47 protein-coding genes and 3 tRNA genes (1 of these 50 running past the window's edge) are annotated in these 57,671 nt (G+C 45.1%); 44 read left to right on the forward strand and 6 right to left on the reverse strand.

What is annotated here, in order from left to right; genetic code table 11:
* The first annotated feature begins 155 nt into the window (after window positions 1-155).
* The 11 genes from BLV86_RS07975 (at window position 156) to BLV86_RS08025 (ending at window position 9,549) form a co-directional block, all read left to right on the forward strand.
* Window positions 156-464, forward strand: coding sequence for a septum formation initiator family protein (locus BLV86_RS07975; protein WP_090816130.1), 309 nt, complete (start codon window positions 156-158; stop codon window positions 462-464).
* A gap of 124 nt (window positions 465-588) precedes the next feature.
* The gene (locus BLV86_RS07980; RefSeq protein WP_090816131.1) at window positions 589-903 is read left to right on the forward strand and encodes a hypothetical protein; all 315 of its coding nucleotides are present in this window, start codon (window positions 589-591) and stop codon (window positions 901-903) included.
* Window positions 904-1,096: 193 nt separating this feature from the next.
* Complete coding sequence (gene tilS, locus BLV86_RS07985) at window positions 1,097-2,281, forward strand: tRNA lysidine(34) synthetase TilS (RefSeq protein ID WP_175456474.1); 1,185 nt, start codon at window positions 1,097-1,099, stop codon at window positions 2,279-2,281.
* On the forward strand, window positions 2,274-2,801 hold the full coding sequence (gene hpt / locus BLV86_RS07990; protein ID WP_031547962.1) for a hypoxanthine phosphoribosyltransferase: 528 nt from the start codon (window positions 2,274-2,276) through the stop codon (window positions 2,799-2,801). The genes tilS and hpt overlap by 8 nt, the downstream gene beginning before the upstream one ends.
* Before the next feature lie 79 nt (window positions 2,802-2,880).
* A complete protein-coding gene (locus tag BLV86_RS07995; protein ID WP_090816135.1) occupies window positions 2,881-4,965 on the forward strand; it encodes a glycoside hydrolase family 13 protein in 2,085 nt (694 codons plus the stop codon).
* 120 nt (window positions 4,966-5,085) lie between these two features.
* Window positions 5,086-5,156: transfer RNA gene (locus BLV86_RS08000), tRNA-Gly, on the forward strand.
* Between the two features lie 5 nt (window positions 5,157-5,161).
* A tRNA-Phe gene (locus BLV86_RS08005) sits at window positions 5,162-5,234 on the forward strand.
* Window positions 5,235-5,250: 16 nt separating this feature from the next.
* Window positions 5,251-5,322 (forward strand) — tRNA-Gly (locus BLV86_RS08010).
* Window positions 5,323-5,456: 134 nt separating this feature from the next.
* Window positions 5,457-5,813, forward strand: a complete 357-nt coding sequence (locus tag BLV86_RS08015; protein WP_242840041.1) for a nucleotidyltransferase domain-containing protein — start codon at window positions 5,457-5,459, stop codon at window positions 5,811-5,813.
* Between the two features lie 230 nt (window positions 5,814-6,043).
* Window positions 6,044-8,761, forward strand: a complete 2,718-nt coding sequence (locus tag BLV86_RS08020; protein ID WP_090816136.1) for a clostripain-related cysteine peptidase — start codon at window positions 6,044-6,046, stop codon at window positions 8,759-8,761.
* Window positions 8,762-9,018: 257 nt separating this feature from the next.
* Window positions 9,019-9,549, forward strand: coding sequence for a hypothetical protein (locus BLV86_RS08025; protein WP_090816138.1), 531 nt, complete (start codon window positions 9,019-9,021; stop codon window positions 9,547-9,549).
* A 167-nt stretch (window positions 9,550-9,716) separates the two neighbouring features.
* On the opposite strand, the gene BLV86_RS08030 is transcribed toward BLV86_RS08025, so the two are convergent.
* Window positions 9,717-10,952 carry a 6-phosphofructokinase gene (locus tag BLV86_RS08030; protein WP_090816140.1) on the reverse strand — a complete coding sequence of 412 codons (1,236 nt, stop codon included), beginning with the start codon at window positions 10,950-10,952 and terminating at the stop codon, window positions 9,717-9,719.
* 243 nt (window positions 10,953-11,195) lie between these two features.
* On the opposite strand from BLV86_RS08030, the gene BLV86_RS08035 reads away from it, so the two are divergent.
* Both BLV86_RS08035 and BLV86_RS08040 read left to right on the forward strand, forming a co-directional pair.
* Window positions 11,196-12,647 carry an SH3 domain-containing protein gene (locus BLV86_RS08035; protein WP_175456475.1) on the forward strand — a complete coding sequence of 484 codons (1,452 nt, stop codon included), beginning with the start codon at window positions 11,196-11,198 and terminating at the stop codon, window positions 12,645-12,647.
* Between the two features lie 578 nt (window positions 12,648-13,225).
* A complete protein-coding gene (locus BLV86_RS08040) occupies window positions 13,226-13,816 on the forward strand; it encodes a hypothetical protein (RefSeq protein ID WP_031547976.1) in 591 nt (196 codons plus the stop codon).
* Between the two features lie 906 nt (window positions 13,817-14,722).
* Here BLV86_RS08040 and BLV86_RS08045 read toward each other — a convergent pair.
* Window positions 14,723-16,120, reverse strand: a complete 1,398-nt coding sequence (locus tag BLV86_RS08045) for an MATE family efflux transporter (protein ID WP_090816146.1) — start codon at window positions 16,118-16,120, stop codon at window positions 14,723-14,725.
* A gap of 283 nt (window positions 16,121-16,403) precedes the next feature.
* On the opposite strand from BLV86_RS08045, the gene BLV86_RS08050 reads away from it, so the two are divergent.
* The 21 genes from BLV86_RS08050 (at window position 16,404) to BLV86_RS08150 (ending at window position 41,242) form a co-directional block, all read left to right on the forward strand.
* Complete coding sequence (locus BLV86_RS08050; RefSeq protein ID WP_090816147.1) at window positions 16,404-17,279, forward strand: hypothetical protein; 876 nt, start codon at window positions 16,404-16,406, stop codon at window positions 17,277-17,279.
* A gap of 69 nt (window positions 17,280-17,348) precedes the next feature.
* Window positions 17,349-18,539, forward strand: coding sequence for an SPL family radical SAM protein (locus BLV86_RS08055; protein ID WP_242873265.1), 1,191 nt, complete (start codon window positions 17,349-17,351; stop codon window positions 18,537-18,539).
* A gap of 91 nt (window positions 18,540-18,630) precedes the next feature.
* Window positions 18,631-19,449, forward strand: coding sequence for an SDR family oxidoreductase (locus tag BLV86_RS08060; RefSeq protein WP_090816149.1), 819 nt, complete (start codon window positions 18,631-18,633; stop codon window positions 19,447-19,449).
* A 290-nt stretch (window positions 19,450-19,739) separates the two neighbouring features.
* Window positions 19,740-20,693 (forward strand): ketopantoate reductase family protein, encoded by a 954-nt coding sequence (locus tag BLV86_RS08065; protein WP_090816150.1) that lies wholly within the window; start codon window positions 19,740-19,742, stop codon window positions 20,691-20,693.
* 525 nt (window positions 20,694-21,218) lie between these two features.
* Entirely contained in the window at window positions 21,219-22,370 is a 1,152-nt protein-coding gene (locus BLV86_RS08070) for an NRAMP family divalent metal transporter (RefSeq protein WP_090816217.1), read from the forward strand.
* Between the two features lie 211 nt (window positions 22,371-22,581).
* The gene (gene pxpB, locus BLV86_RS08075) at window positions 22,582-23,310 is read left to right on the forward strand and encodes a 5-oxoprolinase subunit PxpB (protein WP_090816152.1); all 729 of its coding nucleotides are present in this window, start codon (window positions 22,582-22,584) and stop codon (window positions 23,308-23,310) included.
* Entirely contained in the window at window positions 23,311-24,321 is a 1,011-nt protein-coding gene (locus BLV86_RS08080) for a 5-oxoprolinase subunit C family protein (RefSeq protein ID WP_090816154.1), read from the forward strand.
* Between the two features lie 164 nt (window positions 24,322-24,485).
* Window positions 24,486-24,980 carry an acetyl-CoA carboxylase biotin carboxyl carrier protein gene (gene accB, locus BLV86_RS08085; protein ID WP_090816156.1) on the forward strand — a complete coding sequence of 165 codons (495 nt, stop codon included), beginning with the start codon at window positions 24,486-24,488 and terminating at the stop codon, window positions 24,978-24,980.
* A gap of 79 nt (window positions 24,981-25,059) precedes the next feature.
* On the forward strand, window positions 25,060-26,409 hold the full coding sequence (gene accC, locus BLV86_RS08090; RefSeq protein WP_090816158.1) for an acetyl-CoA carboxylase biotin carboxylase subunit: 1,350 nt from the start codon (window positions 25,060-25,062) through the stop codon (window positions 26,407-26,409).
* 206 nt (window positions 26,410-26,615) lie between these two features.
* Window positions 26,616-27,380 carry a LamB/YcsF family protein gene (locus BLV86_RS08095; protein WP_090816160.1) on the forward strand — a complete coding sequence of 255 codons (765 nt, stop codon included), beginning with the start codon at window positions 26,616-26,618 and terminating at the stop codon, window positions 27,378-27,380.
* 381 nt (window positions 27,381-27,761) lie between these two features.
* Complete coding sequence (locus BLV86_RS08100; RefSeq protein WP_090816162.1) at window positions 27,762-28,835, forward strand: hypothetical protein; 1,074 nt, start codon at window positions 27,762-27,764, stop codon at window positions 28,833-28,835.
* Window positions 28,836-28,982: 147 nt separating this feature from the next.
* Window positions 28,983-30,038 (forward strand): NAD(P)H-dependent flavin oxidoreductase, encoded by a 1,056-nt coding sequence (locus tag BLV86_RS08105; protein WP_090816164.1) that lies wholly within the window; start codon window positions 28,983-28,985, stop codon window positions 30,036-30,038.
* 167 nt (window positions 30,039-30,205) lie between these two features.
* Complete coding sequence (lon, locus tag BLV86_RS08110; RefSeq protein WP_090816166.1) at window positions 30,206-32,530, forward strand: endopeptidase La; 2,325 nt, start codon at window positions 30,206-30,208, stop codon at window positions 32,528-32,530.
* 235 nt (window positions 32,531-32,765) lie between these two features.
* Window positions 32,766-33,626, forward strand: coding sequence for a GDSL-type esterase/lipase family protein (locus BLV86_RS08115; RefSeq protein WP_090816168.1), 861 nt, complete (start codon window positions 32,766-32,768; stop codon window positions 33,624-33,626).
* A gap of 265 nt (window positions 33,627-33,891) precedes the next feature.
* A complete protein-coding gene (locus tag BLV86_RS08120; RefSeq protein WP_090816170.1) occupies window positions 33,892-34,707 on the forward strand; it encodes a hypothetical protein in 816 nt (271 codons plus the stop codon).
* Window positions 34,708-34,736: 29 nt separating this feature from the next.
* Window positions 34,737-35,309 carry a helix-turn-helix domain-containing protein gene (locus BLV86_RS08125; RefSeq protein WP_242873266.1) on the forward strand — a complete coding sequence of 191 codons (573 nt, stop codon included), beginning with the start codon at window positions 34,737-34,739 and terminating at the stop codon, window positions 35,307-35,309.
* Between the two features lie 41 nt (window positions 35,310-35,350).
* Window positions 35,351-36,433: a leucine-rich repeat protein gene (locus BLV86_RS08130; protein WP_090816171.1), complete on the forward strand. Its 1,083-nt coding sequence runs from the start codon at window positions 35,351-35,353 to the stop codon at window positions 36,431-36,433.
* 114 nt (window positions 36,434-36,547) lie between these two features.
* Window positions 36,548-38,185: a vWA domain-containing protein gene (locus BLV86_RS08135; protein WP_090816173.1), complete on the forward strand. Its 1,638-nt coding sequence runs from the start codon at window positions 36,548-36,550 to the stop codon at window positions 38,183-38,185.
* Between the two features lie 107 nt (window positions 38,186-38,292).
* Window positions 38,293-39,789: an ATP-binding protein gene (locus BLV86_RS08140; RefSeq protein ID WP_090816221.1), complete on the forward strand. Its 1,497-nt coding sequence runs from the start codon at window positions 38,293-38,295 to the stop codon at window positions 39,787-39,789.
* Window positions 39,790-39,892: 103 nt separating this feature from the next.
* Window positions 39,893-40,534, forward strand: a complete 642-nt coding sequence (locus tag BLV86_RS08145) for a trimeric intracellular cation channel family protein (protein ID WP_031548004.1) — start codon at window positions 39,893-39,895, stop codon at window positions 40,532-40,534.
* A 93-nt stretch (window positions 40,535-40,627) separates the two neighbouring features.
* Window positions 40,628-41,242, forward strand: a complete 615-nt coding sequence (locus BLV86_RS08150; protein ID WP_090816175.1) for a cytidylate kinase family protein — start codon at window positions 40,628-40,630, stop codon at window positions 41,240-41,242.
* Window positions 41,243-41,268: 26 nt separating this feature from the next.
* Here the strand turns inward: BLV86_RS08150 and BLV86_RS08155 are convergent, their stop codons facing one another.
* From BLV86_RS08155 to BLV86_RS08165, 3 genes are all read right to left on the reverse strand, one after another.
* Complete coding sequence (locus BLV86_RS08155; protein ID WP_090816176.1) at window positions 41,269-43,083, reverse strand: ABC transporter ATP-binding protein; 1,815 nt, start codon at window positions 43,081-43,083, stop codon at window positions 41,269-41,271.
* 141 nt (window positions 43,084-43,224) lie between these two features.
* Complete coding sequence (locus tag BLV86_RS08160; protein WP_090816178.1) at window positions 43,225-44,001, reverse strand: energy-coupling factor transporter transmembrane component T family protein; 777 nt, start codon at window positions 43,999-44,001, stop codon at window positions 43,225-43,227.
* A gap of 224 nt (window positions 44,002-44,225) precedes the next feature.
* Window positions 44,226-44,828 (reverse strand): ECF transporter S component, encoded by a 603-nt coding sequence (locus tag BLV86_RS08165; protein WP_090816180.1) that lies wholly within the window; start codon window positions 44,826-44,828, stop codon window positions 44,226-44,228.
* A 203-nt stretch (window positions 44,829-45,031) separates the two neighbouring features.
* On the opposite strand from BLV86_RS08165, the gene BLV86_RS08170 reads away from it, so the two are divergent.
* From BLV86_RS08170 to BLV86_RS08180, 3 genes are all read left to right on the forward strand, one after another.
* Window positions 45,032-45,703 carry a cysteine hydrolase family protein gene (locus BLV86_RS08170; RefSeq protein ID WP_090816182.1) on the forward strand — a complete coding sequence of 224 codons (672 nt, stop codon included), beginning with the start codon at window positions 45,032-45,034 and terminating at the stop codon, window positions 45,701-45,703.
* Window positions 45,704-45,864: 161 nt separating this feature from the next.
* A complete protein-coding gene (locus tag BLV86_RS08175) occupies window positions 45,865-46,905 on the forward strand; it encodes a L,D-transpeptidase (protein WP_175456476.1) in 1,041 nt (346 codons plus the stop codon).
* A 203-nt stretch (window positions 46,906-47,108) separates the two neighbouring features.
* On the forward strand, window positions 47,109-47,906 hold the full coding sequence (locus BLV86_RS08180) for a C40 family peptidase (protein ID WP_242873267.1): 798 nt from the start codon (window positions 47,109-47,111) through the stop codon (window positions 47,904-47,906).
* A gap of 37 nt (window positions 47,907-47,943) precedes the next feature.
* Here BLV86_RS08180 and BLV86_RS08185 read toward each other — a convergent pair whose 3' ends face one another.
* A complete protein-coding gene (locus tag BLV86_RS08185; RefSeq protein ID WP_175456477.1) occupies window positions 47,944-48,243 on the reverse strand; it encodes an ArsR/SmtB family transcription factor in 300 nt (99 codons plus the stop codon).
* Between the two features lie 485 nt (window positions 48,244-48,728).
* Here BLV86_RS08185 and BLV86_RS08190 point away from each other — a divergent pair, with 485 nt between their 5' ends.
* The 7 genes from BLV86_RS08190 to BLV86_RS08220 all read left to right on the forward strand — a co-directional run.
* Window positions 48,729-50,102: a sodium-dependent transporter gene (locus BLV86_RS08190; protein ID WP_031548022.1), complete on the forward strand. Its 1,374-nt coding sequence runs from the start codon at window positions 48,729-48,731 to the stop codon at window positions 50,100-50,102.
* Window positions 50,103-50,523: 421 nt separating this feature from the next.
* Window positions 50,524-51,792: a GH25 family lysozyme gene (locus tag BLV86_RS08195; RefSeq protein ID WP_242873268.1), complete on the forward strand. Its 1,269-nt coding sequence runs from the start codon at window positions 50,524-50,526 to the stop codon at window positions 51,790-51,792.
* A 144-nt stretch (window positions 51,793-51,936) separates the two neighbouring features.
* Complete coding sequence (locus tag BLV86_RS08200; protein WP_090816191.1) at window positions 51,937-53,091, forward strand: hypothetical protein; 1,155 nt, start codon at window positions 51,937-51,939, stop codon at window positions 53,089-53,091.
* Window positions 53,092-53,118: 27 nt separating this feature from the next.
* Entirely contained in the window at window positions 53,119-54,039 is a 921-nt protein-coding gene (locus tag BLV86_RS08205) for a nucleotidyltransferase family protein (protein WP_090816193.1), read from the forward strand.
* Between the two features lie 112 nt (window positions 54,040-54,151).
* Complete coding sequence (locus BLV86_RS08210) at window positions 54,152-55,429, forward strand: DUF5711 family protein (protein WP_090816194.1); 1,278 nt, start codon at window positions 54,152-54,154, stop codon at window positions 55,427-55,429.
* Between the two features lie 146 nt (window positions 55,430-55,575).
* Window positions 55,576-56,529 (forward strand): ROK family glucokinase, encoded by a 954-nt coding sequence (locus BLV86_RS08215; protein WP_090816196.1) that lies wholly within the window; start codon window positions 55,576-55,578, stop codon window positions 56,527-56,529.
* A gap of 176 nt (window positions 56,530-56,705) precedes the next feature.
* A protein-coding gene (locus tag BLV86_RS08220) for a HAMP domain-containing sensor histidine kinase (protein ID WP_090816198.1) crosses the window boundary here: on the forward strand, window positions 56,706-57,671 show its 5' portion. It continues 444 nt past the right edge of the window; only the first 966 of its 1,410 coding nucleotides appear in the window; it begins with the start codon at window positions 56,706-56,708; its stop codon lies beyond the right edge, outside the window.

Below are 57,671 nucleotides of genomic sequence, written 5' to 3' on the forward strand. Positions count from 1 at the left end.
TCTGATGTAAAGTTACTGTTCACAGGTGAACTTGTAGTAAAACAGCAGATCCGTTAAACTGAATCTGATGTAAATCTGCAGGTAGTTGCATCCGGGAGTCCCGGATTGATATTTCAAGGGTTTGTTATTATAATGTTGGCAGAGGGATATGCTATATGAAAAACAGACATAAGAGTAAGAATACAGTTTCAAATCGTCTGGCTATCGTTGGAATCACGATAGTTGTGCTGTTTATCGCGTTTGCCATGCATGTCAGGAGTGTCACCCTGAAGGAGCAGGACAGAGAGTATCAGCTTCAGGAGGAGAGCCTGCAGGCAGACATAGATGCCCAGAAACAGCTTTCAGAGGAGCTTGAGCAGAAAAAGATATACGTGAAGACAAAAGAGTTTACCATGGAGAAGGCCAGGGAGATTTTCGGGCTGAAAATGCCGGATGAGATAATCATCAAGCCGGACAGCAATTAAGATTAGTTATACGATTGTTTTTTGATAGGGGTCGGCCGATGCCGTCCCCTATTATTCTGCTCGAAAAATAGCCAATTAGACCTGCAACTATGTGAAGAATATCTAGGATTAATAAACAGCGATAATGGATGTTAAGAAATATCTGATTCTGAATGACTCATATTCTCGAAAACAAAAATATGAGTCAAAGAACGATGCTGTTGTAGGTGACTCATATTATCGAAAACAAAAATATGAGTCAAGGAACGATGCTGATGTAAATGACTCATATTCTCGAAAACGAAAATATGAGTCAAAGAACGCTGCTGATGTAAATGACTCATATTATCGAAAACAAAAATATGAGTCAAAGAACGATGCTGATGTAAATGACTCATATTCTCGAAAACGAAAATATGAGTCAAGGAAGAATACTATTCTAAATGACTCATATTTCTGAAAATGAATTATAGGTCAAGGAGAGTAATCCATCGGGGGCGTTTCTTGCCTGCAGGAACCGATACCTGGTGGTTTTTGTACGGATGCCCGACCGCTCCGGTCCTGGACTTATCTGCGGCTGATTTGTTGCAAAACTATGAAAAAATATTTAATTAAAAGGCGGTTTATTGTTATAATAAATGGTGTATGTGGCAATGAAAAATGATAAAATTACTTTGGAGATTAAGAATTATATTCTGATGAACCGGTTGATTGAAAAGGGCGACTGCGTTCTGGTGGGGCTTTCGGGGGGACCGGATTCGGTTTTCCTTCTGGAGGTTTTGAACGGGTTCCGTAAGTCTATGGATTTCAGACTCTTCGCTGTTCATGTGCATCATGGTATAAGGGGAGAGGAAGCCGACAGGGATGAGAGATTCTCACAGGAGCTTTGCAGGGAAAGAGATATCCCTTTCAAAGTGGTACATGTGGATGCACCAAAGTATGCAAAGGAAAAGGGACTGAGTCTTGAAGAGGCTGCCCGGATTCTAAGATATGAGGCTTTTGAAGCTGAGAGAAAAAACCTTGAAGATGGTTACGGATGTGAAGCCGGAAGCTGCAGGATCGCAGTGGCGCATCATATGGATGATCAGGCAGAAACGGTTCTTCACAATCTTGTCAGAGGTTCCGGTATAAAGGGACTTTCCGGTATGGAGGCAAAGAGAGGCGTTATCATTCGCCCGCTGCTTTCCGTAAAAAGGGAATATATACTGAGGAAGCTTCAGGATGAAGGAATTCCATATGTGATGGATTCCACGAATCTTGAAACGCAGTATACCAGAAACCGTATAAGGACTTCAGTTCTTCCGGAGCTGAAGGAAATAAATCCGGAAGCGGCTTCTCACATTGCAAAAACTGCCGATATACTGAGGGAAGCTGATGATTTCTTCAGGAAAATGGCTTCGGATTATGTTGACCGGTTTCGGGAAATCACATCAGATTCCGGCGATGTTGACCGGTTTCGGGAAATTACATCAGATTCCGGCGATGTTGACCAGGTTCAGGAAATCACATCAGATTCCGGAGATGTGGACAGGTTTCAGGATACCACATCCGATTTCGGCGATGGCATCCGGGAGATTTCCATTCCTGTGGAGGAGCTTAAAACCTATCCTGAGCTTGTGAGACAGTATGTCATGATGGAGCTTGTGAGACGCACAGGCACTCCGCTTAAGGATTGGAGTACAGTTCATTTCAGGGATATGGATAAACTGATCCACGGAAAGGGTGGGGCTCACCTGGATCTGCCATACAGGATGAGCGCAGATTATAGAAAAAAACATTTGATCCTAAGGATCAATCAGGAGATTTTGAGTATTAAAAGGAGAAAGAATAATGGCTGAACACGTAAGAGTTCTGATCCCGGAGGATGAGATCCAGAATAAGATCATTGAGGTAGCGGATAAGATCTCAGAGGCTTATAAGGGACAATCACTGCACCTTATCTGCATACTTAAGGGTGGCGCAATGTTTATGTGCGAGCTTGCAAAGAGGATTCATGATGTAAACATTTCCTTTGACTTTATGTCTGTATCAAGCTATGGATCCGGAACCACTACAAGCGGTATCGTAAAGATCGTTAAGGATCTGGATGAGCCTCTGGAGGGCAAGAATGTTCTTATTGTGGAGGACATTATCGATACAGGACATACACTTAATCATTTAAGCAAGCTCCTTATGAGCCGTGGGCCACAGTCCATTGAGATCTGCACACTGCTCAACAAGCCATCACGTCGTGAGAAGGAAGTTCCGGTTAAGTATTCCTGCTTTGAGATTCCGGATGAGTTTGTGGTAGGTTACGGACTTGATTATGATCAGAAATATCGTAATCTTCCATATATCGGTGTGGTAGAGTTCGATTGATAAGGTAGAACCGGCATGGTGGGCTGAAACATTAAAATCCACTAAGTTTTAGTATAAAGGGAAGAGTATAGAAAACTTCATGGCTATGAGTAAGATCAACTGGGATGCGCTCTATACGGCGGGATCTGAGGACTATCGATCTCCGGCAGAGCAGGGACCCGGTGATACCGTAAAAATACGGTTTAGAACTAAACATAGTGATGTGGATGCGGTATATATATATTTCCACGAGATTGATACCGAGTATAAGATGCATCTTATATTCAGTGACGAGTATTTCGATTATTATGAGTATCAGATCGTTGTTGGAAATATTACAATGAGCTACAGTTTCTTCATTCAGAAAGAAGAGGAAAAGCTGCACTACAATCGGATGGGAGTGTGTGAGGATATGAATCCTCAGATGGCTTTTCATCTTATGCCCGGATTTAAGGTTCCGGACTGGGTGAAGGGCGCCGTCATGTACCAGATATTTATCGACAGGTTCTATGACGGAGACAAATCCAACAATGTAGTCGATAATGAGTACCTCTATCTGGGAAGAGCCGTAAAAGGCATTAAGAACTGGGAAACTCCTGTGGAACCCTTTGATGTACACAGATTTTACGGAGGAGATATCCAGGGTGTACTGGAAAAGCTGGATTATATCCAGTATCTGGGAGTTCAGGTTATTTATTTTAATCCTTTGTTTGTATCACCGTCCAATCATAAATATGACATACAGGATTATGATCATATTGATCCGCATATCGGAAAGATAGTAAGAGACGGCGGATCGGTGATCGAGGACTGGGAGACTGATAATGCCCGTGCCACAAAGTATTCTGTACGTACTACCAACATTGAAAACCTGAGAGCCAGCGATGCGTTGTTCCTGAAATTTGTCAATGCATGTCATGAGAGGGGCATGCGCGTAATCATTGACGGAGTATTTAATCATTGCGGTTCCTATAACAAGTGGATGAATAAATCCAATTTCTACAATTACAAGGATAAGTCCAATGACTACCGGGCGGGTGCATATCAGCTGAAGGACAGTCCATTCCACAACTATTTTGCGTTTGATGATAACAGTGATGAGGCCTGGCCCAAGAACAATACTTATGAGAAGTGGTGGGGCAATGACACATTGCCGAAACTTAATTATGAGGGTTCCCGGGAGCTTGAAGAGAAGATACTTCAGGTTGGCAGAAAGTGGGTAAGCGCGCCTTATAAGGTGGATGGCTGGAGACTGGATGTTGCGGCCGACCTTGGACATACCGGTGATTACAACCATCTGTTCTGGAAGAAATTCAGAATGGTGGTTAAGGAGGCAAATCCTGATGCCGTTATCCTTGCGGAGCATTACGGAGATCCTTTCTGGTGGCTTCAGGGAGATGAATGGGACACCATCATGAATTATGATGCATTTATGGAGCCTATAACCTGGTTCCTCACCGGAATGGAGAAGCATTCAGACTCTAAGGAAGATCGGCTTAGAGGTGATGGAAAGCAGTTTTTTGCAGCCATGTCTTATCATATGTCGAGGATGCCGGAGTCTTCGATTCTTTGCTCCATGAATCAGCTTTCAAATCATGATCACAGCAGGTTCATGACCAGGACAAAAATGGAGGTGGGCCGTATAGGCACCAGGGGCTCCGCAGAAGCTGATACGGGTGTAAATGTTGCATTATACAGACTTGCGGCTATGATGCAAATGACCTGGCCCGGTGCTCCCACATTATATTATGGCGATGAAGCCGGTATGACAGGCTGGACGGAGCCGGATTCCAGACGTCCTTATCCATGGGGGCATGAGGATTTTGAGCTTATAGAATACCATCATTATCTGGCGGGTGTTCATAAAAGATATCAGGTGTTCAAGTACGGAGCACTGATGAAGCTCATGGCCGGACATAATTATGTGGTATATGCGAGAGTTTATAAGCATGAGGTTGTTATCGTGGTTATCTACTGCGGTGAAGATGAATTCACGCTGCAGATTCCTGCATGGCGCACGGGAATCAAGGACTACAACCGAATTGACAGAGTACTTCTGACTCAGGAAGACAGGTATAATGCCGGACAGTTAAGCAGGTTTGCTGAGGATGGCATGTTTGAGTGTGAGTGTAGTGCTTACACCGGAAAGATTTACTATTGCAATTTGTCCTCTAGGAGGAAGTGACGCAAGAGCCGGCGGGCATCCCGCCGGTTTTTGTATTTAAATTTATTTCAGAAAGTGCTTGACTTTAATTCGTTTAATGGGTATATTATACGAGTCGCTTGAAACGAGCGAAACACCTTTGCGGGTGTAGTTCAATGGTAGAATGTCAGCCTTCCAAGCTGAACATGTGGGTTCGATTCCCATCACCCGCTTCCCTGCCCAGATAGCTCAGTTGGTAGAGCAGAGGACTGAAAATCCTCGTGTCACTGGTTCGATTCCGGTTCTGGGCATTTGGAAACAATATATGCGCGAGTAGTAGAGTGGTACTACGTCGCCTTGCCAAGGCGAAGATCGCGGGTTCGATCCCCGTCTCGCGCTCTCTAAAAAACCCGAAGGTTAAGCCTTCGGGTTTTTTGCATATTTAGGTTGAAAATGGTAATATGGATATAAGGAGACGCATAATAATTTAGTGTAATAGATTCACGGTTATTATGTATTTAGATATGTGCAAATTGATTACCAAGAGAATTAAAAATCGTAATATACACATTGCTGATATTAAGGAAGACTATATCGACAATATTATCAGTAGTGCTGATTTGTGTGACCAAATAAATAGGATTATTTTGTTTGGATCAGCTGCTGAAGATAGATGTACAGAACAATCTGACATAGATATAGCCGTTTTTGGCAGTCAAACAAAATCCAGAATGTATGCATCGAAAGGGTATAAGGCTTTTATTCAGGCTGTGGTTTCCTACGGTGGAGCTCAAGATTATGATATCCTATACTTTGATGACAGGAAGACATATTCCGGAGGAATAATGAGCGATATTCAGAAGGGTGAGGTATTATACTCAAGAGGGTGACATTATGGATTTGAGCATGGGGCTGATTAGGGCGGATGTCCTAATGGCTAAACAAGGAATTGAGCTTTATAAAGAAAGAAAAATAAAGTAGTAACAGCACCTCAAAGGAGATATATCCTTTGGGGTGCTTTGGTATAGAAGCACTATTAGAAATAATACTGTTAATTGTCACATGGTCTAATGGTAAGATAGAAGAAGGTGTAATAACTTACGACATTCGGAGGAGGCAAATGAAAAACTATATTACAAGAAAACTTATGGGGATAAGTATAGTCAGTAAAGGCAGATTTTTGTGCCTTCTGTTTTTGTTGTGCCTGCTGTCGGCCTGCAAAGGAAAATCCTCCGGGAATGAAAAGAATGGTAATGTTGCAGGTACAGAGACTGTTGTGTTTGAAACTGATCCGGAAGACAAATCTAGCTTTACCCTGATGGTCTATATGATCGGCTCAGATCTTGAATCCCAGGGAGGGTCCGCTACCGCTGATATTAAGGAGATGCTCGCGGCACAGAAGTCCGAGAACCTCAATATCGTCCTGCAGACAGGTGGTGCAACTGCCTGGGAGAGCGAATTGACAGGTACGGACAATGCCTGCAGGCGATTTGTGGTTAAAGGAGAAAAGACGGAGCTTCTGGAGGATCTCGGGATCGTAAATATGTCCGAGCCCGCTTCGCTCACGGACTTTATCAACTTTGCTGCAGAGAAGTATCCTGCGGACCGATTCGGTCTGATCTTGTGGGATCATGGTGCCGGTACTCTCATGGGATACGGCATTGATGAGAATTTCGAGGATGTTATGCTAGAGATCGGCGATTTGAAGCAGGCGCTTTCCGACAGCGGTAAGCATTTTTATTTTATTGGTTTCGACGCCTGTCTCATGAGTACCGTGGAGGTCGCTTCCGCGCTGGAAGAGTACACTGATTATCTGGTGGCTTCCGAGGAAACGGAGCCTTCCGGAGGGTGGGCCTATACACCGTTTCTTTCACAGCTGGCTGCCCGTCCCGGTATTGATATGAATGAGCTTGCTCCCCGTATCGTGGATGATTTCGTGAATGATCCTACGTCGACAAAGTACGATAACAATACCCTGGCAGTTCTGGATATGTCGAAAGTTTCCGCTGTGCGCGGTGCCGTGCAGGTATTTTTGGAGACGGTTCGGGAATACCTTCCGGAAAGTTATGATCTGCTGTCTCTTTGCAGAAGCCGGGTCCGCAGTTTCGGCGGCGGCATGTATGAGCAGGTGGATCTCATGGATCTGCTGGCAGAGCTTCCCCGGTGTCTCACCGACCCGGGATTAGGAGGAGATAATTCCCGGGACCTTTCCGGAATTCTGACTGCTGCAGATGCGCTGAAGGCTGCACTATCAGATATGATCGTCTATACCAAAAGCGTGGATGACCGTTCAGGTGGTATGGCTCTGTATTTCCCGTATTTGCTGCCGGACCGTTATGAGTCAGTGGCCGGGATAATGCAGGATGTGGGATATGATAAAAGCTACTTTGATTTCTTTGATGGGTTTTTAAGTTATGTGGTGGCGGAACAGGAAAGAGCGGATATACAGCCTGTGGCGCCCGGTGTAAAAACCGCTCCCTGGTATCATCCCGAGGAGACAAAGCTGAAGGAAGACACTTATATTGATCCATCCACATTGGTGGTTAAGGAACTGGAATCCATGAATAACCTGAATCCTGACGGTAGTATCGACCATGTCGACAGCACCATGGGCATTGACTTAAAAGATGAGCAGTGGAAGCTGATCGATCAGGTGGAAAATGTGATCTATGTGGATACGGAAAGTTACGGCAGACTGGAGCTTGGGTGCCGCAACCTGGAGCATTTCATCAACGGAGATCCATACTATGGCTTTGACGGGAAATGGATGTCACTGGAGAACCTGATAGTTCCGTACTATGAGGCCTTTTATACATTGAACGAGGATGAGGAATCCTATAGTTATGGCTTCATTCCGGCGGAGCTTGAGGGCAGAGACATAAGCATAGTTGTATGGTTCAGCGTCGTTGGTGTAGACAGGGGGGTATATGCCCCTGAAGTTATCGGATACCGAAGGGAGCCGGTCATGTCTTTTGCGCGTCGCAGCTCAGTGATCGACATTTCGGCCGGACTCATGCCTCCGGACAAGGGTGTCCATTCGTTTAAGGATGGCGATGAGATCCGCCTCTATGCCTATGATGAGAATGGAAGCAAAGTCTATCCTTTTGATCTTCCCATCATTTACCATGAAAATGAAGGGCTCATCGTTAGAGATGAAAGGCCGGTGGAAACCTTTGCGGGTGGACGTTTTGATTCCATGTTCCAGCAGATTGCCCTCAGAGATATTTTCAACAATACTTATCTTTGTGAAGGTGTGGATATCAACTATGACTGGCAGGAGGAGCTGCCAAAGGCAGAGGTTAACAGTCCCGGTTACGGACCCGGGCCGGATGCATGGGACGGTGCAACGGAACGCTTTCAACTATCCCGGGATTATGACGTGACGCTCCGCTATCCTTCGGCTCTTTTTGAGGAAAAGGAGAATTGGGAGTGGGGTGATCCGGATCTCATCAGCCGGGATGGCAAAGTGAGCATATATCTGGAGACATTTGACAGACCTGAGGATTACGAGACTGCAGAAGAGAATTTTACGCATTGGGCTTCACAGCAGAATGATGTGGAATACTTTATTGTAAAAGACGAAACCGGAGAGTACGGAATTTCGGCGCCACATGATTTCAGTCTGGAAAGCTACAATCTGACGAATGGCATGTTGGGACGGCGTTACCTTTATCATGACAGAGAAGGCCGATGGTACTGCGGCCAGCTTGCCGGAAGCACCCGCATGCGGGGCGGCATGTATGGCTTCTCCATGGAAGTGTTTGCCGAAGAAGATCCGGATGAAGAACTTATGAATGCGATCTTTTATATCGGGAACTCACTGGAGATAGCATACTGAACATCTCGTAGATTGATTTCTGATATGATTTGACCAATTTAAGCGAACATTTTCGATTCGAGTCTTGTGCTTTACAAAAGCTCGGAGGTTTATCCTCCGGGCTTTTTTCGTGTGTTCAATATATTATAAAAAACCAGGAGAAAGTCGAAAAAATTAATAGTGGGATTATCAGGAATGAGTATATGAATGACAAGAAGTTCATATGGTTGGTGAATGGATTTTGGGAGAATAGATTTTCATTTGCAAAGGAGGTCCGAATGAAAAACTCAAGAGTATTATGGACAAAATCAATGAGAGTTTTAACAGTGTTTATTCTTTTGATTACACTGGTGTTTATCGCGGGCTGTGGTGAGAAAGAAGAGCCCTTTGTTGACAAGAACATGCCTTATGAGCCGGACACTCCGGCGCCGGATCCACATGAGGGAGTTTTTACTTCGGAGCACGGAACCATGACTTTCCCGGGAGATGGGGAAAGTGTAGTCATTGATTTTGATAAGGATCTTTCGGAGTATCTGGAACTGCCGGAGGGAAAGCAGGAGGCGAGATATTTTTTTATGACAGGAATACTTCCTCCTCATGGGAAAATGCCTATAAGGTATGATGTGGCACATGAATTTCAGATTATTGCAGGGGAAGGTGAAAACCGTAAAGCTGTAGATATTGAAATCGGAGCATATAAGGATGGCAGCTTCAGCACCGGTACAAACTGCACCACAGCAGACCGTATCACATTCTTTGTGGACCTGGATAAAAACGGGGACTGGGAGGCCGTGGATTTTCTGAAGTAAAATCTGTATTTTGGAGATAAATGGCAGAAGAATTGTATTTATAGTGAAGAAATCAAACACCCCGGAGGAGAAAAAACTCCGGGGTGTTTTTGAGTCCGAAACATTGTAAAAATACTTCAGACAGGGGGACCTTTATCTGAATGGCATTGGAATGTATTTGTGCAAAATTATGCCTCTTCGCCGATGTAGATATGCTGAGGAAGTCCTCCTACATAAATCGGAGTAAGCTCGGCCTGGATGAGCGGAAGGGCATAGTCGATGAATTCCTGCTTCATTTGTGTGTGGTCCTCATTGACCCACTCAAGAGGAACCTTCTTTTCGAGGTTTGCGACCTCGGAGATAGGATGAAGCTCGGTTGTGCACTGGTATGGCGCATTGGAAATTCTCTTAAGTGCGACCATCTCACCGGTATGTCCCTCAAAGGCAGCCTTAACTGCAGCGCCGCCAACCTGGTAAGCCTCCGTGATATCGGTGCGGCTGGTAAGGTGTCCTGCGCAGCGCTGGAGAGTTGAAAGCTCGATACAGCGGGTCTTTGTGTCCATGGATCTGGCAACAGTATTGGCAAGGAATCTGGCGGTTCCGGTCAGTGCCTTGTGGCCGAATGCATCCACAGCGTGCACATCATCTGAAAGCTCACAGACATAACGGCCGTCCTCAAGCTTGACACCCTCGGAAACAGCGATGACGATGCTGCTTTTCTTCTCCTGCATTTTGCGGACTTTCTCGATGAAACGGTCAACATTGAAAGGAACCTCGGGAAGACAGATCATATCCACGCCTTCGCAGTCATTATCCTTTGCAAGAGCAGCTGCAGCAGTGAGCCAGCCGGCATTTCTTCCCATGATTTCCACGATAGTTACATATTTTGTGCCGTAAACAGTAGCATCACGGATGATCTCCTTCATTACAACGCCTATATACTTGGCTGCCGAACCGTAACCCGGGGTGTGATCTGTTACGGTGAGGTCATTGTCTATGGTCTTTGGAACACCCACAAATCTGATGTCGCTTCCAACCTTTTCACCGTAAGCCGCCAGTTTGTTTATGGTGTCCATGGAATCATTTCCGCCGATGTAGAAGAAATAGCCAATGTTCATGTCGTTAAGTCTTTTGAATATATCTTCATAAACGGCTTTTGCGCCTTCTGCATCCAGCTCCGGAAGCTTGTAACGGCAGCTTCCGAGATAGCTTGAGGGTGTGCGCTTCAAAAGCTCGATATCCATTTTCTTTTTGAAAACAGCTGTCATGTCAATGTATCTGCCTTCCAGGAAACCCTGGATACCATTGCACATGCCATAAACATGCTCTGCACCGCGATTCTTTGCTGCCTCAAAAACACCTGCCAGTGATGAATTGATTACTGAGGTAGGACCTCCGGATTGTCCGACAATTGCGTTTTTCATATTACTCCTTTTGATAAAAATGCATAGATTGTATTACGTTCTGCTATTATGATAGCGCTTACATTTTATTTGTCTACAGTTAATTTTCATATATTTAGATAAAAATTCTAGTGTATAATGATGTGGAGAATAAACGTCGGGAACCTTTTTCACGGCGCAATCAGAGTTGTTTTGAGGAGTCGGTCAGATCAGCTTTGTGTGTCTGAAAAAGCTGAGAAAAACTTACATGGAAGGGATTATCTCATGAAGAAAGCATTGGCACTAAAATATAAAAGTCTTATTAAAGCCGGGTGGAAGAGCGTTCTGGCCGGAGCGGCTGCGCTTTGCATTTTCGCGGCAATGAATGTGGCCGCAATAAAATCCTACGCCGGTGTAACCTACATGCCGGATGTCACAAAGGAGATGAATACTCCGGAATTCTGGCTTTCTTTCTCCCCGTATGATGCTGACACGGTTCAGGCGGACAGAGGCAGGATAGAGCAGATAAACATTAACAACCTCATGAATGAAAAAACAAATATGAATGATCTTCAGCATTATAACGAGAGCATCGATGGGGTTGAATTTAATGAAAAGGTTTTGACAAAGGCAAGGGAAGAACTGAAAAGCTACAAGGATAAAGGCTATTACGACCAGTACGGAAACAAGCTTAGTGACATTCTGATCGAAAGCATCGCCCAAAACACACAGAACAGGTCGGCTTCACAGCTTCAGGCGCCCATGTATGCAATAGTGGTGAAGAGAACCACGCTGAATGCATTCCCGACAGATACCATCATCACCGACGAGCTTGGAGACGTGAATTTCGATTACAATGTGCTCTCAAGCGTGCGAGTGAACGAGCCGCTGGTTATCAAATCGGTGTCAGCCGACGGGCAGTGGTACTATGCGGAATCCCTTAACTGTTATGGTTGGGTTAATGCTTACGACGTGGCCATCTGCAGCTCCAAGGCTCAGTGGGAAAGCGCCTGGGTGATTCCGGATGACAGGGTTCTGGTGGTGACCGGCAGTAAAGTAATACTTGCTGAATCCAATACCAATCCCGAAAGCTCAAATCTCCTTCTTACGGTGGGTACGGTTCTGGAGGAGGCACCGGCCGGATCCTACGGCGCGAGAGTAACAAACCGTTCGCCCATCGGAAACTACGTTGTTTACATTCCTGTGAGAAACGGTGATGGTAGCTACAGAAAAGAGCTTGCTCTCATAAACGGCAATGCAGAAGTCAGCGAAGGGTATCTTCCTCTCACCAAAAGAAATATCCTGACAGTTGCCTTCCGGATGCTTGGGGACGCTTACGGCTGGGGAGGAATGCTTTCCTCCAACGACTGCTCCGGTTATGTAGGAGATATTTACCGCTGCTTCGGACTGAAGCTTCCGAGAAACACCACCTGGCAGGCAGCTTCAAACAGTTTCAGCTACGATGTATCGGAATGCACAGATGAACAGAAGATGGAATTACTGAATAACATGCCGATAGGAAGTGTACTGTTCTTTAAGGGACATGAGATGATGTATCTCGGGACGGTAAACGGCAAGTATTATGTTGTCAGCTCTGTAAGCTCCATAGCCTACTATGCAGGTCCGGGAGTCATGAGAACGAGATCTGTAATGATAAATACTCTGGATATCAGGAGAGCTAACGGAACTACATGGCTAAGCAACCTGTATAAGCTTCAGGTGCCGTATATGATGTAAAAGAATCAACTTTAGAAGGTCCTGTGGCTGCACTGTAAGGTGTTGCTGCAGGACTTTTTTTGTCAGCCGGGTTTATCCACCGTGGACTGTTCTCACCGGCGAGAACAGTCCACTGTGGATAAAACCCGGCTTAATTCTTTGACTTGATGCGGGTAATGCCTGAAATAGCAAAAAGTAATAATTTTGAAATTTATTATGCAGACAGGCAGAATATAGACAGTAAAATACAGGCGAAAAAATCATTTTTTTAGATAATTTTATTAAATTTTTATACTTTAAGCATATAAATACGTATAAAAACCCTTAAAAAACGAAGAGTTTTAGAAGAAATTTTCTCGTTTTGCAGAATTACGTAATTTCAAGGGGTTTTATTATTTAATTTATTGTGAAGAACGCTAAATAAAAATTATTACACTTTTCTGCAAAATAAGATGATATATGATGGATAATTGTGTATAATTACTACTAAATAATTACATTGTAATTAATTCGTGGGATGAAAAAGAAATGGGAATCGCATAATTCTGATATATAAAAAATATTTCCGGAAGTCAGAATTATGCAAGGGGAGCAGAAAAGTGAAACAATACGTGGTTAAGGGCAACACAGTACGCTCTTATGAAGTAGAAGATCGTGAAGCTTCAAGAAGTACTGTAGTTATCCAGCAGAGGGGAAGAAGAAACCAGCTTCATCTGTATCGTACGAGAAACGGTCAGATAAAGATGGAATATGACATTGACAAGAGCATAATCAAACCCGCATTGAGATGCATTCCGGATGCTATCATTGACAGGATTTGTTACGCAGCGCTCATCATTTCACTTTTGTTTATTTTTGGCACCTGCTATCAATGCGTAGAGGTGGATACATCAGTTGCCACAAGACTGGAGAGCATTGATCGTAAGCGCAATGAATTAAACGAACTGAAATTGGCAAATGAAGCAGTAAAGGCATCAATTGACAGTGCCGTTAATCCTGATCTTATCTATCGTGAGGCAACAGAGGTTTTCGGAATGGTTCTTCCGATGGATTCCGAGATTATTACATTTGAGAAGGAAAACAGTAACAAGGGATATGTAAGAACCTATGATACTATTCCTGCCGGCTACGAGCAGAACGAAAGCGCTGTAGTGGTTCTGGCAAAAGAGGTTGCAAAACTCGTTGGATAAATAAATCATGGTCTTGGTGATAAAACCGGTCGTTAACCGCACTTTATCTTTTGAAATATGAAGGAGTGTCCGTCAGGATGCTCCTTTTTTATGTCTGATTTCAGAGCTTTCAGGGACGGTTCTATTTAAGAAATTTATTGCGTTCAAAAATAAAAATAATTTCCTCAAAATAAAACTTTACAAAAGACACTTTCGGTGTTAAAGTAAGGACAACAGAAAAAGAAAAGTCAACAGAAAAGTTCACCTGACGAGAAAGGGTGAAGGGCCGGTTGGCAAAAGTGCAGGAGATGAACCTGCGAAACTAAACTAAAGAAAGCAAGAGGTACAAAGACATGACACCAGATCAGTTAGTCACTAGTATCCTCTGGACCGCTTAAAAAGAAGAAAAACGTGAGAAGATCTACGGACCGTACATCCGGGAGATGGTTCAAACCAATAGAGAAATGAATTTTCGGATTATTTCTTAATTAAAGTCCAGACGATATTATTGCAAAGGGAAGATCGACATAAGAAGTATACAGGGATCTGTAAAGAAAGATTCATGTAGAGAAAATAGTTGAGTAGTTAATAAAGGTCTTAAAAGGGAGACCATATAAATAAAAATCCGGAAAATCTGATAAGAAGAATACTTAGAAAGATTCGAAAGATAAATTCAAGTAATAAAAAAGTCGATCTGATAATTGAATATAGAGTCAAAACTGAATATTGAAATAATCTATTTATAGATGATATCCATAAGATATAAAAATTACTATCGAAAAGATATTTATAGAATTTAAATAGAAATCTAAGAAACGAGGTACAGACCGAAGTACAATTAAGTAAGGGGACGTAATATTGAGTCCCAGGGTCAAGTAAATAATAAATAAAAAATAAAAGCTGTCGCAGGTGCGGCAGCTTTTTTAGTTATATATTCTTATTATTCAATTCACGTCGAACCTTCTTGATGACGTTTAGATATGCGATGGCAGTGAAGGCCCCGGCGGTGATCCAGGCTGCGGGGTCGCAGAATACCGCAAGAGGAAAGCTCATGGTATGCATGGCTATGACGGCAACAACGAGTCGGGCAAAAAATTCAACCACGCCGCCCATCATGGGAAGGAAACCGTGTCCGCAACCCTGCATTGCATTTCGGAAAATAAAAATGAAACTGAGAGGGATGTAGAAAATGGTTACTATGCGGATATAGGTGGTTGCCCATGGCATCATAAGGGTTATGGTGTCAAGGGCAGCGGCTGTGCCCTGAGGTATATCGGAAGCAGAACCTGAGCTTGCAAAGAACAAGGTCATGACCGGTCTCAACAAAAGATTGCAGCCGATGGCACCAATTATGGAATAGGTGATCTCAATGATAACAGAGGCACGTATTCCTTTATTTATTCTGTCGCTGTCTCCGTGACCGTAGTTCTGTCCGCTGTAGGTAGCCATGGCCTGTCCCATGGCTATCATCTCCTGAGTCATTACGCTGTGCAGCTTATTGGCTGCGGTGTAAGCCGCAACTGCGGTGGAACCGAAAAGGTTGATGGCCGACTGCATTATCATGGTTCCGGAGGCTGTAATGGCGAACTGAAGTGCCATGGGAATGCCTACAGCCATCTGATGCTGGGTGTCAGTTCTGTTTATGTGCCAGTCTCTGAGTTCCGGCCAGAGAACATTGGCCTTAAAGCGAATGTATAAGAGGCACAACATGGCTGACAGACCCTGGGAAATATTCGTGGCCCAGGCGGCTCCGGCGACTCCCATTTTTCCTTTTATGATAAAAACCAGATCCAGGACTACATTGATGCATGCACTGAAAATGAGGAAGTAGAGGGGAACACGGCTGTTTCCTATAGCTCTCAAAAATGCGGAAAAAAGATTATAGAAAACGCTTGCCACGGTTCCGAGACAAATAATGGTTATATAGGTCAGTGAATCGCGGAAAATGTTTGATGGGGTATTCATCAGGTGAAGCAGCGGGTTCATAAGTGAAACCGAAAGGAGGGTCACTGTAATGATAACTATGAGTGCAAGCAGTATTCCGTTGGCCACGCTTCGCTTTACTCTTCTGTAATTCTGAGCACCGAAAGCCTGGGCTGTAAGAACGGTGAAACCGGTGCATAGCCCCTGAGAAAAGCCCAGAACCAGAAACATGATATTTCCGGTGGCACCCACGGCGGCAAGTGCATCCGAACCCACAAAACGACCTACGATTATAGTGTCTGCCATGTTGTATAGCTGCTGGAAGACATTACCTATAAAAAGCGGGATCATAAATTTAAGTATAATAGGAAAAGGATTTCCTTTAGTCATATCGACTTCCATAATAATCTCCTCTATAAACGCATATTTTTACCGTTTATTCCTGACAAACAGATGCAAATCTAACTGGCTCCATTCTGCCGGGTATCTTTTTCAATAACGAATGAGCATTATAATATCTATCGAAAGGATTTCCAATAGATTTATTGTGTTTTTTGTAAAAATATAATGGTCGGAACCGGGTAATCCTGTGTCTGTGATATAATGCGTAAAGGCGGTACTGCTAAAGACTCATTTGATAATTATTTCCATTGTTGATAAAAATAATAAGATGCGGGTGGTTTGAATGGTTTTTATTTTTATGGCGTTGTATCCGGAGGCGAAGCCGGTGATAAAGAGACTTGGGCTCAGGAAGAGGACGGACAGGACCAGGTTTCAGGAGTTTGTTTCGGAGGAATCGGGAATCGTTCTGACTATCACGGGTGTGGGACCGGTTGCAGCAGCGGCAGCTGTGTCGGCGGTTTTGACTGAATATGATGCGGGGCCTGAGGATCAGCTTTTGTCGGTGGGGACGGCAGCAGGAAATGCTTCTGACATTTTTCTTTTGAACAAGCTTCTGGATCAGAATTCGGACAGAACTTTTTATCCTGATATGCTGATAAAAACCGATTTTAAGGAAGCTGCCGCGATTACCGGAAGTACTGTTTTGTCACAGAGGGCGGCAGCATTTATGAAGGTTGCTGCGGAGGGTTATGACCTCTATGATATGGAGTCTGCGGCGGTTTATCAGGCGGGTAATATTTATCTGGGCCCTCATCAGATGAGTTTCATCAGAGTTGTGTCTGACGAAGGAGTTGAGACTGCAGATCGGGAGCAGGCTGTATCTGACTTAGCTGCAAGAGTTAATGCTGTTATCAACAGTCATGTGGAGGAGATTTCGGATTATGTGGAAAAGCTGCTGGCTTTGTCTGAAAAAGAGAAGTACCGGGGTGGAATTTCCGATAAAAGCAGCGAAGGTCTTGTGGATAAGATAATAGAGGATGGACATTTCTCCAAAGTGATGCAGGATCAGCTGAGGCAATATGTGAAGTATGCGGTGCTTAGCGGCGTTGACTGGGAGAAAGCAGTTCAAGGGATTTACGAAGAGGGGATGCTTCCAACCATAGATAAGCGTGGTGGTAAGAAGGCACTGGACAGGATAAAAAACTGTATTTTGAAATGAGTTTTGGCTCTCCGGCAAAAATGTCAGCTGTTTGTAAATGCATGGGACCGGCTTTCCGGATATAAGAATATGATTGATGGAGAATGCGTAGTGACGGAAACATTGGCATATGGGAAAAGTGAAGAGAGGCAGGAACTGAACGGGCCTTTTTCGCATATTTATGTGGAGGAGAAGGTACTTCTGGATGAAGGGTACCGGAAAAAGGCGGAGGAGATCATTTCGCATTTTCCGGAGGCGGTTGTTGTGCGGATAGGACATTATAAGGATGTGTTTAACCGGCATAAGCAGAATTACGTAAAGCAGCATCATGCACAGGCACTGATCCTTGCGGTGAAGCAGGGGACACTGGTGTATCCCGGAGCAAAGGTGTGTCAGAGCATGGGGAATAAGCATTTTTACTACACCTCATGTATGATGAACTGTCTTTTTGACTGCGAATATTGTTATCTTAAGGGTATGTATCCATCCGGAAATATGGTGATCTTTTTGAACCTGAAGGACATTTTTTCGGAGGTGGAAGCGCTTCTGAAGGAGCATCCGGTGTATCTGTGCGTGTCCTATGATTCTGACCTGATGGCTATAGAAAAGCTTACAGGTTATGTCAGGGAGTGGATAGATTTTACCAACCGCCATCCTGACCTTACGATTGAAGTGAGGACGAAGGCCGGAAACATTGACTTTGAGAGTCTGGTCGAAGGGCCAGGAAAAGGCATATGCTGCAGGACTGAATCTTGTGATGGGCTTAAGGAAGCTTCGGTTAATGTTAACGCATCGGATGATGGTAAACAGGAGAGTCCTGTGAGTTCCCGGAATATATTTGCGTTTACCCTTTCGCCGGAATATGTGGTGAGGCATTATGAGCATAAGACGGGGAGCCTGGAGGGTCGGATCAGGAGCGTGAAAAAGGCGTTGGAGCTTGGTTTCACAGTACGTCTCTGCTTTGATCCTATGATCTTCTGTCCGGACTGGCGAAGTGAATACGAAAAAATGATGGATAAAGTGTTTGTCGAAATTCCTGTGGAAAAGATATTTGATTTCAGTGTGGGAAGCTTCAGACTTTCGGAAGAGTATCTCAAGAATATGCGGCGCAATATGCCGGACAGTGCTGTGGTACAATACCCTTATGAAAATGACCATGGAGTGTACCACTACAGTCAGAAGCTTACTGACGAAATGGAAAGCTGGATGGTGGAGAAGCTAAGGGAGAAAGTTCCGGAGGAAAAGATATTCAGATGGAGTTCGGCGAATGGCCAGGGTTGAATTAGTTTTCTGCTGATATTATTTTTTAGCCGGATAACAATATTTCTGAGTTTATATAATTGAAATCAGAAGTGTAAAAAGGTGTTTTGTTATGAGTGATGTTTCTAACAGTAAAATAGCAATCGTGACCGGAGCGTCCTCGGGGATAGGAAAGGCGATATCTGAACGCCTTGTCAGGATGGGTTACGAGGTATATGGCTTTGGACGGGATTTCGGACTGTTTCTCAAGGAAAATGTGGCATGTGGCGTTTCGGATGATTCTAAGATGAATTCGGCTGACGGGAGATGCTGCGGAGAAGACATTGGCACCGAATTATGTGGATACGGGTGCTTCCATCCTGTGGTGTGCGATTTAAGAGATACGGGCAAGCTTTTGGAAGTTATCAGGAATATCACGAAAGAAACCGACAGGCAGCTTTCTCTTCTGGTGAACAATGCCGGGGTTGCCTACTATGGGCTGCATGAGGAGTTGAATCCCGAGAAGATCAGCGAAATGGTCAGGGTAAATCTTGAGGTTCCCATGATCCTGACGCAGCAGCTTCTTCGTAATCTTAAGGAGAATAAGGGTAATATCATCAACATTTCCTCTGTCACCGCCATTTCCAGTAATCCCCACGGAGTTGCCTACGGTGCCACAAAGGCGGGACTCATGAGCTTCAGCAGAAGCCTCTTTGATGAAGCAAGGAAATACGGTGTCGGGGTGACTGCCATACTTCCGGATATGACGGATACGGCGCTTTACAGGAATGCGGATTTCGGAACAGATGAACAGCCGGATGCGCATCTTGAGCCGGAGGACGTAGCAGATGCGGTGGAATATGCACTTTCGGTCCGGGAGGGGGCCTGCGTTCCGGAGATAGTATTGAGACCACAGATACACAGGATTAAGAAGAAAAACAAAACCGGCTAAAGAGATCGTGGAAATTTAAAATATGATATGTGACTTACAGATGCATACGTAACTTACAGACGCATAAGTAAGCGTATCAAAGTAAAAAAGGCATCAAAAAAACCTAATAGCTGATATTCCGAAAATTCAATGCTTTAATAGGGCGTTATTACTTTTCATATCAAATCATGTGGTGTAAGCTCGTAGACATATAGAGCTGATCGGATTTACATCTGATTTTCAGGTATTTAAACTCAAAAATCAGCGTTAACAGAATAGAAATATTACTTGAAAAGGGAAGGCATAAAACAATGGAGAATTGCAAGATTACAGTAGCGGGAATCGGGGCTGTGGGCGGACAGATCGCAGCCATGCTGGGAAGAAAATATGAAGATAACATCACATTGATCGCAAGAGGAAAGCATGCTGAGACTCTCAGGGAAAAAGGCCTGATATTTAAGAGCGAGTTTTACGGCGACAGCATTATGCATCCTGCGGCAGTGGTGGAACGTGGAGATGAGCTGCCGGTGCAGGACTTCGTTTTTATATGCTGCAAGAACTATTCCATAGATCAGATATGCGAGCAGGTACGTCCATGCATCGGACCTGACACCATAGTCATGCCTGTGATGAACGGAGTTGAGCCCGGAGACAGGATCAGAGAAAAATTCCCGGAAGCCATCTGCATCGACTCCCTTATCTATACCATAACTTCAAAAGAGCCTGACTATTCCGTTAAGCAGTCAGGAAAGTATACTCACATTTTTATCGGCTCAAAGTTGAGAGACGAGCGCCACGTTGAGGCTTCCAAAAAGGTTTATGAGCTGTTCAAAAGCGTGGGCTTCGACGTAAGGTACACTGACGATATCATGTCGGAAGTATGGCAGAAGTTTATCCTTAACTGCGGTTTCAATGTTATGACCTCCAGGTATCAGACCACCTCCGGAAAGATCCGCGAAAACGATGAGTGGTGCAGCGACCTTGCGGAACTCATGAAAGAAGCCGAGGCAGTCGGCCGTGCAGAAGGTGTAAACATTCCCGAAGGCACAGCCGCTTCAAAATATGATTACTGCATGGAGAATCAGCCCTACGATGCCACCTCCTCCATGAGAAGAGATGTAGACGCCAAAAGGCCAACAGAGCTCGATGCCTTCCTCGGCGCCGTTATCCGAAAGGCTGACAAGTTCGGCATCGACGTACCATATGCGAAACGATATCACAAAGAGCTTTCCGAAATCATAAATTCATATGGCGGAAATATTTGAGCATTAAGGGCTCCGGTCAGTAGACCGGAGTTTTTTTAATGCGAAATAATAGGAATAACCTATACATATTATAGTTAAAACGTTAAACATAAATCAGACACGAATGAACATGTCTCATATTCCTACAGTTTATGAAAATAAAATATTTCTAAAATAATCTGCGAAAAACCCTTGATTTTATGTTCGGGCGCCATTATCATATAACCATAACTTAAAGCGTTTCGCAGATACATAACTTTTTAAGACCAAAAAACGTCTCGAAAAACTGGTGCTGTGTCCTTAATTATGTCTTTAAATATCGTTTGAGTAGTGCCGGATGATCCGGGACACAGTGGACAGAAACTTAAAGGTTATAGAATCTACCGAACCAATAATAAAATTAACGGAGGGGGACTTAATATGAACGACAACAAAAACGTTTCCATGGCTGTAGCTGCTGAACTCGACGCAGATTCAAAGGCATTTGCAGGTGCAGATGTAAAGACAAAGAAGAGCAGCGGAGCACTTCTCGGTGCAGCATTCCTGATGGCCACCAGTGCTATCGGACCCGGATTCCTGACACAGACTTCATCCTTTACAGGTCAGCATCAGGCAAGCTTCGGATTCGTTATCCTGGCATCGGTTGTACTTGCGGCTATAGCACAGCTCAACATCTGGCGCGTGCTTTGCGCAACAGGCTTAAGAGGACAGGACATCGCAAATAAAGTCCTTCCGGGTCTCGGATATTTCTTGTCAGGACTTATCGTTCTGGGCGGTCTGGTTTTCAACATCGGTAATGTCGGCGGCGGAGCACTTGGATTCAACACACTTCTTGGAATTCCCACAACAGTGGGCTACGTACTGACAGGTGCCATCGCCATCGGAGTATTCCTTTCTAAGAATGCCAAGGGTGTTATGGATACACTGGTTAAGATTCTGGGCGGCGTTATGATCGCAGTTATCTTCATCGTCATCCTGATCGTAAAGCCACCTGTAGGTGATGCGGTTGTCAATACTTTCGCACCTTCAACAGGCTACGCACCGCTTTTCCCTGCGATCCTTACACTTCTCGGCGGAACAGTCGGAGGATATATCACCTTCTCAGGTGCACACAGACTTATCGATGCAGGCATGACAGGTAAGGATAAGCTCGCAGAGGTTACAAAGAGCTCAGTTACAGGTATCTTCATTGCAGCACTTGTAAGAGTATTCCTTTTCCTTGCAGTACTCGGCGTAGTGGTAAACGGAGCAACACTTGACAGCTCAAACCCTGCAGCAGATGCATTCCGTCAGGGAGCAGGTCAGTTAGGATATCGTTTCGCAGGTCTGGTTCTTCTCTGCGCAGCAGTTACATCAGTTATCGGTGCAGCTTATACATCAGTATCCTTCCTGAAGACCTTCAACAAGGGAATTTCAGATCATGAGAATTTATGGGTAATCGGATTCATCGCAGTTTCAACACTGGTAATGATCATCTCCGGTTCACCGGCGGCTCTCCTTATCATAGCAGGTGCCGTTAACGGACTTATCCTTCCTATATCTCTCGGAATCTCACTTGTAGCTTCACAGAAGAAGTCCATCATGGGCGCTGATTACAAGCATCCTAAGGTTCTCCTGGTTCTCGGAGTACTGGTAGTTATAATTTCAGCTTATGTTGGTATCACAGCACTCGGAAACTTCAGCAAACTGTTTGCCTGATATTGAGAAGATGTGAAAGGCGCAGTCCTGAAAACATCAGATAATCAAATCATGATACAATAAACCATGTGGTTTAAAAGTTAGTGCTCATGTGGCTTACCCCACATGAGCATTAACTATATATAAAGAAACATTCAGGGAAAACACGAAAACAAGTCCCCGGTTCATCCGGAAACGGCGACAGATCGTGTTTGTCAGTATAGGAGCATTTATGCAGAACATCAAAATAGTGCCGGAGGGAGATGCCTCGCTGCTTATACAGTTCGAGCAGGTCATAAGTCCGGAGGTCAATCAGAAAATCGCTGCGGCTGCAAAGCTCATCAGGGCACAGCAGATTTCCGGTATCATTGACATGATACCCACCTACTGTTCTCTTCTTATTAATTACAATCCTCTGGTAATAAGCTATGAGGCTCTTTACAAGAGAGTGGAGTCCATAGTCCGTATGGAATCCCACTCGGAGGCAGGGAAAAAGAAGGTCTGGGAAATCCCGGTGGTTTACGGCGGAACCTATGGCCCTGACCTAGGTGCCATTGCGGAGCATGCGGGAATAAGTGAGGAGGAAGTCATTAAGATCCACAGCAGTAAGGATTACCTTATATATATGTTGGGATTTTTGCCGGGTTTTACCTATCTGGGAGGTCTGGATGAAAAGATACATACACCGAGACTTGCGTCACCGAGAGTCAGGATACCGGCCGGCTCTGTAGGCATTGGCGGCTCCCAGACGGGAATTTATCCTATGGACTCTCCCGGAGGATGGCAGCTCATGGGTATGACACCTGTTAAGACCTATGATCCGGACAGAGAAACACCAATTCTGGTGGAAGCCGGCGATTACATAAGATTTGTGCCTGTGACTGAAGAGAAGTACCTAGAGATCAAAGCAGCCGTAGAGGCAGGTACCTACGAAGTCACAGTGCATGAAGGGGAGGACTAAATGGGATTCAGAGTTTTAAAGGGAGGACTGCTTACCACGGTTCAGGACTTCGGAAGATATGGATACCAGAGCCAGGGCTTCAATGTAAGCGGCGTTATGGATCCGCGTTCCTTCAGGATCGCAAATCTTCTGTTGGACAATCCTGAAAATGAGGCAGTTCTCGAGTGTACACTTATCGGTCCGACCCTGGAGTTTACGTCAGACCAGATCATAGCAATCACAGGCGGAGATTTCCGTCCTGAGCTTAATGATGACCCGGTGCCCATGTACACCGCCATCTATGTTAAGAAGGGCGATGTGCTGAAGGTGGGCTCCGCAAGAACCGGAAGAACCTGCTATATAGCGTTTTCAAATTACCTTCAGGTTCCCGTGGTCATGGGTTCCAGAAGTACGAATCTAAAGTGCGGTATCGGTGGTTTCAAGGGAAGAAAGTTAAGGGACGGAGACTACATTTCCACCAGAATCAAAAGAAGAAAGTATCTCCCGTATTTCCTTTCGAGAACACTGCCGCTTCATGAGTTTGATGATAATGCTGTCACCGTGAGGGTTGTGATGGGACCCCAGGCGGAGGCATTCTCGGCGAAGGGACTGGACACTTTTTTGAACAGCGAATTCACCATTTCAAGTAATTTTGACAGAATGGGCGTGAGACTGGACGGACCTTTTGTGGAAAGCAAGGCGGGCTCAGACATTATCTCTGACGGCATAGCTCTCGGAGCCATCCAGGTGCCGGCTCACGGAAAGCCCATCATACTGCTGGCGGATCATCAGACTGCCGGTGGGTATGCGAAGATCGGAACCGTTGCAACCGTGGATCTTCCGAAGGTGGCGCAGAGACGTATAGATGACAAAATAAGGTTTCAAAAGATTACGGTTGAGGAGGCCCAGCATCTTCTGAAGGTGCAGGAGCATGAGTATCAGGAGTTCAGAAACCGCATCCATAAGCCTTGCAAGGAGGTTCTGGAGGTGAGGCTCACCGCCAAGAGACTGGAGAGGCTGTTTGAAGAGTGAGATTTATTGTAAAGAGGCCGGAGAAGCTGTTTGAAGACTGAAATTCCGGGATTATCTTTCCTGTCCGGCAAGGAATGAGGAGTATTGCACCGGTGGGCAGTAATATGATCGGGAAAGATTTAGTCGGAATCAGTAGATAGTGGAACGAATGGAAGGGGATACCTATGATTGATTTAGAGAAGATAGAAGGACTGGTAAAGATACTGGAGGGCTCAACTCTCGATACCATTTCCATAAAGGACGGGGATTTCAAGATCTCCATGAGTAAGACAGGCATCAGGGACTGCGGCGCTGCACAGGCGGTGATGTATCAGGGCGCAGCGGGAACACCGGTTATGGTTTCCGGTAATGCAGCAGGCAGTCAGGCGTTTTCGGCAGGAGGGCAGACTGCAGCTCTCGGAGCAGTGGATGATGAGACGGAGGTAAACATTACCTCTCCTATAGTAGGAACCTTTTACTCCGCAGCAGGCCCGGAGATCCCGGCTTATGTTAAGGTTGGAGACAAGGTTAAAGCGGGAGAGACTGTCTGCATAGTTGAAGCCATGAAGATGATGAATGAAATCACCGCAGACTATGACTGCGAGATCGAGGCAGTGCTGGTTTCCAATGAGCAGAAGGTTGAGTACGGACAGCCGCTTTTCAGAGTTAAGAAGATCTGATCCGGCGGGAGTCCTAAGGACAGTCGATACTTTCATCACTGTTTGTGCCGCCCAAAAAGGTGGCGGAATGGAGATTTAGATGTTTAAAAGAGTTTTGATCGCGAACCGCGGCGAGATCGCCGTGCGGGTCATCAGAGCGCTCCGGGACATGGGCATTGCTTCTGTTGCGGTGTACTCAAAGGAAGATAAAAATGCGCTTCATGTGCGTCTTGCGGATATGAGGGTGTGCATCGGTGAGGGACCTGCAAGGGATTCCTATCTGAACATTGATGCCATCATTTCTGCCGCGATAAATATGGAGTGCGAGGCGATACATCCGGGTTACGGTTTTCTGTCCGAGAACAGCGAGTTTGCGAGGAAGTGCGCGGAAAACAACATTGTTTTTATCGGACCGGATGCGGATATCATCGACAAAATGGGAAACAAATCCGCTGCCAGAAAAATGATGATGGCGGCAGGGGTGCCGGTGGTGCCGGGAACTAAGGAACCGGTTTTTGATGCGGCGCTTGCCATGAAGGAAGCGGAGAAGATTGGCTTTCCGGTGATGATAAAGGCAAGCTCCGGCGGCGGAGGAAGAGGCATGCGTGAATGCTTCACGCCTGAGGATTTCGAGGATGCCTTTAACACTGCCCAGCGTGAGTCCGCCAATGCCTTCGGCGATGATACCATGTATATCGAGAAGCTGGTGGTTCATCCGCGTCACGTAGAGGTCCAGCTCATTGGGGATAAGTTCGGTAATGTTGTGACCCTGGGGGAACGTGACTGTTCGGTACAGCGTAATCATCAGAAGCTTATAGAGGAGTCGCCGTCACCTGCAATCAGCGATGAGACCAGGGAACGGATGTACCGGGATGCTGCACTGGCAGCTAAGACTGTGGGCTACAACAGTGCCGGTACCATTGAGTTCATCGTGGATCAGAGCGGGGAGTACTATTTCATGGAGATGAATACCCGTATTCAGGTTGAGCACGGTGTTACGGAAATGGAAACCGGAACGGATCTTCTGGTGGAGCAGATAAGAGTTGCTGCCGGGGAGAAGCTTAGCTTCAGACAGGAGGACATCGTACTCAAAGGTCATACCATAGAGTGTCGTGTCAATGCCGAGATCCCCGAGAAGCATTTCATGCCGAGCCCCGGAAAGATCACGAATCTGCTGCTTCCCGGAGGAAACGGCGTCAGAGTGGATAGCGCTGTCTATACAGGCTATACCATACCTTCGGAATACGACTCCATGATCGCAAAGATCATAGTTCATGCTCCCGACAGAGCTTCTGCTATAATGAAGATGAAAGCGGCACTTGACGAGACCCTCATCATGGGGGTTGATACTAATCTGGATTTCCAGTACAAGATCATGAACAATCCCACCTTCTGTGAAGGAAAGGCAGACACTGGGTTCATCGAGCTTTTTGTAAAGGGCGGAAGATGACTCCCGCCCCGAAATGGACCCGGGGGACGGGGTTAGTGGTTCATGATTCTAAACCCGGATTTCGGGTGGACCCGGGGGACGGGGTCAGTGGTCCATGATTCTAAACCCGGATTCCTGATAGTCCCGGGGGGACGGAGTCAGTGGTCCAAAATCCGAAAACCGGATTCCCAGGTGCCGGATGAAACAATAGTGGAGGAGAGAAAAAGATGCGGGTAGATTTAAACAGTGATTTAGGAGAGAGCTTCGGGCGCTATACATTGGGGATGGACAGCGAGATAATCCCGCTTATAACAAGTGCCAATGTTGCCTGCGGATTTCATGCTTCGGATCCTACGGTTATGCATAAAACTATAGAGGCGGCAAAGGCTGCCGGTATCAGGGTGGGAGCACATCCGGGATACCCTGACCTCATGGGCTTCGGACGCCGCAACATGGTGGTTTCCGATGATGAAGCTTATGATTACACTCTTTACCAGATAGGTGCTCTCGATGCTTTTCTGAAGGCACAGGGGATGAAGCTTCAGCATGTAAAGCCTCACGGTGCCTTCTATAATATGGCGGCAAAGGATCCTGCAATGTCAGAGGATATCTGTAAGGCCATAAAGGATTATGATCCGGAGCTTATAGTTATGGCGCTTCCTTCAGGAGAGCTCTATAAGGCTGCAAAGGCCATGGGGCTCCGGGCTGCGGCAGAGGTATTTGCCGACAGGGCTTATGAAGAGGACGGAACTCTGGTTAACCGTAAAAAGCCCGGGGCAATGATAACGGACGAGAACGAGGCATTAAACCGCGTGATTCGCATGGTGAAGGAGCAGAAGGTCACCGCCATAACCGGAAAGGACATAGATATTACGGTGGATTCCATATGTGTACATGGAGACGGGGTGAAGGCCCTGGAATTTGTCCGTAAGCTTCGTGAAGGACTTACAAAGGATGGCATAGAGATCAAGCCTCTGGCAGAGTTCCTTTGATAAATAACGATTTGAGTACCAAAAGACGATTTCGGACTCCGGAATAAGCTTAATGCATATGAAAATCTACGTCTGCCGGTAATATTTGAAACCGGTGTAAATCAGAAAAATAATAGGAAATAAAACTCAGAACACCCATCGGAAAAGTCTTTCGACGGGTGTTCATTGTTTTTTTATAAGTACGAAAAAAGTTTTGTTGTTAAAAAGATAAAGTTTTTTGATTTTGTGCCGATACAATATTTAGCGAAGAAAAATTGCGGATGCCCTATGGGATGTGGGCGGTAGTAATCTTTGCAAAGCTCTTAGGGACAAGAGCGGTACTTATTAAGGATGATTATGTTGGCTGCGAAGGATCGCAGCAGAGAATGGGAGAAATCAAGGATGATTGATATATATTTACATGTGCACCCTATAACTTTCGAGGATTGTGGAGTTTTGGGTGGAAGGACTGCATTTGCGGAAGGTATCGAGATACACAGCAAGAATGGCAAGCCATCTGCTGATTTTATTGAGGACGTTCTCAGAGTTCTTGTCAGGAAGTCAAGACACGGGAAGTTTGTTTATCCTTTCAAAAGAATTGCAGTTTGCTTCATAGATTTTAACGGAGCAGTCAGCGTCGCCTATACAGGTGATGATGATATAGAGAACAATACCTATTCTTATATATCTAATGACGAAACTAACGGTAAGGTTTTCTACTATTATGATATAGGTCAGATTTTCCAGCAGAGAAGCATTCAGCTCTACGCAATATTCCAGCAGCAGGAAGATGATACATACAGAGTTGTTGGAAACAAGATACATAATGAAAGATTTTATGTAGATGCTCCGGACAGGGAAGAGGCATTCGTTTCCCGTGAATCAAAGGAATTTAACGAGGGCTTTTCCGGTGGTAAGGATTCATTCTTTTCCGGTGGTTATCATAAGCCTGCATCCGGAGATTTCAATGCGGGATTTGGACAGGCTTCAAGGGATAAGGTTTCCGGTGAGACAAGGATGAGGACTCCGATTATGGAATCTGATGGCGAAACATTGGAAGACAGTGAAGTAGAGGTAAGAAGAAATGACCGGAGAGAGGTGTGCAGTTACATATATGATGTGCTGAGATGCCTTGATGTTCGCGGTTACTGCAGGACCAGAGTTGTGGAGGCTTCGGATTTCCATAATTATGTTAAGTACGATATGGGTCAGGATTTTTATATCGAGGCTTATGATAATTTAAATACTGATTCCCGTGAGTACTGGGTTGGAAGAGAATACACAAGGGACAAAATGCTCCTGGACTGCTTTTCTCTCGATGATCCTGAAAAGGATGAGGTTATTGGCGCGGACTGGAAGATCATGATTGATGAAAGACTGGCAGAGATTCTGTGCAGACTTACGGATAAGAATGAGTATCTTCTTATAGATAATGATTACAGGCTCAAGATGTACGGGCTTAATCTCGTGAAGTAAAAATGATGAATGAGCAGGGGAGCTGAGCTCCCCTGCTTTTTGTGTGTAAAATTAATTTGACTTCTTTCGGCAATGAATTTAATATTATGTGATAATCATTAAATTATTTTAGCTAAAAATATTTAGAGAATGGCTTTAAGGAGTGGTATGGCATTGTTATCTATACATGGAAGAGAGTTGAAGATTCCTCTTATTCAGGGAGGAATGGGTGTTGGTGTTTCGCTGGAGAAGCTGGCGGGGGCTGTTGCAAAGTGCGGAGGCATCGGCTGCATCAGTACTGCGGATTGCGGATACAGGGAAGATGATTTCATGAAGAATCCTGAGGAGGCAAATCTTCGGGCTCTTAAGAAGGAGATTCAGAAAGCCAAAGAGATATCTCAGGGGATTGGAATGGTTGCCATCAATGCCATGGTGGCTACACAGCAGTATGCTGAGGCTGTAAAGACAGCGGTTGAGAGCGGCATCGATGCGGTTATTTCGGGAGCAGGACTTCCTTTGGATCTTCCTGAGTTTGTTCCTGAGGGAAAGGCTCTTATCGCTCCTATCGTTTCAAGTGACAGAGCATTCAAGGTTATAGCAAAGTCCTGGGAAAGGAATTACCACAGATTCCCTGACTTTGTAGTTCTTGAGGGACCTAAAGCCGGAGGTCATCTCGGATTTAAGGAAAAGGAGCTTTTGGAGGGAACCTGCCAGTCGGTTACGGAGATTCTCAGGAATCTTGTTGAGGCAGTGAAGCCTTATGAGGAAGCTATAGGCAGAAAGATTCCGATCTTTGCTGCAGGAGGCATATGGGACAAGTCTGATATAGAGGAAGTTCAGGATCTTGGGGCAGCAGGTGTTCAGATGGCTACAAGATTTATCGCCACTGAGGAATGCGATGCTTCACAGGCATATAAGGATACTCTTATTAATGCTGACCCCAAAGAGGTTCACATTATCCACAGTCCTGTGGGAATGCCCGGAAGAGCAGTTGCGACTCCGCTTATTAAGCGCCTGGAGTCCATCGGAAGGATTGCACCCACTCACTGCTCAAGATGTATCAAGACCTGTAATCCCGCACAGGTGCCTTACTGTATCACCAAGGCACTCATTGAGGCTGTTAAGGGGAATTATGAGGAAGGCCTTTTCTTCACAGGTTCCAATGTCGGTAAGTTGACAGGTATGACCACTGTTCCGGAGCTTGTAAAGGAACTTGGTTTCTAAGTTATCCACCGGGGACAGGTCCCGCCCGCGAGAACCGTCCCCGGTTGAATTCTAAACTTTTTGTTAACAAAGGCATGATGGATTGACACCGGTTTACGCCGGTGTTATTCTTTTCTAAATCATTAGCACTCAATTTAATTGATTGCTAACAAAGGAGGGTGTTATTTATGAAAGTATTGCCACTTTATAATGTTCTGGTTTTACCGAATTCAAATATTTATTTTCAGACTCAGGCTTTCCGTGCCATTGCCGGCAACAATGTTTATCAGGGGGATGATGTCACACTCCTTATCATGAAGGAACAGCAGACCCGGGAAGAGATAACTGAGGACAGCTTTTATCCCATCGGCGTTGAGGGAAAGATCGAGGAGATCAGCGGAGAGGGATATGTAATCATTAAAACCGGAAGACGTATCAATGTAAACGAAATCGCCATCAATGAAAATCATGAGATTTTCGTAGAAACTTCGGTTCGTGAGGATATAAAGGATCTGAACATTAACGAAGCAAGACAAAAGCTTTATGAGATAAAGACGGATCTTAAGGAGCTTTTGTCCAGATTCCGCTGGGGTTCCATCATGGAGAACTATATCGATCAGTATACTTCTATAGAAGAAGCGGCTTCGGTTCTCAGTTCCTGGATCTCCATCACAAATGAGGAACGTTACGCCGTTCTCGAAATGGATTCCGAAAAAGAAAGATTTGAGGCTCTGGAGAAGATCATCTATGAGTATGCGGAGGTGACCAAGGTTACTACGGATGCCCACACTGCCCAGCAGCAGGATTATCAGAAGCTTTACAAGGAGAATGCCCTTAAGAAGCAGATCGACTATCTCCAGAAGGAGCTGGATGAAATGCATCCGGAGCAGGTGACTGAGGTTCGTAAGTTTGAACTGAAGATACAGGAATCCGAGATGAACGAGGAAGCAAGACGTGAAGCTACAAAAGTGCTCAACAGATTGAAGAATGACGGTGAACATTCCTCTGAGTCGGGTATGCTTTATGATTATCTTGATTTTGTTACCGGACTTTCATGGAAAAAGGAGCAGCCTGAGCTTATAGACCTTGATGAAGCGGAGAAGGTTCTTAGTGAAGAACACTTCGGAATGAAGAAGGTAAAGGAAAGAATCATTCAGCAGATCGCGGTAATGAACCTTAAGAGAAAGCAGTCAGGTTCCATCATCGTATTTGTGGGTGCGCCGGGTACAGGTAAGACTTCCATAGGTAAGTCCATTGCAAAGGCTCTTCACAGAAAGTATGTGAGAGTTTCTCTCGGCGGTGTTAAGGATGAGGCTGACATCAGAGGTCACAGACGTACTTATATCGGTGCCATGCCGGGACGTATCATGGACGGTATCAGCAAGGCGGGAGTTTCCAATCCTGTCATGGTACTTGACGAGATCGATAAGCTTTCAAGCTCCTACAACGGCGACCCTGCAAGTGCCCTTCTGGAGGTTCTTGATCCGGAGCAGAACAATACTTTCACGGATCACTACATGAATGTGCCTTACGATCTCAGTGACGTGCTTTTCATTTGTACAGCCAACACTCTGGACACTATTCCGGCACCGCTTCTTAACCGTATGGAGGTTATCCAGTTCCAGGGCTACACACCCCTTGAGAAGTTCCAGATTGCGGAGAAACATCTGCTTCCGAAGGCACTTAGCTCAGTGGGACTTCAGAGCGGCGATGTTAAGGTTACCGATGAAGCCATGGAGACCATCATTTCCGATTATACCCGTGAAGGTGGTGTCAGAGGCCTCAAGAAGAGACTGGATACCCTGTGCCGTATCGCTGCGGTGAAGTTCGTGAGAGAGAACGGGGTTCCGGAGGCTAATGTTTCGGACGAAGAGACGCCTGAAAAAACTGAACCAAATATCATCGTTACAAAGGACGAGCTGAGAGAATATCTCGACATGCACGCCCTGACTCACAACAAGGTGAAGGATGAGGCGAAGCCGGGAGTTGTTACCGGTCTTGCATGGACCCAGGTGGGCGGTGAAATCCTTTATATCGAGACTCTGTTTACAAAGGGTGAAGGAAAGCTCAATGTTACAGGCCAGCTTGGCGATGTAATGAAGGAGTCGGTTCAGATAGCATTGTCGGTGGTTAAGGCGAGATTCCCGGAGCTTGCTTCTAAGTTCAAGGAGAATGACCTGCACATTCACGTGCCGGACGGCTCAACTCCGAAGGACGGACCTTCTGCGGGTATCACCATGACGACAGCATTAGCATCCCTTGTTACAGGACATCCGGTTTCGCCGCACATCGGTATGACCGGCGAGATTTCTCTTGAGGGTACAGTCAATGCCATCGGCGGTCTTCCGGAGAAGCTCATGGCAGCGGAACGCGCCGGAGTCACAAAGGTGTTTATCCCTAAGGATAATGTTGAAGACCTCCGGGATGTGGCAACTGAAGTAAAGGACAAGCTGGAGATAGTGCCTGTGGAGTATGTTGAGGATGTGCTCAGGGCTGTGGGAATCATGGAATAAAGCTAACCGCGTGAAAAATTTACTTTGCCAACCTATTTACAAAAACTAAGATCTCTTTTATAAATTCATTTATTTGTAATACAGTTTCAGAATATGCAGACTTGTTTTAAGTGCATTGGTTAATTAAAATAGTGGTGAAGTTATAGATTGATAAATAGCCGGTTAGATGTGCATTTGTGTCAGATATTACGGCTGAAAAAACAGAGTTTTATAGATGAAAGGTTAAAAGAGAGATATGATTAATAATATAACTTTAGGACTCAAAAAGGCTGTAATGGTGCCGGCATTGGCACTGGCGGCAGTGATGGTGATGGGCTGTTCTGTTACGTCTTTTGCCGCAACGAAGGTGGCGTGTATGGGAGATTCTCTTACAAGGGGATATCTTCTTGAGAACTCGGGAGAATCGTATCCGGCACAGCTTCAGAAAATGTTGGGATTTGATTATGAGGTGAAGAATTTCGGATATACATCTTCTTATGTTATTGATGATGGGACCCTGGAGTATATTGACACACCTATGTATCGTGACAGTGTGGCTTATGATGGGGACATTCTTATATTTATGTTTGGTACCAATGACATCCGCGCGTATGACTGGACAGCTAAGTACTTTGAAAACCAGTATGCAAAGGTTGTAAATACTTATCTCATGAGCAACAAGAAGCATAAGATTTTCTTCATCATTCCTCCTGAGACAAGGGATTATTATTTCGGACTTCAGCGGAATTCTTTGGAACCTGTGCAGAAGGTTGCCGCAAGATTCGGGGCAACTGTCATTGACAGTTATAATCTTGCTGTCGGTCATCCTGAGTACTACATGGAAGATAAGGTCCATATGACAGGAGCTTTCTATGAAAAGCTGGCACAGCTTGTGGCGTCCGCTGTAAAGGGAGAGGTTACCGGTGAGATGAAAAACGGTGCCGAATATATCTACGCGCCGGAAGAGACCATGCCTTCCGAGGTTCAGCAGGAAAACAACGTACTTTACGCTACTGCCAAGGCAGCGAAAGAGCAAAGGGATATAGAATATAAGCCTTATATCGATGAGCTTTTGGCAAAGCATCCGAACTACGAAACCACAGGAATTTATAATTAAAGAAAGAGAGACGGGAGCGGAGAAGTCCGCTCCCGTTTTTCAATAGTGCATTACCGTTTAAAAGAAGATATCTTTGCTTTGCAGAATGGAGGCTTCTAATGACGTGTTTGTATAAATGATTTATGAGGTTATGTCAAAGTATTTGAAACACCCTAAAATTTAGGGTATATTTGATATATCAAAGCTGTGGAATGAAGCCAATTAGATCTGCATCTGTGTGTTGGAAATAAACGGCGAAAAATATGAGTTTATAGAGGAGGGTAGAATGATCGAACTTCTTTCAAAAAATCTTTATATACAAGAACGTCAATCCTCTAAGGGTAATCAGCTGAAATGGAAACAGGATGGTATCTGGTACAAGGCGGATTATACCGGTTATGAGGGGATTTCTGAATATGTAGTATCCAGGCTGATGACACTCAGTAATCTCCATACCGAGGAGTTTGTTTTGTATGAAACTGAGCAAATACACTACAAAAACAAAGATTATCTTGGGTGTAAAAGCCGGGATTTTCTGGGAGAATCCGGACAGCTGATAACCCTAGAACGATTATATAGGAAACAATATGGATCAAGTTTTTACGAAGAGGTATATCATCTTTCTTCAGTTGAAGACAGGGCGAAATTCCTGGTGGATACAGTTGAGAAACTTACGGGAATTTCAGGATTTGGTGAGTATCTCTGTAAGCTTTTAACAATTGATGGTTTTTTCCTGAATGAAGATCGGCATCTTCATAACATAGCAGTCGTTCTGGACAAAAACAGACAGTATCGGGTATGTCCATTTTTTGATCAAGGGGCTGCTTTGCTGTCAGATACAAGTCTTGATTATCCCATGGACGGAGACATTTATGAGATGATGGATTCCGTTCATTCTAAAACTATTTCTCAATGTTTTGAGGAGCAAATGGAGGCAGTATCAAACCTTTGGGGAGACAAACTAAGGTTTTCATTCAGCAAAAGTGATGTCAGAAATGTTTTGGAAGAGGAAGCTTTTTATCCGGACGTGGTAAAAAAGCGTATCGAAACTATTATTTATGAACAGATGAGAAAATATGTGTATCTGTTTGAGAAGTCCTAAAATTTAGGGACTTCAGAGGGGGGATTACTGTGGCTGCTATTCAATATGCATTTGCACCGGAAATGACCGGAGATGAGATAAAGACAGTAAGAAAAATGGTGAATATGACTCAGCAGGAATTTGCGGATTTTTGCAACGTATCCCGAAAAACGGTTGAACACTGGGAGAGCGGGAAGGTCAATGTGACCGGTCCTATAGTTGTACTGCTCAGGCTGGTAACAGAGGACACCGGTATTCCGAAGCAATACGAAGTACCACCTCAGACAACACCTTTACGTATTCTATATATGTACAAAAAGGATCTTTGTACTGTAATAGATGTGGACGACCGTGAAGAAACCGTTAAGATCAAAAATTATACGGATAATAATCAGTTCAGAGCCTTTGGAGTCATAACAGAACCCACCTATAAGGACTATCAGGATTTTTTGGAGGAAAGATGCTTTCCGAGAACCAGAGACAAGATGAAAATCCAGTTGGAGGCATTGGATCTTCCGTTTTATGATCCCATGCTGATAGTTGAAAAGACACAGGGCAGGATGGCAGAAGATTTTTTCTGGCTGGATATAAAAAGAAAGGACAGACAAGACACGAATTTATAGAAATTTCATCATTGTGGTATTATACATAAAGGAATTTTTAAATGTCATTAACATATGAAATAAAGACAGAAAAGGATTTAAAGTTTGCGTCCGTTACAGGTTATGAAGGGAATGTACGGGCGCTTTTTGTGCCTGAATATATAGATGGCGATGCTGGGATTCCTGTTGAAGAAATCAACAACAGAGCCTTTGCGTCAAGGGATGATATTGAGACCGTGACTCTCACTGATAAAGTGAAAAGGCTTCGGCCCTATGCTTTTCACAACTGCCATCATCTTCATTACGTGAAGCTTTCGGACAGCGTGGTGGATTATTATGACGGCGCCTTTCGTCAGTGCCAGGAGCTGCAGGAAATTGACGTTACCTTTAATCAGACGGGGAGCTTCAGGCTTTTGAAGGAAATCGTTGGCGACAGTGATGCCATGATTCCGGTGCTGATTCATTTTCCTGTGGATGAGGAGCATCTGAGGGCAGATGAGGTTTTGGATAAGCTGCCGGAGAGAACGCTTAGGCGGGAGGAGATTGAGAATCCGGACGGGAGCATTAGCCGGAGGACTATGGTGACGGCGGCGCTTACGTTTCCGTCCTATGCGGATAATTACGAGGAGGACACCTTCAGCCGGGCTTTTCATGAGCATATCGAGGGTTCCGGGTACAACACGAGGCAGCTGGTGACGAGAACAGAGATTGATTTTTCCGGGTATGACAGGCAGTTTCAGAGGTTTACCTATGACGAGCCTGCCAGTGCGGTTAATGCTGCCTTCGGAAGACTTATGTATCCATGGAGACTTTCCGATGATTATAGAGAGCAGTATCGTGAGTATCTGAGGAGTCACAGCCCTGAGATTTTGCCGAGGTTGATTCAGGGGCAGAAGGCGCCCCGCTTCGGACATGAAGGGGAGCTTATCTGGATACCTCAGGATAGCAGGAGAACAGATGAAAGGATCAGGTTTCTGGTGGAAGAGGAACTGATTTCAGAGGAGGCTATCGCTCCGGCACTGGAGGCGGCTTCACGGGAGGGAGCGGTGCTCATCTCGGCGCTTATCATGGATTATCAGAACCGTCATTTCAAAAGCGGTGCAGCAGGGGGACCGGCCACGGGACCTGAAACATTTGAGTTATAAAATACCGGAATCTTAAAATGATACCGTGATCAAGGTGAAGAACCAACAGCTTTAGGAAGCTTGTATTTTATAAGAATAAAAGATCAATGGACAAATAATATTCATGGTGGATTTATGGCAGATCAGAAATTAATGAAGTCCCACCGGGACCTTATGGATTTTGGAAACAGAATACTTGCGGAATCAAGGACCGAGCTGTATCTTGCCATGAGATTTATGGGGAGGGCGCTGGACAGCCTGGGATATACATTGGACCTTAATACCCAGAGGATGGGGACGGATGCAAGGACTATACATTATAATCCGAGCTTCGTGTTCCATCTTTTTATAGAGAGCCCCCAGAAGCTTTGCAGGCTGTATCTTCACATCGTGCTGCACTGCATCTTCAGGCATATGTTCACATCGGACCAGTATGAGGATAAGGAGCTTTGGGACCTGGCGTCGGATATACAGGTGGAGTCAGTGCTGGATTCCATGGATTATGACATCATTAACCGTCCGGCGTATCCGTTTCGGGAGGAGTGGTACGAGAAGCTTAAGGCTGAGTGCAAGGTGCTGACGGCGGAGAGGATTTATCATTACCTTAAGAGCATCAATCTCGATATAGATACAAAGCTGAAGCTTCAGCATGAGTTTTACAGGTGCGACCATCAGTTCTGGAAACGGCTGGAAGATGACAGCAAGGACCCTGAGGCCGGGCAGCCTCCTGAGATTCCGGAGGATATGAAGCCGCCCACAGGTGCCGCCGGTGATAATGCTGACGACGGGGACGCAGATGGCTCACATCAGTCAGATGATGGCTCCGGTTCGGAAAAACCGGAGGGTAAGGACAATTCCGGGGAAGATCAGGCTGAGGCAGGCAGTGGGATGAAGCAGGATGACAAAAGCGGTCAGTCACAGTCGGGTGATTCGGGGCCCGATGGAAATGGTGGCTCCGGGGATGGGTCTCCTCTCGGAGAGGATATTGAAGAGCGAAGCCCGGAGAATTCCGGTGGCGGTGCGCCGCTTCAGCAGATTCCGATGGAGGAGCTTGACGAGAACTGGAAGGATACGGCTGAGAGACTTAAGACAGAGCTTGAAACCTTTGGGGCTGAAGCAGGGGATGAGACGGGAAGTCTCGCCTGGGTGCTTTCAGCGCAGTACCGAAAGGAGACGGATTTCAGGGAGTTCCTCAGAAAGCTCACGGTTGTTAGGGAGGAAACCAGAGTAGATCCGGAGAGCTTTGACTACGGATATTACAATTACGGCATGGAGGTCTACGGAAACATGCCGCTTATTGAGGAAAACGAATTTTGCGAGAACAGAAGGATATCAGATCTGGTCATCGTTATCGATACTTCGGCCTCCACTAAGCAGGAACAGGTCCAGAAATTTCTTAATGAAACTGCGGCGCTCCTCAGGAACAGGACAAGTTTTTTCAAGCAGATAAGAGTCCATATAGTAGAGTGCGATGATCAGGTTCAAAAGGATGTGACTCTACAGAAGCCTGAGGAGATTGAAGAGTATGCGGAGAGCTTTCAGATCCGGGGTGGATATGGCACGGATTTCAGGCCGGCCTTTAACTACGTGGAGGAGCTTCGGAAAAAGAGAGAGCTTCCGGATATGAAAGGAATGCTCTACTTTACCGATGGTTACGGGGAGTTTCCGGAAAAGGCGCCGGATTATGACACGGCATTTGTATTTGATCCGCTGGCGGATATAAATGATAAAGATGTGCCGGACTGGGCGATGAAGCTTTATTTGAAGGAATAAAGCCATTTGTTTTTGGTATTAGTCTTCAAATGAGTTGGAATTAGTATATGACACGCAGAAGAGCGAATGAAGACCAGGTGCGTGTAAAAAATCTGACAGAGGTTGATATGAACATCAAAGAAGCGAAACAGGAAGTTGTAAATACAGTAAAAGCTTATCTTATGAAGGATGAGACCGGAGGCTACAGGATTCCGGTGGAAAAGCAGAGACCGGTGCTCCTCATGGGGCCTCCCGGAATAGGAAAAACTGCCATCATGGAGCAGATTGCGGAGGAGCTGAACATTAACCTAGTGTCCTATACCATTACGCACCATACCAGACAGTCTGCAATAGGTCTTCCTTATATAAGTAAAAAGAATTACGGCGGGGAGGAGTATTCGGTTACGGAGTACACCATGTCCGAGATCATTGCGTCGATCTATGACCAGATTGAGCGTTCCGGTGTGAAGGAGGGAATACTGTTCCTGGATGAGATTAACTGCGTGTCGGAGACATTGGCACCCACCATGCTGCAGTTCTTGCAGTACAAGACCTTTGGTTCCCACCGGGTGCCGGAGGGTTTTGTTATCGTGACTGCGGGTAATCCGCCGGAGTACAATAAGTCCGTGAGGGATTTCGACATTGTGACCCTTGACCGTGTGAAGCGGATCGACATCCTGGAGGACTTCAAGGTATGGAAGGAATATGCTTATAAGATGGAGGTGTGTGGGGCTATCCTTGCATACCTTGAGATAAAGAAGGACAAGTTCTATTCGGTGAAGGCCGGGGTAGAAGGGAAGCATTTCGTCACAGCCAGAGGATGGGAAGATCTGAGCCGTATCATCAAGGTTTATGAGGATATGGAGCTGCCGGTGACGAGAGATCTGGTGGCAGAGTACATTGGCGACCCGGAGATAGCAAGGGATTTTGCAACTTATTATGAGCTTTACAATAAGTACCGCGTTACCTATCAGGTTCCGTCGATCCTTGCGGGGGAATTTCCGAAGGATGTGCGTGCTATCGTGACGGCACCTTTTGATGAGAAGCTTTCACTCCTTGGTCTTATGATTGAGACCCTGAACCGGGAGTTCCGGAAGTATGCGGAGAACCTCGACATTCAGAGAGAGGTGTTCGCGGAGGTGAAGAAGCTGAAGGAGGCGGAAGGCGGCCTTCTTGACATCCTAAGAACCAATCATGACTTCCTGAAGCTTCAGATGGAAAGAAATATCAAGGCACATATGCTCAGCCGCTATCAGGAAAGGATTCAGAAAAAGATACTTCTGGCTCTTGAAGAGCTGGAGGAGAAGCTGACTCTTTCAGGAGGTGACGATGCAGAGCTTTTCGCAGTGGCAAAGCAGTGGTTTACTGAGAGGGAAGCAGCCAGAACCGGGGCTGTCAGGACCACAGGGGATCACCTGACTAATGCCTTTGAATTTATAAATAAGACCTTTGGGGAAGGACAGGAGCTTGTCATTTTCCTTAGTGATCTCAACGCAGGATTCTATTCCCTTAAGTTCATCTCCGAGTGTGGAAATGATGCATACTACAAGTACAATCAGTATCTGCTTTTAAAGGATCAGAGGGCGAAGCTCAGAGATGAAGTCATGAAGGTGATGGAAATCTGATGAGTATATCGTTAAAAAGAATATGAAGAGTTATAGTATTTAAAATACTATAAAATGAAAGAATCCGCGGGGCATTGTTCCCGCGGATTTTGGAGGTATTGTGATGGAACTGTCACTTATTGCTATATTTGACCTTATAGGAACCGTGGCATTTGCGATTTCCGGTGCAGTTGTGGGAATAGAAAAGAAGATGGATATTTTCGGTGTTAATGTTCTTGCAGTGACAACAGCCTGTGGAGGCGGACTGTTCCGTGATATCGTGATAGGAAATACTCCTCCCAATATGTTCAAGAATCCATTTTATGTCATAGTGTCCATTGTTACTGCCAATGTTATATTCCTGAATGCCTGCATGAATAAGTCTAAACCTGAAAAAGTTCGAAGAGCTTATAACATATCACTGGTTTGTTTTGATACTTTGGGGTTGGCGGCATTCGCTGTAGATGGTCTGAGAGTCGGTATGTATGCCGGATTCGGAGACAACAGTTTTCTTCTGGTATTTCTCGGACTTGTTACCGGAGTTGGAGGAGGTGTACTTAGAGATATAATGTGCGCCAATATGCCATATGTTTTCATAAAGCATATATATGCACTGGCGGCGATAGCAGGAGACATTATTCTGATTCTGGTATATCATGTAACAGGTGATATACGTATATCCATGGTGCTGGGATTTATCTCTATTGTAGTACTCAGATCTGCGGCTATCATTTTTAAGTGGAATCTTCCCCGGGTTAATCATTAGGATCTGTATCGAGGTATTATATTAATGCTGCGACATTGATCCTTCAGGGAAGTGGATTGGAAGAATTTTTAAGATCGAACAGACGGTAATGTGATGAATAGTAAACAGAAGCAGACAAAGGACAGGGAGAGATTCCTTACTGCGGTTCTTGCGATAGAGAAGCTTATCAGGAGTGGAGATGATTGTCTCATCATTGCCATAGATGGGCGTACCGGAGCCGGAAAAACTACAATAGCGAAGTATCTTCATGGGAAGTTTGGCGGAAATCTTTTTCACATGGATGATTTTTACCTTCAGAGTCATCAGAGGACCAGGGAGCGTTTGCAGGAGGTCGGGGGTAATGTTGACTACGAGCGTTTCAAGCGGGAGGTGCTTGATGTGATTGAGAGGCGCGATGTGGTGCACTACAGGCCTTTTAATTATCATACGATGGATTTTGACGCAAAGTACGCGAGGGATATGGTGCCGAAGAGGGTCAATATCGTTGAGGGTACGTATTGTATGAATCCATACTTTGGAGATCCATATGACTTGAAGATTTTCATGGATGTGGAGCATCAGCAGCAGATTGAGAATGTTATCGACCGGGAGGGCACTTCCGAGCTTGATGACTACATCGACAAATGGATTCCGAAGACGGATATCTACATCGAGCGCATGGGCGTAGAGGCGAGGTGCGACCTTAGGATCATGTACTCGAAGGATTAGCCGGGGCATATGCCCCGGCTTAATATTTATTGATTTCTTGAGGATAGTTCGTTCATCAGTGAAATGAGGTGTGGTGGCGCGAGGGAGGCCTTTTCAAGAATATCACCACGGGTGAAGATTTCTTCGGGGCTGCCGTCAAGGAGGACTTCGCCGTGGGCCATGGCGATGACTCGGTCGAAGGTGTCTGCTACGAAGTCCATGTCGTGGAGGATGGCGATGACGAGTTTGCCTTTTGAGGCTTCGGACCGGATGATTTCTTTTATTTTTTCTTTGCCTCTGTGGTCCTGGGCGATGGTGGGTTCATCCAGGATCAGGACGTCCGGGTTCATGGCAAGGACTGAAGCGATGGCAACCAGTTTTCTGTCGGACAGCTCAAGGTCGTAGGGGTTCTTTTGGCAAAAGTCATCAAGTCCTACGATTTTTAAAGCGTCGTGAGCATGAGCCTCGGCTTCTTCTTTTGTCATTCCTATGTTAAGCGGTCCAAACATTACCTCTTCAATTACGGTGTACTTGAAGATCTGGTCATCGGGATTCTGGAAAACATAGCCCACCTGCTTTGCAAGTTCTGCTACTGTTTTGCTGCCCAGGTTCTGTCCCCGGAAGGTGAGGGATCCGCTGTCGGGTTTCAGGAGTCCCTTCAGTATGCGCACAAGGGTTGTCTTTCCTGCGCCGTTCTGGCCGATGATGGCAGTGGATCTCATGTCAAAATCGAGATTCAGGCCTTTAAAAACTTCAGTTCCTGCGACATAAGAGAAGTGAAGGTCAGAAACGGTAAAGGTTTCCTGACTTCTTCCGGTCAGGGATTGTCCTTCTGAAACGGCTTTTTCTTTTTTAACATCCGGAGAAGTATCACATGATTCCGGATTGTTTATTGCCGGGGAATTTGAGGATGCAGGACTGTTTGGCTCCAAATTGTTTGTTGCCGGAGCCTTTGGTGACATGGTAATGTCCGGTGCTCCGTAGCTCATGTCCCTGAGTGACTTCAGAAGCTCCGCTGTGTCGAGTTGACCTTCTTTTATAAGTGCCAGTGTCTCTGCTTTTGTCACAGGATAAATTCCGTCAGCATTTCTCAGAGCGTTCTTCCTTGCAAATTCCGTAAAGGCGGGAGCGCACATTCCATAGTCCGAAAGATCCTTTCTTGAAAAAATCGTTCCCGGGGTATCAAAAGCCACAAGTTTTCCTTCATGAAGAAGGACGATCCTGTCACAGTATTCCGCAAGCTTTTCAAGCTTCTGCTCGATCATGATGATGGTAATGCCGGATTTTGTCAGTTCGTCAACGGTTCTGAATACTTCTTCGGAACCTGCGGGATCCAGCTGGGAGGTGGGCTCGTCAAGGATCAGTACCTCCGGTTCCATGGCAAGTACTGAAGCGATGGCCACGCGCTGAAGCTGGCCTCCTGAAAGGTCAAAAGGATTTCTGTCTCTGAATTCCCATATTCCAAAACGCCGGAGCACGTTTTCAATGCGTGAGCGGATCAGGTCCGGATTTATGCCCAGATTCTGAAGTCCGAAGCCCACCTCATCATAAACTGTATCTTTGGCGCCGCTTAGCTGATTGAAGGGATTTTGGAAAACAAGTCCTGCCTTCTGACAAAGTTCACTTGTGGGTGTTGTTTTTGCATTCAGCCCATCGATAAGAACCTGACCTCCGTATGCACCTTTATAGAATTGGGGTATAAGTCCGGGAAGAGCCTGGGACAGGGTGCTCTTTCCGGCACCGTTTTCACCGGCTATACCGATGAATTCTCCTTTTTCGATATTTAAACTTACATCATTAAGAGCAAGCTCTGTTGCTCCCGGATAGCGATATTTCAGATTTTTGATTTCGATATATGACATGTCAGCTTCTTTTATTTAATGATAATTCTATTTATCCACCTGTGACGGTTCTCCCCGGCGGGAACCGTCACAGGTGGATTTCTTTGAAAATGATTATTTTGTGTTTTTTGTATCGGACATACAGATGCCTGTCCGGTCGGTTCAATTAAAAATAGTAATGATCTTCCGGATGATAACTCCCACAAGACTCAGTATACTAGCCCATTTTATGATGTGATCCGGTGTTCTGTAGGGGTGCCTGTAAAGAAATGTCTTTTTTGATGCTCTGCCAAAGCCTCTTACTTCCAGTGCTATGGCACGCTCTCTTGTGGAAGTGAGGGCAGACATAACTACCGGAGAAATGAGGGGCAGAAATGCCTTTATTCTCGTAAGAAGATTTCCTTCTGTTTCCATGCCGCGGCTTCTTTGGGCATCGGATATGGTTTCCATGGTGCCCATCATTTCCGGCACAATCTGGAATACTGAATTGATGACGTATCCAAGCTTCGGGCTGAACCCTTTTTTCTCAAGCTCTTCCACAAGCTCCGAAGGCTTTGTGGTGAGGACAAGTATGGAAAAGCTAAGTAGCATATTGAGGATATTCAGTCCTATGCGGGAAGAGTACAGCAGTCCTTCCTTGTAAAACGTCAGGGGACCGAGGGTGAAAAGGACGGAAGCATTATCCTTATAGAAAAGTCCCTGAATGATGAAAATAGTCAGCAGGATACTGAAGGAAAATGTTATGAGCGGCAGTGCTTTCCGAAACACCCGGGCACTCATCAGCAGGATAATGCTTAATGCGGCGGCCATGATATATACCATAAGATGACCGGAAATGACAGGTATGAGTATGGCTGAGACAAGGTAAAACAGCTTGGTGAAAGGGTGAAGCTTTGTCATCCATGAGTTATTGTCTGTATATAAAGAAATTGATTTCATGTTTGCCTCTCAGGAAATACAGCGTCACGAGAAGGAAAAATCCTGGTTTCGTAAAAGTTTTTATGTTGAAAGAATCATTGATTCTTTTAGAGTAGTTCAATGTCACGTGTCTTCCGCTTAAAAAAATTGTGGACAGAAGCGGCATTATGCAATGAAAGGCGGTCATGAATCCCATGACCGCCTCAGTTTCCAAAGTCCTGTTTAATTTTAGCAAAAAAATATGATCAATCAAGGGACTCAAGCATTTCGTTTTCGTCAAAAAGTGCAGTGAGCTTTTTCGGAAGCCTGCTTATGATGAGGTATACGATGAGTCCGGTGATGAGTTTGTCAGGAATATCAACAACAATCTCGTCGAGGAGTGAACCGATAAATACCGGGATGCCCTGAGACTGAGTTGCTGCGAAAACCGCATCGCCCCAGACATTACCGGTGGTGCCGCCCCAGAATGCGATGTTAAGCGGAGTTGAAACTATAACTGCAGCAATACCGCCCACACAGGCTGTCATCATTGCCTTCGTAAATGTTGTCATGAAGCCAAGCCTTGCCATGATGCCCACAGCGATTCCGATGCCCACTGATGCGAGAGCATAGATAAGGGTAATGTTGTCGCCTGTTGTGAAACCATAGATCAGATTGTTGGAAGCTCCGCAGATGGCTCCGATGACAGGGCCTCCCAGGATGGCTCCGATACAGGTTCCGATGGAATCAAGCCACAGTGGAAGCTTCAGGACCTGGGCAAAAAGTCTTCCGATATAATTTATGCCAATGCAGGCAGGAATCAAAACGATCACCGGTGTTGAAAAAGATGTTTTAAATAATTTTCCCATAGTATTACGCCCCTTTTATTTTGATTATGAGAGCCAATGTTCAGCCCTCAGGGCAGATGTCTCATCCTGACAGGACAATTCTGTCAGATAAGGATGAAAATCTGAAAATTGACATCATTATACACCTTTTTTTCTGAAAAGAAGATATTTTGGAGAAAAATCAATTATCATAGAAATAAACAGTTTAATATAGGAGACAAATTATGAAAAAGGAAGATCTTGTACTGGTTATAGATATGCAGAAGGTCTACATGAAGGGGAATCCCTGGGCCTGCGAGAATGTGGGGAAGGCAGCTGAAAACATTTCGAAGCTTCTGGACAGGATCATTGATCTGAAGGAAAAATCGGAAGCCAAGGATAAAACCGGGACCGGAGATGATTCTTCCCTGAATATCGGATCCGACGATCAGAGTTCACGGAGGAGTAACGGTCCTGAAGCTCCTGAGGTTATGCTGACCCGTTTTATCGCACCCGCGGAGGGAGATGCAATCGGAGTCTGGAACGACTATAACAATGTTAATAAGGAAATAAACGATGATCATGTGATGGAGGAGTTTATTCCGGAGATTGCAAGATATGCTGAAGATTTTCCTTATTATGATAAGAGTACCTACAGTTGTTTTTCTCATCCTTATATCAGGGCGGCTGCTGACAGGGCTATGGTTCACGGGGGAGACATTGTCCTTACGGGGGTTGTGAGCGAATGCTGTGTTCTTTCGACTTTCTTCCAGGGGGCGGATCTCGGGTACCGCTTTGTGTATCTCAGGGATGCCTGTGCGGGGCTTAATGATGAGACCGAGAAGGCGACGCTGAAAATCCTGGAGGGGCTGGCGCCGCTGCATGTCAGGATTATGATGGCGGAGGAGTACCTATAATGGATGCCCTCCTGCTCCTGCATACAATATGTAGCGGTGGAGCTGTTAAAAATATGAAAAATATTACTATTTCTCCATAGCAAAATATTTAGAAAAGAGGTATGCTTGTGGTGTTGCGCTATCCTATATTACGGCGTGATTTCAGAGGGGTAGAGAAGGTTATGATTAAACAGATTTTTCGTTCTGCGATTCTGGCGCTTTCGTTGAGCGCTTTACTCAGTGTTTCTGCTTTTGCGGATAATGATAATTTCGTTACTGCGAATGTACCGGCAGGAGTGGAGGCACCCAATTCGCCAATGTATTCTGAGGCAGAGCTCAATGCCATGAAGGCGGCTCAGTCGCAGCAGGCAGTTGATGCCGTAAATGGTGTAAATTCACCTATAAATATGGCTGCAATCAATGCTTCGGCTTCATCACCTTTTGAAGCTATGGTTACAGGGCAGAAGCTTGCATCAGTAAATGGCATGTCAGTTACATATCAGATGGCAACCGGAGAAACCGTTGTGCTTGACGGACTTACCATTGCATCCTGGGTTACGGGAAATGACGGTTCATCCATTTATGTTGATCAGAATCAGGTTGCGGCTTATGTTCAGGGCCTGAAGGATACCTATGATACAAAGGGTGTACAGACCTGGCTTAGTGCGGACGGAACACAGAAGTCCCTTGCCACAAGCTACGGTTATTATATTGACCTTGCAGGAGAGACGGCAGCCCTTACTGCCAATATCCAGGCACTTCAGTCCGTGGTCAGACAGCCGGTTTATTCCTCTGTAGCAGCCCGTGGACAGATGCCTCAGTGGGGAGATACCTTTGTGGAGGTTTCTATTGCCTCCCAGCATGCTTACTACTATCAGGGCGGCAACTGTGTTTGGGAAAGTCCTATAGTTTCAGGTACTCAGACAAATCCTGATAGAGCCACACCCAAGGGTGTATTTTCGGTTTATTCCAAGGAAACGAACAGAGTTTTGAAGGGACCTATAAGCTCCAGTACAGGAAAGCCTACTTATGAGTCACATGTAGATTACTGGATGCCTTTCAATGGAGGTATCGGACTTCATGATGCAAGCTGGAGATCCTCTTTCGGCGGAAACATTTACCTTTCAAATGGAAGCCATGGCTGTATCAATCTTCCGAGGGACAGGGCGCAGTCTCTGTACGGTCTCATCGGTAAGGGAACCGTAGTGGTTGTGTGCGATTAAGAAAACCATTAATCTGAAAATGATTTTTGTAAAAACAGAAAATGTGATATCAAAAATGAAACATTTTATAAAATTTTTATGATTTAGTAACTACGTTCATAAGAATTTGCTCGAAAATGGTAAGCATTGTTTATTAGATCTTCACCTTGAGTTCATATTTGATATTTAGAATAGCCTCCGTTGTGTGAAAACGGAGGTTATTTTTGAATTTAAAAGACAGATTATTTGGTAGTAGCGAAGCAAAGACTAAAGAGATGAATATGGTTGAAAGCATCTCTGTATCCAACTTCATGGATACAAAAAAGCTCATGATCTCTACTATCGCAGTTATGACGATTTTGACAATGTTTACAGTACCGGCTTTTGCGGAAAACCGTACCAGAGACAATACCGCACTTGAGGAGACTGTAAACGCAGAGTATGAAAAGAAACTTAAGGCAACAGAGGAAGCGGCTTCATCCATCCAGGAAGCAGCAGTTTCTTCGGAAAGCACGGATTCAAGCAGCAACAGTACATTAAATGAAAAAACATCAACCATAGCAGAAGGTGTTTCATCAACAGAAGCAAACACAGGTGAAACAGATGATGCTGCTCTCAGCATTCCCGATGCTGAATCTGTAGCTGCAGAGGCATTGGCATCTGTGACAGAAAAGGATTTGCTTGGAGATAAGGTGGCACAGTATGCAAGCCAGTTTATAGGTAATCCTTACAGGTATGGTGGATGCAGTCTTACATCAGGAACTGATTGTTCGGGATTTGTAATGAGTGTTTACGCTAACTTTGGTATTTCCCTTCCTCACTCCTCATCAGCAATGAGATCTGTGGGAGTGGCGGTAGGAAGTCTTAATGAGGCTAAGCCCGGTGATATCATTTGTTATTCAGGACACGTTGGAATATATCTGGGAGAGGGCAGACTGTTATCGGCTCTCGGAAGCAGATATGGAATTACTATTAACAGCGCAACATACAAAAGAATATTGGCTATAAGAAGGCTTGTATAAAGCCGGTCAGAGCCGGAGGGGTGCCCTCCGGCTCTTTTCATACTTCGTTTTTTAAGTATTTCGCCAACTTTTTCAGCGTTTTATTATTACGGCGGAAGTAGCTGTATCTGCCTTCGTATTTGACTTCAAGGAAACCGGCCTTGACCAGAAGGTCAAGGTCATGTGATGTGGTGGACTGGGCCTTGCCGGTCTTTTTCTGAATGTCAGCGACTGAGACCCCTCCTGTAAAGTCAATGTCTTCTAAATTTTGTTCTTTGCGGTCAGGAAAATACTTATCCGGATCCGTAAGCCATTTCAGAATATCAAGCCGGGTTTCGTTGGCCAGTGCCTTAAGCATTATTAACGTGTTATCTCTTTTTTTACCCATAGTTCAATTATAAATTGACATTATAAAATGTCAAAAAAATATATTTCGCCATAAGGTTGACCCATATCATGTGTCAACAATGCGAAAGTCGGCTGAGAAAAAATTTCTACCCGATTTTGTGGAATTCAAAAAAGTTATCAACATGATTTATGCAATATTTAAAAAATTTTATACTTATACACAGACTTATCCATATTTTGTGGACAAATTTAAGTGATTTTATAATTATTTTAAGGGGAATAGTGGATATTACTGTGGATTATATTTCTCCCCTCCAGATATAAAAAATAGGAAATTGCAACTGAGGGATTAAATGTCTATATTTTTTAATTGTGTAATTTAAAGTGTTGAAGTGTGTTGTCCTGTAGTTGCGTATTGAATCAAAAGATCAGTTTCCCGGGAGTCAATGCTCCCGGGTTCTTTACGTTAAATAGGACGGGCATGGGAGGTTCAAAATGGAAAAAAAGAAAAGAGGCAGTTTTACCGGTAAGCTTGGATATGTACTTTCGGCGGCCGGTGCATCGGTCGGACTTGGAAATATCTGGAGATTTCCGTATCTGGCAGCAAAATACGGCGGAGGAATCTTTCTTCTGGTTTATATCATTCTGGCGGTGACCTTTGGCTATACCATGATCATGGCGGAAACCGCCCTTGGCAGAATGACGAAAAAATCCCCGGTGGGAGCATTTAACAAATTCGGCCATGGCTGGCAGTTCAGTCTGAGCGGCTGGATCAATGCTGTCATACCGATTCTTATCGTTCCTTATTACAGTGTTATCGGTGGCTGGGTAATCCGCTATCTGGTTGAATATTTAATGCCGGGAGGAACAGTAAAGCTTGCGGAGGATGGTTTTTTCACAGACTTTATCACAAACGGACCGCAGGTTGAGATATGTTTTATTGTCTTCTCTGTTATGACGCTCCTTGTTATCTATTTTGGAGTTGAGAACGGTATAGAGAGAGTTTCGAAGTTCATGATGCCCGTACTTGTGGTGCTTGCAGTCATCATTGCAGGTTATTCAATGACCAGACCCGGTGCCGTAAGCGGTATTCTGTATTTTCTGGTACCTAATCCGGACAACTTCTCCTGGATGACAGTGGTTTCAGCCATGGGACAGATGTTCTATTCTCTTTCAATAGCAATGGGAATTCTTGTGACCTTCGGTTCTTATATGAAGAAGGATGTTTCTATCGAAGAAGCTACCGAGCAGGTGGAGATATTCGATACAGGCATTGCGATCATGGCAGGTTTAATGATCATTCCTGCAGTATTTGCTTTCTCAGGTGACTCTGCAGCAGAGAATCTTAAAGCAGGTCCATCACTTATGTTTATCACCATGCCGAAGATTTTTGCAAGCATGGGCTTCGGTACACCGATGGGAATTCTTTTCTTCGTGCTGGTTCTTTTTGCTGCACTTACTTCTGCTATCGCACTCAGCGAGTCAGCGGTTTCAACTTTTGAGGATGAGCTTCACTGGAGCCGCAGAAGAGCAACAGTATTCACAGGTGTCATCATGGTGGTGCTGGGTACATTGTCAGCTCTTGGCTATGGACCGCTTGCTGCGGTTACGGTTATAGGTATGCAGTTCCTGGATTTCTTTGATTTCCTTACAAACTCTGTAATGATGCCGATCGCTGCTATGTGTACCTGTCTCCTTATTGTGAGGGTTGTTGGTATTGATAAGATCGCTGAAGAGGTAATGCTTAACGGGCAGAGATTCCGTCGTAAGCCGGTGTTTGACTTTATGATAAAGTATCTGTGCCCATTCTTCGTAGTGATCATTCTGTTCTCGTCAGTGGCGAGTGTATTTGGACTTATAAGCATGTAAGTTTTATCCCGGAAGGGCGGCCGGAGCCGGTGGGCATCCATCTATAAACGAGTCGCCTCGTCGGAAAAATCTAAAATTGGACATCTAAGAGGCTCTAGGCCCTCGCCAATGTCTGAGTTTACTTTTATGAAAACTCAGACTTGGCGAGGGGGCTAAGGAAAAGGGAACCAAGAGCCTCTAAGATGTCCAATTTTGATTTTTCTCGACTCGGCTCAACGTTTATAGATGGATGCCCACCGGCTCCGGCCTTACTGTATACGGTTGAACTGTTGCTTTCGATTTTCTGTCATTTATTTAAGCTTACATCACATCTATTGATATGATTGGAGTCTGTTGGTATCCTAGGTCTACGACGATAGGTGGTGGAAGCTTTACTGTTGTCATGGAAAAGTGGGACTTCATAAAAGATCGGAGAAGTTATATGAGTTTATATAGATACAGAAAAACAGTGGCGGCGGCGCTTACGGCGGCGATGGTGGCCATGGGGGCTTTCGGCGGAAGCATTAGCGCGCTTGCGGTGGAGACAATGGGCACGGCTTCTGTTACGGGGGATACAAGTACTGACTGGTGGCATGGCTTTGTTAATGAAGACGGTTCAACATTTACATATATTGAGAAGGGTACCGAGGTTTCCAAGTTCCAGAATATGGATGGAGACATTGACTGGCAGGCGGCCAAGGCCGATGGGCTGGATTTTGTTATGATTCGTATTGCTTACGGTACAACTATGGATCCGTATGCTTATGTTAATATTCAGGGCGCTCAGGCTGCCGGCATCAAGGTGGGAGTTTATCTTTGTTCAACCGCGCAGAATCTTGAGGATACAAAGGCGGAGACTGAGCTGACGCTTCAGATGCTTCAGGGAATCACCTTACAGTATCCTGTGGCTTATGACGTAGAGGTAAATAAGATGCTTGAGGGTGGCGCCACGGCAGATGACATGACAGCCATGATCAACTATTATTGTCAGGCTATGACTCAGGCGGGATACATACCTATCGTTTATGCCAACAAGACCTGGCTTACAAAGCATATGAATCTGCCACAGATTCCTTATGATGTGTGGTATGCTTCCTATCCTTCAGATAAGGTTTACAGACCTGTTTACGGTGCCGCTACCACAATCTGGCAGTCCAGCGAAAAGGGAACGGTCAATGGAATCAAGGGTTACGTTACCACAGAGTTTTCCGTAAAACCTTACGGAGGTTCCAATGGCGTGGCTCATGGTAATATCTTTGAAACTGCAGCAACAGCAGCAGGAACTCCTGAAGTTACCGAAGCTGCCGGTACGACAACGGGACCTCAGGTTCCGGTTGTAGGAGAATCCACCGGTGCAAGTGTCTCGGTTACAATACCGCCGACAGGAGGAGCGACAGCGTCGACGGGAGAAACATTGGCAGCAGGTGGAATAGCGTCTACGACAGGTGAGACAACTGCAGCAGGTGGAATGACATCTACGACAGGTGAAACAACTGCAGCAGGTGGAATAACATCGACGACAGGTGAGACAACAGCTGCATCTGCAACGGACACTACGACGGGATTCAACGGCAACGAGATAACCGCTGACGGTCCTGTAAGGGGCACAGAAGCATTTGAGAACAATGTGATGGGCTCCACCGAAACCCCTGTTGCAAATGAAAATTATGCAGTACAGATAGTTGAGGCTGTCGAAACAGCACAAGGCTAAGATTAAAAAGCTCTATGGATTAAGAAATCCGTAGGGCTTTTTGTGATTTTTGACATTATGACTACGGTTATATGGTCGATATAAATTGAAGAACAGAAAAAATATGTTAAAATATAAGATGCTTTTCGAAAGGAGCAAACATAGATGAAGCTACGTAGTATTTTATTAACCACAACGGCTTTTGTGACTGCATTTGCATTATCATCACTGGCAGGTGAGGTAAGTACTGTACGACTGAATCTGTCACCGGACAATGAAAGTACCATGAGCGCCGGTGAGATGTCCAGCGGCGAGGAGCCCGGTACATACGACAGCACATATTTTATCTATGATTACAGTATATCCGGAACCAGCAACAAACCGAAAATGGCCTATACTTATACCATGGACATCCATCCTGCAGAGGGGTTTACCTTCTCTGACAATTGTGCTGTGGAAGTGAGTGCTGCGACCTCTGTAAGCATTCTTTCAAGAAACAGCCAGAGTATACGTGTCAAGGCGACAACATTCCCCTTCTACGTACTGAAAAATCCGACTAATTTTTCGGAAAGCGGGAATGAGATAACCTGGGATAAGGTTGAATATGCAGATAAGTATTCCGTCTATATTTACTGGGAAGACAGCAATGGCGATGACCACGAAACTCACACGTCGGTTACCAATACCAAACATAAAGTGAGTATTTCGAGTTATAATTCCAATGACCGTTCCCTTAATTATATTTCGGTACAGGCACAGGCCAGCGGAGACGGTGGAAAATTTATCGCAAGTTCTCAATATGTAAGAAGTGATGGCGGAATAGATGACGACAAGAGTGAATCGGAGTATATTTTTAATATTCCTGTGGCAAGATCCAATTCACTGACTACATCATCTTCTACCGCAACGGTTAAGAACAGTGCGGAGAATGTATTCGGACCGGGATTCAATCTTCAGAATGGTCCGGGAACCACCAACTCATCAGAAGGCACCTGGATGCAGTATATGAATGACTGGTACTATTGTAAGGACGGAGTGTTCCTTACCGGATGGATATGCCCGGATGGTGTTAACAGATATCTCCTCGGACCAAACGGAGCGATGCTTACGGGGTTGCAGAGAGCAGATGGCAAATGGTATCTTCTGAATACCGAAGAGGGTTCAACAAAGGGCGCAATGCTCGTTGGCTGGTGGAAGATAAATGATAAGTGGTATTATTTCAATGATCAGTTTGGTGATGATTATGGCGCTATGCTGACAGATACTACTACACCGGATGGAAAACATGTGGGTTCTGACGGAGCCTGGCTTGGATTCTAATTTTAATAACGTAAGTGAGGATAGGTAATGAAGAAAACAGCACTTGTAATTATGGCGGCAGGACTTGGTTCACGTTTTGGCGGCGGGATCAAACAGCTTGCAAAACTCGGACCAAGCGGAGAGATCATCATGGATTATTCGATTCATGATGCCATCGAAGCAGGATTTGATAAGATAGTTTTCATTATAAGAAAAGATATCGAGAAGGATTTCAGAGAGATAATCGGAAACCGTATCGAAAAGGTGGCAAAGTGCGAGTATGCTTTCCAGGAGATAGACAAGCTTCCTGAGGGATATTCGGTTCCGGAGGGACGCACAAAGCCCTGGGGAACAGCTCATGCTCTTATCCAGGTTCGTGATCTCATCGATTGCCCCTTCGCTGTTATCAATGCCGACGATTTTTATGGCAAGGAAGGCTTTAAGCTCATCCATGATTATCTTGTAAATCAGATGGATGATAATGCTTCTGCCTTTGATATCTGTATGGCAGGCTACATCGTTGGAAATACGCTTTCAGACAACGGTACTGTTAACCGTGGTGTATGCAGAATGGGTGAGAATGATTATCTTAAGGAGATCAACGAAACCTATGATATCGAGAAGCGTGCTGACGGAAGCCTTGTAGGAAGTGATGCAAACGGAAATGAAGTAAGAGTTGACGGTGATGCCATTGTTTCCATGAACATGTTCGGTCTTCCGGAGAAGTTCCTGGATACACTCATTGAAAACTTCCCTGCATGGCTTGATAAGAATGGAAAAGAGATGAAGTCAGAGTATCTGCTTCCTCAGGAGATAAGCGGTCTTATGCAGGAAGGAAAGGCAACAGTAAGAGTTCTTAAGGATCGCGACAAGTGGTTTGGTGTTACTTATGCAGAAGATAAGGAAGCCGTTCAGAAATCCCTTAAGGATCTTGTGGACAAGGGAGTTTATCCTTCCAGTCTTTTCTGAGAAGACCCATTGATCAGTGTTTCTGTTATCAGGAAACATTGAACCAATGTTGTTGTCTTAAATATAGTGCCGGCAGAGGCACTAAAAAAAGTGAAACGGAACATAGGTTTTAATGGCTGATTCATATAGAGAAAACAGAAAGAATGAGCTCAGGAGGAGAGTCGTTGATACAGAGACTCTCCGGGAGCGTGAACATAAGAAACACGAAGAGCGACAGGGCAGAAGGCCCCGTCGTTTCTTGGTGTTTTTGCTTATTATGATAACTGTCATGGTGATAGCTGCAGGAGGATTTTACCTTGCTCACCGGCAATTCCGGGATTTCAGTGTGAACTGGACAGTTGACTTTACGGCACAGGAAGGCGCCATTGACTCGGATTATGAGGAATATTACATTTATGCAGATGGTTTACTGAAGGTAACACGAGACGGAGCTTCCTATATCAATTCTGCCGGAAAGACAATGTGGAATCAGGCTTATGAAATGAGTCATCCCTATGCCGCTGTGAACGGTGACTACTGTGCTATCGGAGATCAGGGTAAGACCACCCTCTTTATAATGAATTCTTCCGGTACTACAGGGCAGGCAGAGACGCACCTTCCCATAAGCAAGCTTTCGGTTTCAGGTACCGGAGTTGTATATGCACTTATAGAAGATTCGGCAGCAAGCCACATAACTGTATTTACCAGAGATGGTGCGGCCCTTGACATTAGCATCAAATCAATCCTGTCGGGTGATGGATATCCTGTAGACATAAGTGTTTCGCCGGATGGAACAGAGCTTATGGTCTCGTTTGTTTCACTTGAAGGAGGCACAATTCAGAACAAGATTATTTTTTATAATTTCGATGAGATAGGTCAGAATGCAGGAAATAATCGTGTTGTAGGTGGATTCACAGAAGATTTTACGGGACATCTTACAGGAAGAGTTCACTTCTCCGATGATACTTATGCACAGGCATTTTATGACGGTGGTATAGCATTTTTCAGCACAAAGGTGCTCACAAGTCCTGAGCTTGTGAATAATGTTGCAATACCCGAGACCATGCGTGCCATAGCCTACTCCGGGGACTATGTCGGCGTTGTGACATTGAACTCAGACGAAAATGTTCAGGAAGCTTACAAACTGACGGTTTACAGATCAAACGGACAGACTGTGTTCAGTACAGCTTTTTCATTCAATATGTCAGGATTTGATATAGACGGAGATAAAGTATTCTTATACAATGACAAGAGTTTGAGAATCTACGATATGAGTGGAAATATCAAGTTTGATGAGAATCTGGATATTACGGTTTCCAAGGTCAGAGGAACCGGAAAACTCACAACCCCTTTAGGAATGGATATTCTTGTGGGGAGCTCGAGTCTGGTGGAATCTGTAAAAATAAAATAAATAAGTCTTACAGTACTATACCGTCTTAGTGTATAGTACTTATACACATAAAAATGCCGGTAAGGGGGCATGGGTGTTGAAAGATTTAGCCGGTCCATTAGAAAATCAATCAAAATGGATCGGTGTTTCTAAATGGAGGAGATAGTATGAATCAGTATGTTGTTGGTGTAGATGTTGGAGGTACTACAGTTAAGTGCGGCATTTTTGCTATCAATGGTGTACTTATCGATAATTGGGAAGTACCAACAAGGAAAGAAGAGGAAGGAAAATATATTCTTCCTGATGTAGCGGATTCAATAAAGGCTCATATGGCTGAAAAGAAGCTTGAGCTTGATGATATCGAGGGAATCGGAATCGGAGTTCCGGGCCCTGTGCAGCCCGATGGTTACGTTCATGTATGCGTGAACCTTGGCTGGCATGGACATTATCCTGCAAAGGAAATGAGAGAGCTTATGGGCGGAAATATCAGATGTGCGGCAGGAAATGATGCCAATGTTGCGGCCCTTGGCGAAATGTGGCAGGGCGGCGGAAAAGGTCACAGCAATCTACTTATGGTGACTTTGGGAACCGGTGTAGGCGGCGGTCTCATCATTGACGGACACATCATTCCGGGTGTTCATGGAGCAGGAGCTGAGATAGGTCATATCCATGTAAGAGACGGAGAACCTGAGCAGTGCAACTGCGGTGGTCACGGATGCCTCGAGCAGGTTGCAAGTGCAACAGGTATCGTTCGCGAGGCAAAACGTACTCTTGCGGCTTCAGAGGAGCCTTCTTCAATGAGAGATTTTGGAGACGGACTTACAGCCAAGGATGTTTGTGACTGTGCAAAGGCAGGAGATCCTCTCGCAGTTAAGAGCCTCGGAACAAGTCTTAAGTACCTTGCTCTTGTAATGGCACAGGTTTCAATGATAACCGATCCTGAGCTTTTCGTAATAGGCGGAGGAGTTTCAAAGGCAGGTCAGTATCTTGTTGATGTGACCAGGAAGTATTATGAAGAATTAACACCGCTCTTAAACAAAAAGGCAGATATCACTTTGGCAACTCTCGGAAACGATGCGGGAATTTACGGAAGTGCAAGACTTGTACTTGGTAATGAATAATTCACTGGGTAATTCAACCGGGACGGAATGTTTATGTTCAGGGAAATGCTGATCTCATCAGTGTTTCCCTGTTATTAGTTTAAACTTTACCGAGGGAGGATTCTCACGGTTGAGAACCTTCCCAGGTGGTTCATTGTTTGCAGGAGAAGACAGAGAATATATAAGGTGAAGAAACAGTGAAGAAATCGTTATTTTTAAAATTCATAGCGGCATATATCATATTTGGTGTGCTGGGCTTCTCTGTTGTGGCCATTCTGTCCTCCAGGCTTACTTATCGGTATCTGGTTCAGGAGAGGGCCAACAGTCTCTACAGTGAGGCAACCCTCATTGCCACAACTTACTCTGAAACAAAGGATACGAGTCTCAGTGAAGCGGTGGTTACCGAACAGATGAACGCAGTCTCCACCTTCCTGGATGCAGATATCTGGATTGTGGATCGTAACGGTGTGATCCTCAGTGATGCGGGCAAGGAAGGATACAAGGGACAGCAGATAGAGGCATTTGATACTACCCGTACCGGAGCAAGGTATGAGGTTGGAACCTATCATAACATGTTTCAGTCGGAAGTTCTTACTGTTATGGCACCCGTGACCAGGGCATATATGACCAGCGGCTATGTGATCATTCATAATTCCATAGACAATATCCTTTCGTCCCAATATGAAATTTTGAATATCGTTTACATAACAGCACTCATCATATTCATTTTGTCGCTGTTCATTCTGGTGGTGTTCTATATCATTGTTTACAGACCACTGAATAAGATAACCATTGGAGCGACTAAATATGCGGCCGGAGATTACAGCTATAAGATAGAAACGAAGTCAAGAGATGAAATGGGTTATCTTGCGGAGACTCTTAATTTTATGTCGGATGAGATATCAAAAGCTGATGACTATCAGAAACAGTTTATCGCCAATGTCAGTCACGATTTCAGATCTCCTCTGACATCCATAAAGGGATATCTTGAGGCTATACTTGACGGAACCGTTCCAAAGGAGCTTGAGGAAAAGTATCTCAGGAGACTTATTTCCGAAACAGAGAGGCTGACAAAGCTTACCAGGTCAATGCTTAATCTTGGTACTCTTGATAAAAAGGGGTTCCTCAGCAGGACAAACTTTGACATTAACAGAGTTATAAGA

Origin of the sequence: Oribacterium sp. KHPX15 (assembly GCF_900107835.1) — a bacterium.
In the GTDB taxonomy this organism is placed as follows: domain Bacteria; phylum Bacillota; class Clostridia; order Lachnospirales; family Lachnospiraceae; genus Oribacterium.

What these genes read in the sequence shown, in the direction of transcription:
- BLV86_RS08050 (WP_090816147.1), top strand. Translation starts at nt 16,404, where the DNA reads ATGGTTTTTATTTTTATGGCGTTGTATCCGGAGGCGAAGCCGGTGATA.
- BLV86_RS08190 (WP_031548022.1), top strand. Translation starts at nt 48,729, where the DNA reads ATGGAAAAAAAGAAAAGAGGCAGTTTTACCGGTAAGCTTGGATATGTA.
- BLV86_RS08130 (WP_090816171.1), top strand. Translation starts at nt 35,351, where the DNA reads ATGTCATTAACATATGAAATAAAGACAGAAAAGGATTTAAAGTTTGCG.
- BLV86_RS08155 (WP_090816176.1), bottom strand. Translation starts at nt 43,083, where the DNA reads ATGTCATATATCGAAATCAAAAATCTGAAATATCGCTATCCGGGAGCA.
- BLV86_RS07975 (WP_090816130.1), top strand. Translation starts at nt 156, where the DNA reads ATGAAAAACAGACATAAGAGTAAGAATACAGTTTCAAATCGTCTGGCT.
- BLV86_RS08210 (WP_090816194.1), top strand. Translation starts at nt 54,152, where the DNA reads ATGGCTGATTCATATAGAGAAAACAGAAAGAATGAGCTCAGGAGGAGA.
- BLV86_RS08205 (WP_090816193.1), top strand. Translation starts at nt 53,119, where the DNA reads ATGAAGAAAACAGCACTTGTAATTATGGCGGCAGGACTTGGTTCACGT.
- BLV86_RS08175 (WP_175456476.1), top strand. Translation starts at nt 45,865, where the DNA reads ATGATTAAACAGATTTTTCGTTCTGCGATTCTGGCGCTTTCGTTGAGC.
- BLV86_RS08170 (WP_090816182.1), top strand. Translation starts at nt 45,032, where the DNA reads ATGAAAAAGGAAGATCTTGTACTGGTTATAGATATGCAGAAGGTCTAC.
- BLV86_RS07995 (WP_090816135.1), top strand. Translation starts at nt 2,881, where the DNA reads ATGGCTATGAGTAAGATCAACTGGGATGCGCTCTATACGGCGGGATCT.
- BLV86_RS08025 (WP_090816138.1), top strand. Translation starts at nt 9,019, where the DNA reads ATGAAAAACTCAAGAGTATTATGGACAAAATCAATGAGAGTTTTAACA.
- BLV86_RS08145 (WP_031548004.1), top strand. Translation starts at nt 39,893, where the DNA reads ATGGAACTGTCACTTATTGCTATATTTGACCTTATAGGAACCGTGGCA.
- BLV86_RS08165 (WP_090816180.1), bottom strand. Translation starts at nt 44,828, where the DNA reads ATGGGAAAATTATTTAAAACATCTTTTTCAACACCGGTGATCGTTTTG.
- BLV86_RS08120 (WP_090816170.1), top strand. Translation starts at nt 33,892, where the DNA reads ATGATCGAACTTCTTTCAAAAAATCTTTATATACAAGAACGTCAATCC.
- BLV86_RS08060 (WP_090816149.1), top strand. Translation starts at nt 18,631, where the DNA reads ATGAGTGATGTTTCTAACAGTAAAATAGCAATCGTGACCGGAGCGTCC.
- BLV86_RS08160 (WP_090816178.1), bottom strand. Translation starts at nt 44,001, where the DNA reads ATGAAATCAATTTCTTTATATACAGACAATAACTCATGGATGACAAAG.
- BLV86_RS08135 (WP_090816173.1), top strand. Translation starts at nt 36,548, where the DNA reads ATGGCAGATCAGAAATTAATGAAGTCCCACCGGGACCTTATGGATTTT.
- BLV86_RS08105 (WP_090816164.1), top strand. Translation starts at nt 28,983, where the DNA reads ATGGCATTGTTATCTATACATGGAAGAGAGTTGAAGATTCCTCTTATT.
- pxpB (WP_090816152.1), top strand. Translation starts at nt 22,582, where the DNA reads ATGCAGAACATCAAAATAGTGCCGGAGGGAGATGCCTCGCTGCTTATA.
- BLV86_RS08045 (WP_090816146.1), bottom strand. Translation starts at nt 16,120, where the DNA reads ATGGAAGTCGATATGACTAAAGGAAATCCTTTTCCTATTATACTTAAA.
- accB (WP_090816156.1), top strand. Translation starts at nt 24,486, where the DNA reads ATGATTGATTTAGAGAAGATAGAAGGACTGGTAAAGATACTGGAGGGC.
- lon (WP_090816166.1), top strand. Translation starts at nt 30,206, where the DNA reads ATGAAAGTATTGCCACTTTATAATGTTCTGGTTTTACCGAATTCAAAT.
- BLV86_RS08055 (WP_242873265.1), top strand. Translation starts at nt 17,349, where the DNA reads ATGATTGATGGAGAATGCGTAGTGACGGAAACATTGGCATATGGGAAA.
- hpt (WP_031547962.1), top strand. Translation starts at nt 2,274, where the DNA reads ATGGCTGAACACGTAAGAGTTCTGATCCCGGAGGATGAGATCCAGAAT.
- BLV86_RS08035 (WP_175456475.1), top strand. Translation starts at nt 11,196, where the DNA reads ATGAAGAAAGCATTGGCACTAAAATATAAAAGTCTTATTAAAGCCGGG.
- BLV86_RS08030 (WP_090816140.1), bottom strand. Translation starts at nt 10,952, where the DNA reads ATGAAAAACGCAATTGTCGGACAATCCGGAGGTCCTACCTCAGTAATC.
- BLV86_RS08070 (WP_090816217.1), top strand. Translation starts at nt 21,219, where the DNA reads ATGGCCACCAGTGCTATCGGACCCGGATTCCTGACACAGACTTCATCC.
- BLV86_RS07980 (WP_090816131.1), top strand. Translation starts at nt 589, where the DNA reads ATGGATGTTAAGAAATATCTGATTCTGAATGACTCATATTCTCGAAAA.
- BLV86_RS08215 (WP_090816196.1), top strand. Translation starts at nt 55,576, where the DNA reads ATGAATCAGTATGTTGTTGGTGTAGATGTTGGAGGTACTACAGTTAAG.
- BLV86_RS08195 (WP_242873268.1), top strand. Translation starts at nt 50,524, where the DNA reads ATGAGTTTATATAGATACAGAAAAACAGTGGCGGCGGCGCTTACGGCG.
- BLV86_RS08080 (WP_090816154.1), top strand. Translation starts at nt 23,311, where the DNA reads ATGGGATTCAGAGTTTTAAAGGGAGGACTGCTTACCACGGTTCAGGAC.
- accC (WP_090816158.1), top strand. Translation starts at nt 25,060, where the DNA reads ATGTTTAAAAGAGTTTTGATCGCGAACCGCGGCGAGATCGCCGTGCGG.
- BLV86_RS08115 (WP_090816168.1), top strand. Translation starts at nt 32,766, where the DNA reads ATGATTAATAATATAACTTTAGGACTCAAAAAGGCTGTAATGGTGCCG.
- BLV86_RS08095 (WP_090816160.1), top strand. Translation starts at nt 26,616, where the DNA reads ATGCGGGTAGATTTAAACAGTGATTTAGGAGAGAGCTTCGGGCGCTAT.
- BLV86_RS08200 (WP_090816191.1), top strand. Translation starts at nt 51,937, where the DNA reads ATGAAGCTACGTAGTATTTTATTAACCACAACGGCTTTTGTGACTGCA.
- BLV86_RS08020 (WP_090816136.1), top strand. Translation starts at nt 6,044, where the DNA reads ATGAAAAACTATATTACAAGAAAACTTATGGGGATAAGTATAGTCAGT.
- BLV86_RS08100 (WP_090816162.1), top strand. Translation starts at nt 27,762, where the DNA reads ATGATTGATATATATTTACATGTGCACCCTATAACTTTCGAGGATTGT.
- BLV86_RS08065 (WP_090816150.1), top strand. Translation starts at nt 19,740, where the DNA reads ATGGAGAATTGCAAGATTACAGTAGCGGGAATCGGGGCTGTGGGCGGA.
- BLV86_RS08185 (WP_175456477.1), bottom strand. Translation starts at nt 48,243, where the DNA reads ATGCTTAAGGCACTGGCCAACGAAACCCGGCTTGATATTCTGAAATGG.
- tilS (WP_175456474.1), top strand. Translation starts at nt 1,097, where the DNA reads ATGAAAAATGATAAAATTACTTTGGAGATTAAGAATTATATTCTGATG.
- BLV86_RS08140 (WP_090816221.1), top strand. Translation starts at nt 38,293, where the DNA reads ATGAACATCAAAGAAGCGAAACAGGAAGTTGTAAATACAGTAAAAGCT.
- BLV86_RS08150 (WP_090816175.1), top strand. Translation starts at nt 40,628, where the DNA reads ATGAATAGTAAACAGAAGCAGACAAAGGACAGGGAGAGATTCCTTACT.